The sequence below is a fragment of the Lachnoanaerobaculum sp. Marseille-Q4761 genome, from assembly GCF_017565785.1.
Lineage (GTDB): Bacteria > Bacillota > Clostridia > Lachnospirales > Lachnospiraceae > Lachnoanaerobaculum.
The window spans coordinates 415,453-473,123 of record NZ_JAGEKB010000002.1 but is presented as its reverse complement, the minus strand read 5'-3'; the positions used below and the strand labels follow the sequence as shown (position 1 = coordinate 473,123).

The window sequence follows — 57,671 nt, the reverse complement described above, 5'->3', positions numbered from 1 at the left end:
GAGCAATGGGAGAAAAGGCTCTGGAAATACATGATGAATATGATGATATCATTTCATTTTTAGAGGCCGTACTTGCATATGGTGATGAGACATTACAAAAAACACCTGAAATGTTGCCTGTACTTAAGAAAGCCGGAGTTGTAGACTCGGGCGGTCAGGGACTTATGGTTATATTGCATGGTATTCTTGAAGGACTTAAGGGCAATGTGATAGAACTTGGAGATGTGGTACTCTCCACCAAGTCATCCTCTGCAAACGGTGCCGCAAGGGAGGATATTGATACAGCGGATATCAAGTTCGGGTATTGTACTGAATTTATTGTAAACCTTAATAAGGAGTTTACAGATAAGGATGAGGAAGAGTTTAAAGAGTTTTTAACTTCAATAGGCGATTCACTTGTATGTGTAGCCGATGATGAAGTTGTAAAGATTCATGTACATACAAATGATCCCGGGCTTGCAATACAAAGAGGATTAAGCTTTGGAGAGCTTACAAATCTAAAGATTGACAATATGCGTGAAGAGCATAGAGAAAGAGTTATAAAGGGTGTGGACCAAATCCTTGAATCCCAAAATCAGAAAAAGAAAATGGGAGTTATAAGTGTGAGTGCGGGAAGCGGACTTACCTCCATTTTTAAAGATATCGGTGTGGATGTAGTGGTGGAAGGCGGTCAGACCATGAATCCGAGTACCGAGGATATATTAAATGCTGTTGAGCACTTAAATGCCGAGACCATATATATCCTGCCGAATAATAAAAATATTATACTGGCAGCGGAACAGGCATCAAAGATTGTAGAGAATAAAAAAGTGGTAGTAATACCTACAAAGACCATCCCTCAGGGAATTACCGCAATGATAAGCCTTTCTGAGGAGAGAAGTGCAGAAGAAAATGTGGAAAATGCCATAGAAGAGATAGCAAATGTAAAAACTGCACAGATTACCTATGCTGTAAGAAATACAACTATTGATGATGTGGAGATACATGAAAATGATGTTATGGCATTGGGAGACAATGGAATAATAGGAGTGGATAAGAGCATCGACTCGGCTGTAGAGAAGGCATTAAACAGTATGATTGACGATACAAGTGAGCTTGTATGCCTTTACTATGGTGATGAAGTAAATGAAGACGATGCCACAAGATTATGTGATGAATTATCAGCTAAATATAAGAATGTAGAATTTGAGCTGCATAACGGCGGACAGCCGGTATATTATTATTTCATATCTGTAGAATAAGTAATTTTATAACTAGGTCATCAAATCATTGATTTGATGACCTAGTTAAAACTTTGTCAGGAGGTAGATTTGACGGAGATATCTGTAAAAAATATAAAAGGTGTAGGAGAAAAAACAGCACAATATTTGGAAAAATTAGATATAAGAACCATAAAGGGGCTGTTAAAACACTATCCTGTAAGATATCTGGAATATAAAGCTCCTACAAAGATTTCTGAAGTAAATAAAGATGAAGAGGCTGTTATAAAGGCGACCATTGTAAAAAATATATCGTTTACAGGTCAAAACAGAAAAATATCTACAACAAAGATTACAGATTATATCGATGTAATAGATGTTATATGGTATAACTCCCCCTATTTGAGGGCAACAATAAAACAGGGAGAAAGTTATGTTTTTGTGGGGAAGTTTTCAAAAAGAAGTAAAAGCACCTTGGAACATCCGATTATTTATACATTGGATGAATATGAAAAAAAGATTGGAAGCTTTAAACCGGTATATGCACTTACAGCCGGTATAAATAATAATGCAATGGAAAAGCTTATAAAATCAGGCCTTGAATATATAGATGAGGATGATTTTGCCGAGTATTTACCTGCGTTTGTATTAGAAAAGTTTTCTTTAGAGAGTAGATTAAATTCAATAAAAAATATTCATAATCCGTTAAATACTTCCTGTCTTTTTGAATCAAAAAAAAGATTGGCATTTGACGATTTTTTCAGATTTCTATATGGAGTTAAGCTTCTTAAAAATAAAAGACTTAAAGTAAAATCAAAAAATATAGTAGCAAAAAGTACAGAGTATTTAGAGGAAATAAAATCTGTTCTTCCTTTCAAATTGACAAGCTCCCAGGATAGAGTAGTAGATGAAATATTAGATGATATGTCAAGCGGTATAGTGACAAACAGACTCGTGCAGGGAGATGTAGGCTCGGGAAAGACTGTAATAGCTTTGATAAGTCTTTATATGGCTGTAAAATCCGGTTTTCAGGGTGTTGTTATGGTGCCTACCGAGGTTTTGGCAAAGCAGCATTTTAAATCAATGTCGGGATTTTTAAACAGATTGAAATCTCCTCCAAGAATCGGCATTTTGACAGGCTCTATGACAAAAAAAGAGCATTTGCTGATGTATGAAAAAATAGAAAGCAGAGAAATAGATATTCTTATAGGTACACATGCCCTGTTGGTAGAAAATGTAAAGTTTAAAAATCTTGGGCTTGTGGTAACGGATGAGCAGCATCGCTTCGGTGTAAGGCAAAGAACTACTCTTTCCGATAAGGGAGAGAATGTACATGTGCTTGTTATGTCAGCCACACCGATTCCAAGGACACTTGCAATTATACTGTACGGAGATTTGGATATCTCAACTATAGAGTCAAAGCCTATGGGAAGATTGCCTGTAAAAAATGCGGTAATTACAGAAAATGACAGAGAAAAAGCCTATAGACATATTTTACTGGAAATAAAAAAAGGTCATCAGGCTTATATAATATGTCCGATGGTGGAAGAGAGTGAAAATATAGAGGCTGAAAATGTACTGGACTACGGTAAGAAAATAGCAGATAAATTTTCACAAAATTGTAAGGTGGAAGTGTTGCATGGACGAATGCAACAGAAAGAAAAAGATGATATAATGTCTCGGTATGTAAATAAAGAGATAGATATTTTAGTATCTACAACAGTGATTGAAGTAGGTGTGGATGTACCGAATGCGACTGTAATCATGGTTGAAAATGCAGAGAGATTCGGACTTGCAACTTTGCATCAGCTTAGAGGGCGTGTAGGCAGAAGCGAACTTCAATCATATGCCATCTTTGTCAGGACATCAAGTTCAAATATAGCAAAAAAAAGATTGGAAATAATCGGAAATTCAAATGACGGATTTTACATCGCATCAAGAGATTTGGTTTTACGAGGTCCCGGAGAACTCTTCGGTTTGGCACAAAGCGGTGAGCCTGATTTTGGAATTGCGGATATATATAATGATAATGATATATTTGAGATGGCAAAAGAAGCTGTAGATATGATACAATGTGAAGATATAGGGTATGAAGAGAATGAAAAGCTTGAGAGGGAAATAAATAACTACATGGATTTACATTATAAAAAGTTAGCACTTTGATAGGAGTAGTATGTCTGAGAATAAGCAACAACCAAAAAAAAGAGGTAAGAAGGAAAAGAAAAGAAGTAAGTTTACTCTGGGTTTTGCAGTAATAACATTAGCAGTATTGGCAGGTGCATATACGGTAAAGGCAAATACTTACAGAACAAAATTTTTTCCAAACACGGTAATAAACGGTATAGATGCCTCTGAGAAAACTGTTGAAGAGGTTAGACAGGTAATGTCCGACCAGATAGATAATTTTGAGAGTACCATACAGTCAAGAGATAATAATTCGGAGATAATAAAGGGAAGTGATGTAGGACTTGCCTTTATACAGGACAGTTCCCTTGAAGATTTATTGCATGAGCAAAACAGTATGGCATGGATCACAAATATGAATGAAATAAAGGATTTAAAGATAAATTCATCATTCACTGTGGATCCTGAAAAATTTGATGAGGCTGTTTCAAAACTGAAAGCATTGGATGAGTCCAAGTTTATTCAGCCCGTAGATGCCAAGATTTCCGATTTTGTACAGGGCTCAGGGTATTCCATTATACCTGAGGTGGAAGGAAATGCTATTGATATCGGTAAGGCAAAGGAGTATATAAAGAATCAGCTCGTTGTTTTAAATAGTGAGATAAATCTTGATTATCAGGATAATGATTTATATTTAAGACCTGAAAAAAGAGCTGATGATCCTACACTTAATCTTGCATTATCAAATCTGAATAAATATATATCCGCAAGGATTACCTATGAAAAACTGAATGTATTAAATGGTGATACCATACATAAATGGCTCACTGTAAATGCCGACGGTTCTGTAAGTATATCTGATGAGGGAGTCGCATCATTTGTAAAAACGATATCAAATGCCTACAATACAGTAGGAAAAGCAAAGACTCTAAAGACCTCATACGGTCCGACAGTAACTATCAGCGGAGGTTCATACGGATGGAAAGTCGATGCTGAAAAAGAGAAAGCAACCATTAAATCACTTATAGAAGCGGGCGAGACCACAAAGAGAGAGCCTGAGTTTTCAAGAAAAGCGGCTTCACATGGAGAAAATGATTATGGAAATTCATATGTGGAGGTAAATTTATCCACACAGCATATGATTTTGATTAAAAACGGCTCAAAGGTACTTGAGAGTGATTTTGTATCAGGGAATGTCGCAAGAAACTGGACTACTCCGGCAGGAGTGTTTCCGCTTACATATAAAACAAGGAATGCAACTCTAAAGGGTGAGGGATATTCAACACCGGTAGATTACTGGATGCCTTTTAACGGAGGTATCGGTTTTCATGATGCACCATGGAGAGCGGCTTTTGGAGGACAGATATATAAAACGGCAGGCTCACATGGCTGTATAAATCTTCCGCCTGCCGTAGCAAAACAATTATACGAATATATTGATTCGGGATTCCCGGTACTATGCTATAATCTTAGTGCAGCTGTTACTCCACCACCTGAGGAGAGTTCCTCAGCTGCTGAAACAACAAGCGCAGCTACCGAGGAAACGGTAGAGCCTATAGGGGGAGATACACAGCCGGGAGACTCAAGAACCGACGTAGAAATAGAGCAGTAATAGGAGAGTAATGAGAGTTATTTCAGGAACTGCAAGAAGCTTGATTTTAAAAACACCTAAAGGAACTTCTACAAGGCCGACCACGGATAAAATCAAGGAGACATTGTTTAATATGATTTCAAATGAAATATATGACAGTGTTTTTCTTGATTTATTTGCGGGGAGCGGCGGAATAGGAATAGAGGCTTTAAGCAGAGGCGCAAGAGAGGCTTACTTTTGTGATATAGACAGAGAGGCTATACAATGTATAAGGCAAAATCTGGAACATACAAAGCTTGCGGATAAGGCTACTGTATTAAAGGGAAGTTTTGAAGCGAATTTGGAGAAGCTTAAGAGTCTTGGAAAGAAATTTGATATTGTTTTTATTGACCCACCATATCAAAAGGGATTTGAGGATAAATGTTTAGATATTTTAATAAATTCTGCATTGATTGATGAGTATACATTGGTTATAATTGAGGAAGAATTTAAGACTGATACGACACATTTATCAAAGGATTGGAATATAAAAAAGGTAAAAGAGTATAAGTCTAACAAACATATTTTTATGCATAAGCGAGGTTGACTATGTCAAAAGCGATTTACCCTGGAAGTTTTGATCCGATTACTAATGGACATATTGATATAATTGAGAGATCTGCTAAAATATTTGACAAGGTTATAGTGGGAGTACTTGTTAACTATACAAAGGATCCGCTGTTTTCACCTGCTGAAAGGGTGGAGATGATAAAGGGTGTAGTAGGTCATTTGCCAAATGTGGAGGTCTTGGAATTTGGCGGTTTATTGGTGGATTTTGCACATGAGCAAAATTGTAATATCTTGGTTAGAGGACTTAGAGTAATAACTGATTTTGAATATGAGTTACAATTGGCTCAGACCAATAAAATAATCTCACCGGATATAGAGACTGTTTTCTTAAGTTCAAGCTTGAAATACTCATATCTGAGTTCAAGTATTGTAAAAGAAATTGCAATATACAATGGTGATATCAGCCATTTTGTAAGAGATGATATTAGAGAAAAGGTTATAAAAAGGCTGGATGAAAAAGGGTTGAGGAGAAATAATGAGTAGGATAGAACAGGTAATCACAGAGATAGAAGAGTTCGTAGAGAGGTGTAAAACGGTTGCACTGTCCAATTCAATAATAAAAGTAAATAAAGAAGAATTTATAGCATTGTTAAATGAATTAAGACAGGAGATACCTGAAGAGGTTACACAGTCACAAAAAATTATCAGTAATAAAGACAGCATTTTGACAGATGCCAAGAATAAGGCTGAAAAGACTATTTTAGATGCAAATTTTCAAAGCAATTCCATAAAGGATGAAGCAAAAAGAAAGGCTGATGCCATTGTTTTGAGCGCAAAAAAAGAGTCGGATGCTATAATGATTGAGGCGAACAAGCTTAAGTCGCAGCTTGTAAATGAAAATCAGATTATGCAGACCGCTTATGCGGAATCGGATAAGATAATTGAGTTTGCCAGAATGGAGGCAAATAATATAGTATATGATGCAAGAAATGAGGCAAACAATATCAGGCAGGCATCCATAACATATACTGACGAATTGCTTCAAAGCATTCAGGAGATAATTTCAGGAACTATGGTGGACAGTCAAAACAGATTTAATCAGTATTTGACTTCATTGCAATTTTACACAGGAGAGATCGATAAGAATAGACAGGAACTTGCAACCAGTATTGTTCCGGCAGATCCGAATACACAGGAATAATTATAGGGCTGTTGCATGCAACAAGCCCTTTTTTGCGTAATAAGACATATTTAGATTGAGGTATATATGATACAGGAAAAAGATTTACCACATGCATATAAAGATGCAATGAAAGATCTTTTAAAAGAAGATTATGATGCATATATAAAGTCTTTAGAAAAAAAGCCTTATTCAGGTATAAGAACAAATCTACTTAAACTTACTCCTGAAAGGCTGAAGGAAATTCTTGATAGAGATTTTAAGAAAGTGCCTTGGGTAAATGAGGGATTTTATTTTGAAGAAGAAAAGGGAGTACTTAGTAGCCCAACGCTTAGTGAAAATCCGAAGATAAAAAGCATATCAAAAAATCCCTATTATTTTGCCGGACTTTATTATATACAGGAGCCTTCAGCTATGACACCGGCAATGGCGGCAGGTATTGTGCCGGGAGATAAGGTGCTTGATCTTTGTGCGGCACCGGGAGGGAAGTCTACACAGGCAGCTTCATATCTGATGGGAGAGGGACTTTTGGTATCAAATGATTTCTCGGCATCCAGAGTTAAGGCATTGCAAAAAAATATAGAAGTAAGCGGTATCGACAATGTGCTGATAACAAATGAAGATCCAAAAAATCTATCAAAAGTATATATTGAATATTTTGATAAGATAATAGTAGATGCACCATGTTCGGGTGAGGGAATGTTTAGGCGTGACAGTGCCGTATTTAAGGCATATCTTGGCAGAGGTCCTGAATTTTTTACCGGATTGCAGGTGAGTATACTTACCGAGGCTGCAAAAATGTTAAAGCCGGGAGGAACCTTGATATATTCCACCTGTACCTATTCAAAAGTGGAGGATGAAGGAAGCCTGTTGCAGTTTTTAGAAAGTCATAAGGAATTTAAAATAGATAAAATAGCACCGGATTTTGGTTTTGAAGAGTCAAAGGAATTGCCGGGAACAATAAGGCTTTTCCCACATAAAATAGAGGGAGAAGGGCATTTTGTAGCAAGGCTGAAAAAAGATATAAAACCTGCAGAAGAAAGTAAAAACAAGCATAAGAAGAAAAATAAAAAGATAAAACTGCCTGATGAACTTGTGGAGTTTCTCGGTAAAATAAAGCGTGAGTGGGATTTTGAGAGAATTTTTATCAATAAGGATTATGCATATTATTTGCCAAAGGATGCCTTGATTGATAAGAGTCTGCATTATATAAGAACAGGTCTCTTGCTTGGAGAAATAAAAAAGAACAGATTTGAGCCTTTTCAGGCGCTTGCCATGAATATAAAGTTTGATGAATGGGAAAATCCTTTAAACTTAAGTGCCACGGATGAGAGGGTGATTAAATATTTAAAGGGAGAAACTATAGAGGCTGATGATGAATACAGCGGAATCAGACTTGTATGTTTGGACGGATTTTCACTTGGCTTTGTAAAACAGAATAAAAGAATTTGTAAAAATAAGTATTATCAAGGCTGGAGATGGATGTAATGATTGTCAGGGTTGATAAAATTCTTTCCGAACTTGGGTTTGGGAGTCGACAGGAAATAAAAAAATATGTCAAAGCGGGCAAAATAAGAATAAATGACAGGACAGTTAAAAAGGCGGAAGAGAAAATAAACAGTGAAAATGATATTATATATTTTGACGGCAAAGAGATAGAGGTGGAAGAATTTGAAACCTATATACTGTATAAACCTGCCGGATATGTATGTGCCACAAAGGATAATGTACATAGGACCGTTATGGAACTTATCGATTCAAAAAGAAAGAATATCGTGCCTGTGGGTAGACTTGATCTTGATACCGAGGGCATACTGATACTGACTAATGACGGGGACTTAAATCATAGACTGGTTTCTCCGGCATCACATGTAGATAAAAGCTATTATGCTGTTTTTGACGGAAAGCTTGACAGCAATGCAATAGAAATGACACAGGCGGGACTTGATATAGGTGAGGGAGAGTTTTCAAAACCCGCCAAACTGAAAATTTTATCTGAAAATGAAATACTGCTTACAATACATGAGGGTAAATTTCATCAGGTAAAAAGAATGGTAAAAGCTTTGGGTGGAGAGGTGACTTATTTAAAAAGAGTTGCCTTTGGAGGATTAAAGCTTGATGATTTAAAACTTGAAAAGGGTGAGAGCAGAAAAATAACCGGAGATGAGATGGAGATGCTGATTGATGATGGGAAAAAACACAAATAATATATTAGATGCATGGATTATGGTGGAACATCTTTCAGAAGGTGATATAAGTCTGAAGGATAAAAAGAATCTGCGATTGGATGATTTGGCGAATAAAGATTTTTACGGCTTTTTTAGTTCAATTATAGCAGGAAACGATTTAAAAAAATATAAGAACGGCGGTTTTGTTGTCTATCTGGATATATTTGCCTTTAGCGAGGTGGTGGATTTTCTCAGAAAAACCTATGGAATAGAAAAGACTGACAGTGATATCAATTACGGAGATAAGTTCAGCTTTGCACTATATTTTGATAAGGCTATGAACTATATAGGTGACAGTTTCTTTTTCACTGCAAGTGCATATATGAGATATTTTAAAAAAGTACCTACCGAATCGGAGTTTCATAAATTTGAACAGGATTTAAAAGAGGAATTTGATCAAAGGTTTGACGCAAGTGAAGAAAATCCGGATAAATTTAATAAGGCGCTGGATAGTATTTTAACTAAATACGGTATTGATATTTTAAATTGCAGGATGCAAATACTTTATAATACAGATACTGATGCGACCAATTTACATTCATTTTTTGTGGATGATCTGATAAAAGCCAAGAGAATGAATAATAAAAATCTTAATGATTATCTTTTCGGCAAGGATATAGACGATAGGATCAATCTTGACAGTAAAACAGATTCACAAAACTTTAATCCTGAGATATTTAAAAAGATACTAAGACCTTTAAACTATCCTCTTGGAAGATTTCCAAGCAAAACGGAGTTTGCACTTTCATTTATGCAGCAGGTGGCAGTTAATCTGACCATCGGATATGACAATAATCAAATGAGAAGCGTGAACGGACCTCCGGGTACAGGAAAAACCACGCTTTTAAAAGATATATTTGCCGAACTGCTTATAAAGCAGGCAAATAACATATGTAATCTGACGGACAAAAATATAAAGGGAAATGATAAAACAAGATATTATGATAAGGCTTCTATAGGCGAGCTTCCGGATAATATTGCGGTAAATAATATACTGGTAACAAGCTCCAATAACGGTGCCGTCCAAAATATTGTAAATGAATTACCTTTGATAGAGGGCATTGATAAAGATATATTGCCTGAACTTGAGCAAATAGACTATTTTAAGGCTTTGGCAAATAACAATATAAAGGAAAATTGGACTAAAAAAGACGGCAAGGCTAAAAGAGAACTTATTGTAGAAGAAACCGGAGACGAAAAGTTTTGGGGATTGTTTTCACTTGAGGGCGGTAAATCCGATAATATGACAAATATTCTAAACAGAATAGAATGTATTTGTACATACCTTGAAAATGAATATAAGCCTGATACCGGTGTATATGACAGATATAAAGCCCAATATGGAAAGCTTGTAAAACTTAGAAATGATGCTGAAAGTATCAGTGATAATTTTGACTCTTATTTTAATGCAAAGGCGGAGTTTGATAAAGTATGTAAGATTTTATCAGATGAAGATGAAATGCGAAAAAACGATGTAGAGGATGTAAAAAATAAAGTTGAGGAGTCAATAAAGGCAAAAATAATTAAATTAGATGAGCTGTCTGGAGAGTTTAGCCGCATTAAAGAGCAAAGACAGGAGTTGGCAATAAGTATTTCAAATCAAAAAATGCTCTTTGAGGCAAAACAGAATCAAAAGGCGGGATTTTTTGATAAACTGTTTAATACAAGCAGGAATAAAGCCATTGCAAATGAATTAAATATTTTGCAGGATAAATTACAAGCCTTATTTGATGAGGATGAGCTTTATCGTAAAGCCGAAAACAATTTGCAGGATAAAATAAATGAACTGAAAAATTATATAGACTTTGAGAGAAAAGAGGCTGAAGATGAGAATGAAAAATATCAAAATTGGAAGCGAAATCTTGAAAATAAAAAAGAACAAAATAAAACAATTATAGAATCATTTGAAAAGGATAAAAGCTTATGTAACAGGGCTCTTGATATGAATCTTGAATATGAAAAGCTGCAAATGTCAAATCCATGGTTTGATGAAAACTATAGAATTGAGCAATCAAGGCTTTTTATATCCTCACTTGCCCTTAGAAAGCAATTTTTATATGAAAACAGAAAGAATATAAAAGCTGCCGTAAATATATGGAAAACGCAGAATAAATATCTTGAAAACAAGAGGGTAATAAATGCGGCATGGAACTGGATAAATTTCACCATTCCGGTTATCAGCTCCACATTTGCAAGCTTTTCAAGGATGTTAAAAAATATTGATGAAAATATACTTGGACATACCTTTGTGGATGAGGCGGGGCAGGCACTTCCGCAGGCGGCAATAGGTGCTGTATTCAGAAGCAGAAATATTATGGTGGTGGGAGATCCTTTCCAGATAAAGCCTGTACTGACACTTGACGGCGGACTTTTAGCCCTGCTTTCAAAAAGCTATGATGTCAGTGAAAAATATCTCTCGGAATCCGCTTCAGTACAGACATTGGTGGATGCTGCGAGCCGATACGGCTTTTATACAGAAGGTGAAGAGGATTCATGGATAGGCATTCCGCTTTGGGTACACAGGCGCTGCTTCTATCCTATGTTTAGCATATCAAATGAAATCTCTTATCAAAATCTTATGGTACAGGGAAATAAAGGCTATGGAAAGACCGGATGGTATGATATAGGCGGCAAAGCTGTAGACAAGTATGTGGAGGAGCAGGGGGATTTTCTTCTCAGTAAAATAAAGAAAATGCTGGAATTAAATCCTAAAATAAATGACAGAAATGAGAGCGACACTATTTACATAATTTCTCCTTTTAAAAATGTTGCCTATAGACTGGCAGTAAAACTTGATAAGTTAGGTTTTACAAGAAGGGAAAATTCAAAGCCTACAAATATCGGAACCATCCACACCTTCCAGGGCAAGGAAGCCCCTATTGTATTTATGGTGCTTGGTTCCGACAATAACAGTAAAGGTGCTGCGGCATGGGCAGTGAATGAGGCGAATATGATGAATGTGGCGGCAACCAGAGCTAAAAAGGAATTTTATATAATAGGAGAGCGAAAGCTTTATACGGGATTGGGAAGTGAAGTGATAAACAAGGTAAACCGGGTTATATCGGAATATTCCAAAGAACATCCCGAACTGATTGATGAAAATATAGATATATAGGTAGTATATGATAAAAAATATTGAAGCATGCATATTTGATTTGGACGGTACATTGGTGGATTCTATGTGGATGTGGCCGGAGATAGATATAGAATATCTGGGGAGACTTGGGATTAAATATGATGATAATTTAAAAAATGAAATAGATGGAATAAGCTTCCATGAAACTGCGGTTTATTTTAAAAATAAATTTGATATAGTCGACAGTGTAGAAAAAATCTGTCAGGATTGGGAAGATATGGCACTTGATAAATATAAATACGAGGTCAAGGAAAAGCCCGGCTGTTCAAGCTTTTTGGAATTTTTAAAATCAAAGGGCATAAGAATGGGTATTGCAACCAGCAATAACAGAACAATGGTGGATGCGGTACTTAAATCTTTGAATATAAAGGATTATTTTGAAGTAATTATTACTTCCGATGAAGTAAAAAAGGGTAAACCTGCACCGGATATTTATTTAAAAACGGCAGATTTACTTGGAGTTGTTCCTGAAAAATGTCTGGTATTTGAGGATGTGGTTGCGGGCATAATTGCAGGCAAATCGGCAGGTATGAAAGTATGTGCCATAGAGGATGATTTTTCAAAAGAAGTAAGACATAAAAAGAAGGAATTGTCAGATTACTATATAGATGACTACAGGGAATTATTATGATAAAGAAAAAGGGCGAGTACGGGTATAGAAAATATTTTAAGATAAAAAACGCAATAATAATAGGATTTTTTATTTTGATTATCCTCTTGCTTTTTATAGCTTCAAAAAATACAAAGGAAGATATTTCAAGGATACTTTTGGTATCCTCCATACTGACGGTACTTCCTATGGCAAATCTTTTAGCTCCTTTTTTGGTAGTCTTTAAGTATAAATCATTTGAGTATGAAAAGATAAAGAAATTTTTGGGAGATAAACATTTTTTATTTGATATAATCCTTACTATGAAGGAGCAGGTGATGCCTTTGGATATTATATATATCGACGGCAAAAAGATATTTGCACTGCTTTCAAATAAGGCGGATAAAAACAGAACTGAGGAATTTATCAAAGAAAGGATGAAAATAGGCGGTATAAATGTAATGGTAAAGGTCTGTGATAACTTTAATGAAATAAATAAATTTATTAAAAACACAGAGAATGATGAAGATTTGGAAGAGATAAGGGCAATCTTTAAAAGCCTTTCGGTATAATGATTGAGATAATTGTAGGAAAAAATGAAGACGGACAGAGACTTGAGAGAGTACTGGAGAAGATATTTGTAAATGCAAATGCCGGTTTTATTTTTAAAATGCTTAGAAAAAAGAATATAACATTGAATGATAAAAAGGCTGACGGTAAGGAAAGACTGGTAGCAGGTTCAAGCATCAAGCTTTGGTTTTCGGATGAAAGTTTTGAGAAACTATCGGGAAAAAAGGTGGAAAACACAAAGGTAAAAAATAATTGTACAGATAAAAAGAATGTAGAAAAGTTTAATTCCTATATAGTATATGAGGATGATAACACCATTATTTTAAATAAACCGGAAGGTATCTTATCACAAAAATCAAATATAAAGGATGCATCAATTAATGATATGTTGCTTGAATATCTTGATTTTGATGATTCTGTTTTAAATACATTTAAACCCTCTATTTGCAACAGACTTGACAGAAATACCACAGGATTATTGGTATGCGGCAAAAGTCTGGAAGGTTTAAGGGTAAATAATGAGCTTATAAAAACAAAAGCCGTGGATAAATTTTATTTGGCATTGGTAAAGGGATATATAAAAGAGAAATGTTTAATATCAGGCTGGCTTTATAAGGATGAAAGTTCAAATAAGGTTATTATAAAAAACAAGGCTTTTAAAGCCGCGGATTTTATACAGACGGAATATGAGATTTTGGATTATTTTGAGAATAACACCTTGCTGTCGGTAAAGCTTATAACAGGTAAGACTCATCAGATAAGAGCACATTTATCATCAATATCACATCCTATAATAGGAGATTTTAAATATGGAGATAAGGCTGTGAATGAGGAATTTAAAAAAAGATATGGTATAAAATCTCAGCTTTTACATTCATACCGACTGGTTTATCCGGATACAGATATATCCGATACGGATACCTTTAAGGCACTTAGGGGAAAAGTATTTCAAGCGGATTATAATAATGATTTCAGAAAGGTAATAGGTGATGGGTACTTGGAAAACCAGAGGACTTAGGGGCTCTACATTGGAAGAGTATATAAACTATTCCAATGAAAAATACAGAGAAACCGGGCTTGCACTTATCCAAAAGATACCTACCCCTATTACTCCCATTGATATAGACAAAAGCACAAGACATATCACACTTGCTTATTTTGAAAAAAAATCTACGGTTGATTATATCGGTGTGGTACAGGGGATACCTGTATGCTTTGATGCAAAAGAATGTGCAAGTACAAGTTTTTCACTCTCAAATGTGCATGAACACCAGTTTAGGTTTATGACGGAGTTTGAAAAACAGGGAGGTATTGCCTTTTTGATTATATTTTTTAAGTCACTTGATAAGATAATCTATCTGCCTTTAAAAGATTTAAAAGTGTTTTTTGAAAGAATGAAAGCAGGTGGTAGAAAGAGTTTTAAATTTGAAGAACTTAATGAGGAATATCTGGTACCAAAAAAAGGAGATATTATAGTGCATTATTTGGAATGCCTAAGCTTATATCTTAGTAGTGAGCAGTGATTAAAAATAGATGATAGGAGACAGTAATGAAACATAATGATGCAAGGATTTATAATGGTAAAACAAATTTTGAGTGGAAGGACTTAAAACTTAACAGCGACGGATTACTTCCCGTTATAGTACAGGATTATGTAGACAGTTCCGTACTTATGTATACCTATATGAATGAGGAGGCTTGGAATAAAACTCTGACAAGCGGGCTTTTAACCTACTACTGCACAGATAAAGGCAGGTCATCGGTACAGGGAGAAAAGAGCGGAAATTTTCAATATATAAGGGAATTATTCCTGAATTTTGAAAATAATGCCGTTTTGGTAAAGGTGTATGCTGTTGGACCTACCTGCTCTGAGAGTGAAAAAAGCTGCTTTTTTAGAGCAATAGAGGAAATATAGATATGAATCATATACTTCTTCTTGTTTCAGCTATTATTTTGCTCTGCATAATGCTGAATTTTATATCAAGTAAAATAGGTGTACCCATGCTTTTGGCATTTATTTTGCTTGGAATGGTATTCGGTTCCGACGGTATTTTTAAAATAAAATTTGACGATTTTAAACAGGCGGAAACTATATGCTCCTTTGCACTTATTTTTATAATGTTTTACGGAGGTTTCGGAACAAATATAAAAGAAGCGAAACCGGTGCTTTTAAAGGCGGGACTTTTATCAAGTGTAGGAGTAGTACTTACATCAATATTTGTTGCGGCATTTGCATATTTTATTTTAAAATTTTCATGGATGAACAGTATATTGATAGGAGCTGTAATTTCGTCAACAGATGCTGCCAGCGTGTTTTCAATACTCAGAGACAGACATTTGAATCTTAAGTATAATACCGCATCTATTTTAGAGGTGGAAAGCGGAAGTAATGATCCTTTTGCATATATGCTTACAATGATAGCTATAAGTATGATAGCGGGAAGTATTACCCCTGTCGGTATTTTAAGTATGCTGTTTTTACAACTCTTTGTAGGAATATTATCGGGAATAGTTATTGCTTATATTTTCAGATATGTGATAAACAGATTTATTATACATACTCCGGGATTTACCATGGTTTTGGTGATTGCAGTGGCACTTCTTTCTTATTCGCTCTCAAATACTTTGGGAGGAAACGGATATCTGAGTGTGTACATTACAGGCATTATACTGGGTAATTCGGATATAAGAGGGAAAAAAGAACTGGTTCCTTTCTTTGACGGAATCACAGGAATTATGCAAATCCTGATTTTTTTCTTACTTGGACTTATAGCATATCCTTCAAGACTTTTATATGTGGCGAGAACGGGATTTATTCTGGCATGCTTTATAACATTTATAGTAAGACCTGTGGCTATCAGCCTTATTATGAAGCCTTTTAAGGCAACATGGAATCAGATATTTTTGGTTTCCTGGGCAGGATTTAGAGGCGCATCATCCATTGTTTTTGCAATAACGGCATTATTAAATACAGAAGCAAATTATGATATATTCAATAATGTGTTTTTTATTGTTCTTTTCTCAATATTATTACAGGGAAGCCTGCTTCCGTTTATTGCCAAAAGGATAGATATGATTGATGAGGGTTATGATGTAATGAAAACCTTCTCTGATTACAGCGGAGATGAAATTCCGATAGAGTTTATACAACTTACAGTGGGTGAAAATCAAAACTGGTGTCAAAAAAGCATCAGTGATATAAATCTCCCACCGAATACCCTGATTGTTTTGGTCAAAAAAGAGGGTGAGGATATTGTGCCGAACGGTCAGACTGTACTTGAATGTGGTGATACTATAGTACTTGCGGCAAAGTCTATTGACTTTGAGGAATATTATAATATGACTGAAATAGTTTTGACCGAAAAGATGCTCTCAAAAGGCTCCACTCTTTCAGAACTTTCCGGTGAGCTTGACGGTCTTGTTATGCTTATAATAAGAGGTGACGAATTTATTATTCCAAATGGAGATACCGCTTTACTTGTGGGTGATACATTGGTTTTAAATAATGGACCTATATAAAAAAACGCCGAAAAAGGCGTTTTTTATTTTACACAACTTTTGATAAAAACCCGAAGGATATTATCATCATTATAATACTTGCCATTATCATTCCGAGGAATATTGCAAGAAATGCTTTTTTTCTGTCCATCTCAAGAAATGCGGCTATTATGGAACCTGTCCATGCACCCGTGCCGGGAAGCGGAATACCCACAAAAAGTACAAGTCCCCAGAAACCGTATTTTTCAATAGAACCCTTGTTTTTCATTATTTTCTTATGAAGGAATGAATGCATTTTATTAAAAAGTTTGAATCTTGATTTTTCCATAGCTTTTAATATTTTATTTATCAAGAGCAGTATAAAGGGAACGGGTATGATATTTCCTATAATTGCAATTATATAGCTTTCCACAGGTGGCAGCTCTAAAAGAGATGCCGCAATCAGTCCACCCCTGAGTTCAAGGATGGGCAGCATGGATATTATAAATACTACTAACTGCTTTCCAAAACTTAATGAGAGCAGTCCGCCCATCATTCCTATAAGTGTCTTAGCTAATTTTTCCGCCATAAAATACCTTTCATTTTAAATAATTTTGTATATGAATATATAATATTCTATTAATTATGCAATAGCATAGATTGTAACAGATTGAGTAATTACAATCAAGGTGTTAATATATTAAAATATGGAGGTAAGATTATGGAAATATTAAAGGGAGCATTATGTTTGGAGGGCGGATCTCTGAGAGGAATTTTTACTGCCGGAGTCTTGGATGCGCTTTTAGATAATAAATTATATATTGAATATGTCAACGGTGTTTCGGCAGGTTCAATGAACGGTATGAATTATATTTCAAGACAGAAGGGAAGATCCAAGAGAATAAACCTGAAGTATTTACATGATAAAAGATATATAAGCTATAAAAATATGCTTACAAAAAGGCAGATATTTAATTTTGATTTTTTATTTGATGAGATCTCAAATAAACTGGATTTGTTCGATAAAAAGTCTTTTTTTGACAATAATAAAAAATTTGAAGTAGTGGCTACAGATGTAAAAACAGGAGAAAGCGAATTTTTTGAAAAAAATAGTTGTAGTGATATTATCTCGGCTGTAAAAGCCTCCGCATCTATGCCGGTAATGTCAAAGATGGTAGAGGTGGATGGAAGAAAATATCTGGATGGAGGTATTTCTACATCAATAGCCTATAAAAGAGCCTTTGACCTGGGATATGAAAAGGCAATAGTAATACTTACAAGGGAAGACGGATATAGAAAAAAGCCTGTAAATAAGTTGGATGAAGCAATTTATAAAATGTATTTTAAACCGCTGCCTAATTTATTGGAAAAACTTATGACTGTGCCTGAAAGATATAATTTGATGCAGGAAGAGATGGATGAACTTCAAAAGGCAGGCAAGCTGCTTATAATAAGACCTCAAAAAAAGGTGGTGGTACATAGACTTGAAAGAAGTGCCGATAAGCTGGAGAATCTGTATAATGAAGGGTATAGGGAAGGATTAAAAAATATTGAAAATATAAGAAACTTTATTGCTTTAAAGTTTTAAGGTTTAAAGTCTTGACGCAATAAAACAGATATAGTATAATCCTTTGCATATCAGTAATATATGGAAGGAGAGAGTATATGAAAAAGAATATTTTGGCAATGGCAATGGTTATGCTTCTTGGGGTTAGCCTTATGGCATGCGGTTCTAAAGCAGACAATGTAAATACAGAAGCAGGAGAGACTTCTTCAGAGGTATCGGCAAATGCAAAAAAGATAGGTGTATTACAATATGTACAGCATCCCGCACTTGATAAGGCAAATGAAGGTTTTGTAGCTGCACTTGAGGAATCGGGAATTGAAGTAAGTATTGAGCAGCAAAATGCCGGAGGAGAGCAATCTGCGGCACAAACTATTGCAAATAAGCTTGTAAATGATAAGAAGGATTTGATTTTGGCAATCGCTACACCTGCAGCACAGGCGGTAGCAGGAGTTACATCAGATATTCCGGTGGTTATAACCGCAGTTACAGATCCTGCCGAATCAGGACTGGTTGAGAAAAATGATGCACCGGGTGGAAATGTTACGGGAAGTTCCGACCTTACACCTGTGGCTGATCAAATCGATCTTTTGACAAAGATTTTACCGGATGCTAAAAATGTGGGAATACTTTATTGCACAGCCGAGGCAAATTCAAAGTTGCAGGCGGATATTGCATTGAGTGCACTAAAAGATAAGGGACTTAACGGTGTGGAATATACTGTGTCAAGTTCAAATGAAATACAGACGGTTGTGGAGTCAATGGTTGGAAAGGTGGATGCAATATATGTACCTACCGATAATGTTATAGCTGCAGGTATGACAACAGTGGCTATGATTGCCACCACGGAACATCAGATTCCTATAATAGGAGCGGAATCCGCCCATGTTGAAAACGGTGCATTGGCAACATATGGAATCGATTATTTTGAGGTTGGAAAACTTGCAGGAGAGCAGGCTGTAGAGATACTCAAAGGCAAGTCTCCGGCGGAGCTTCCTATAGCTTATTTACCTAAGGATAAATGTAAGCTTACAATAAATGAAGAAGTGGCAAAAGAGCTTGGAATAGATGTATCAAATATTTCTATGAACTAGGCTTTTAAATAATAAATAAGACCGGTATATGCCGGTTTTATTTGTTATTTTAGAGATAATATAAAAAAATTGATTAAATCATTATTCTATATTATAGATTGCAGTTATTTTGGATATATTATAAAATAGTGAAAGCTTAAATATAGAATATAAAATACGGAGGTATAAATGTTTACAGCATTAGTGGGCGCCATTGCTCAAGGCATACTTTGGGGTGCAATGGTTCTTGGGGTATATATTACCTATAAATTACTTGATATAGCCGATTTGACGGCGGACGGAAGCTTTGCCTTCGGAGGCTGTGTATGTGCGGTAATGATTGTAAATTTTAAAATGAATCCTTTACTTGCACTTGTTTTTGCAACCTTTGCGGGTATGCTTGCAGGTTTTGTTACCGGAGCATTGCATACAATATTTGAAATACCCGCAATACTTGCAGGTATTCTTACACAGATATCTCTTTGGTCTATAAACCTTAGAGTAATGGGAAAGAGTAATATACCTCTTTTAAAGACAGATACAATTTTTTCATGGCTCACAGATGCTGCAGGTGTCGGTAATGCCGTATCGGGTGTTATAATCGGAGGTATTATTATAGTATTTATTATAATTATTTTATATTGGTTTTTTGGAACGGAGCTTGGTTCATCACTTAGAGCAACGGGAAATAATGAAGCAATGATTAGAGCTTTGGGAGTAAATACAGGTCATGCAAAACTGCTTGCTTTGATAATCAGTAACGGACTTATAGGACTTTCCGGAGGTCTTATAGTTCAGAGTCAGAAGTATGCGGATATCAATGCCGGAACAGGTGCTATTGTAATAGGGCTTGCCGCAATAGTTATAGGAGAGGTGGTAATCGGAAAAGTAATATCTTTCTGGATGAAACTTTTGGCAGCTGTTGTCGGCTCTATTGTCTACTTTGTTATAAGGAGTATTGTATTGCAGCTTGGCATGGACGCAAATGATATGAAGATGCTTTCGGCAATAATAGTTGCATTGGCACTTGCAGTACCGGTAATGAGTGCTAAAATAAAGGCAAACAGAGCCTATTCACCAAAGGGGGAATAAGATGTTAGAGATTTTAAATGTCAGTAAAACCTTTAATAAAGGTACTATAAATGAAAAGAAAGCTTTAAACAAATTATCCCTGCATCTAAATCCGGGTGATTTTGTAACAATAATCGGCGGAAACGGTGCGGGTAAGTCCACCATGCTGAATATGGTTGCCGGAGTATATCCTATTGACGGAGGCAGGATTATAATAGACGGAGTGGATATTTCCAGAATGCCTGAGTATAAGAGAGCAAAATATATCGGCAGAGTTTTTCAAGATCCTATGATGGGCACCAGTGCAGGAATGCAGATAGATGAAAATTTGGCTCTTGCTTTTAGAAGAGGGGATTCAAGGGGATTGTCCTGGGGTATTAAGAAGGCTGAAAAAGAGCTTTATAAGGAGATACTTGCAAAACTTGGACTTGGACTTCAGACCAGAATGACCTCAAAGGTTGGGCTTTTATCCGGAGGACAAAGACAGGCACTTACACTTTTGATGGCAACATTAAAAAAGCCCAAGCTTTTATTACTTGATGAGCATACAGCCGCACTTGATCCGCAGACTGCAAAGACCGTTTTAGATCTTACAAAGCAGATAGTGGATGAACAAAAGCTTACAGCAATGATGGTAACTCATAATATGAAGGATGCTCTGAGTATAGGAAACAGGCTTATAATGATGCATTCGGGAAGAGTTATTTATGATGTAAGCGGAGAGGAAAAGAAAAGTCTTAAGGTGGAGGATCTTTTAAGAAAGTTTGAAGAGGCAAGCGGCGGAGAGTTTGCCAATGACAGAATGATGTTAGCAAATTAGTACAACGAAACGGAGGGGACTATGGATAAGAAACTTATTATCACCATAAACAGAGAATATGGAAGCGGTGGAAGAATAATAGGGCAGAAACTGTCGGAGAAACTTGGAATACCATATTATGATGATGAAATAATAAAAATGGCATCCGAACATTCGGCTGTAGGAGAACAATACTTCAGAATGAATGATGAAAGGCCCGGCAATAATATATTACAAAGAATAATCGGTGGAATAAAAAATGCAAATAATAAGCCGTCCATAGGAGATGATATAGTTTCACCCGACAATCTTTTCAGATTTGAAAGTGAAGTTATCAGGGAATTGGTGGCAAATGAATCTTGTATATTGATAGGAAGATGCTCCAATTTTGTACTGAGTTCGGCAGGAGAAGAGGATTTTATATCACTCTTTGTATATGCCGACCTTTCCAAAAAAGTAGACAGAGTTATGGAAGTTGACGGAGTGGATGCCAAGGAGGCACTTAGAAGGGTGCAAAGAAATAACAGGATCAGAAAAGAGTATTATAAATATTATACCGGTGAAGAATGGGATGATATGACACATTATGATCTTCCGCTTAATACATCAAAGATAACACTTGATCAGGGTGTGGATCTGGTACTTGAATATTTAAAGATTAGAGGTAAAAAATAATATGATAGATAATCACAGCTTTTTGGCACAGGAATTCGGTAAGAGCCAAAACTATAATGAAATCAAAAACAGCCTTTTTAGCGAATACAATGTTAAAAAAGGACTTAGAAATGAAGACGGGACAGGAGTAAGAGTAGGGCTTACAAAGGTATCGGATGTAGTTGGCTATGATATAGTAGACGGTGTAAAAACAAATGTTGACGGTAAATTATACTATAGAGGATATAGCTTAAACGATCTGGTAAACGGCAGTGCCAAATCCACCAGGGGCTATGAGGAAGTAATGTTTTTACTTTTATTCGGTTTCCTGCCAAATAAAATGGAACTTGATAATTTCTCAAAGGCATTCAGAAGTATGTATACTTTGCCGAATGATTTTTTCGAGAGTGTTTTATTAAGAAATCCGGGCAAAAATTTGATGAATGTGCTTCAAAATGCTGTGTTAACTCTCTATAATTATGATGACGAACCTGATAATGTGGATGTATACTCCACATTAGTTAAGGGGCTTAGAATATCGGCATTTTTACCTGTGATTATGTGTTATGCTTATCAGGCAAAGAGACATTGCTTTTATAATGACAGCCTTATAATACATTATCCTGATGCCAAGCTGTCAATGGCTGAAAACATCTTGCAAATGCTAAGAGTTGATCAGAAATTTTCAAAAAATGAGGCTGCACTCCTTGATACAATACTCGTTTTACATGCGGATCATGGCGGCGGAAACAACTCAACATTTACCAATGTGGTGGTATCATCCACAGGCACTGATATTTATTCCACTATAGCCGCATCCATAGGTTCGTTAAAAGGACCAAAGCATGGCGGTGCAAATATCTCGGTTGTAAAGATGATGCAGGCAATTAAGGATGAAATAGGAATAACCACAGATGAGAAAAAAATAAGAAATATTGCAAACAGACTGCTTGATAAAGATTTCTTTGATTGCAGCGGATTGGTATATGGATTCGGACATGCGGTTTATACTATAACAGATCCGAGAGCGGAACTTTTAAGAGAATACTGTGAGAGTGTGGCAAAGGATAAGGGAAGACTTGAGGAATATCATTTCTATGAGGAATTTGAAAAGACTGTAAAAAAGGTCGTGTTTGAAAGAAAGGGAAATACTATTTCTTCAAATGTAGATTTGTATTCAGGTTTTGCCTATGATATGCTTGGAATCCCTGAGGATTTATATACCCCATTATTTGTTATAGCAAGAAATATAGGCTGGGTGGCACATAATGTGGAAAACAAATTATATGACGGTAGAATAATGAGACCTGCAACCAAGTATGTGGGAGAGTTACACGAATATATCTCATTTAAAGACAGATAAAAAGAGGCCTGTGGCCTCTTTATTTCTTTTTGGAATTATTTTTAGAATCACTCTCAAGGATATCATCTATTTTCTGTGCGAGATCTTTCTTGTCTTCATCAGAATCCATCTCATAGAACTCAACTTCTATATCCGAATCGATATCACTTTCCTTTTCATCAGGTCTTTTATCCGATTTTTCGATTTTTTCTTTAGCCTTTTCGATAATAGGTGTAGCGGCGGCTTTAGCCTTATCTACAACAGGCTCAACGCTTGATTTAGCCTTTTTAAAGATAGGCTTTGCGCTGTCCTTTGCCACATCACCGGCAGCTGAAACATTGTCGCTTATAATGCTTGCCACATCCTTAAGCATTTCCTTGGCTGCACTTGCCATACCCTTTGCGCTGTTTGCAGTGTCCTTTGCAGCTGTAACAAACTCGTCTGTAGTTGACTTAAGAGCTGTATATTTTCTATTGATAGGGGCATCATTTCTTTTACTTTCAGGAATCTCTGATTCAAATTCCTTGAACTCACCCTCTAATTCTTTCTGATATTCTTTATACTTTAGCATATATGACACTCCGGCTGCCGCAGCACCTGCAACAGTTGCTAAAAACATTAATTTTTTTAAACCTGCCATAATATCCTCCTTTACAATATTGGTAATTACAGTGTAATATCTATTTATAAAAAGTACAAGCATTATTTGGAGAGTTTATGAAAAAAATACTATGTTTATCGATTTATATACCGGGATTTATTATAATTGCGTATATTCAAAGTTTGTATGTAAAAATGGGGACACTAAATACCGGGGATTCATTTTTAAATAGTATATATCTTATTTTAACGGTGACATTTTTTATTGTTTTACTGCTTTCAGGTATATATTTGGGTTTCACAAAACTTAGTCTTGTAAAAATATATCCTGTAGTAATGCTTATATTGGGACTTGCTTATATGTTTGTATTTCCTGTTATGTCCGCACCGGATGAGATAGCACATTTTATTTCAGCCTATAAAATTTCAAATAAGATTTTGGGAGAGCAGGCAACGGTAAAAGACGGTCATGTGATAGTAAGAGCAAGAGATTTATGGATTGAAGATGTAGACGGTGAGTATACTTTTGATGAAAAAAAGAGTATGGAAGAGGGAGTTTTGATACCGAATGGAGGAAGTTATGGGAAAATTATTTCAAGCAAACTGGAAGAGGCTTCTTATAAAGTTTTTTATGGGGAAGGGAATAGTCGCAGCAATAATAATTATATTAGTTTTAGCGGGAAAGATTATAAAAAGGCCCAGTCATTACATTCACCTGTAAATACAATACCGAGTGTATATTTTTTGCCGGCTCTGGGCATCAGTATAGGCAGAGTCTTAAATCTTAATACTTTATATCTTGTGTTTTTTGGAAGAATGGCAAATCTGCTTTTATTTATAGTACTTGGAACTTTGGGAATATATTTTCTTCCAAAATTTAAAGAGTTTGTTTTTTTGGTTAGCCTGCTTCCCACCACATTGGAATTGGCATCATCATATTCATATGATGCGGTCATGATTTCAAGTATGATTTTTTTAGTATCCTATGTTTTTTATCTTGTACATGAAAAAAGCAGCTTTAATATAAAGGATTTGATTATAATATCAATTATTGCGGGATTTGTACTGCCATGTAAGATGGTATATTTTCCGGTTTTATTGCTGCTTTTTACAATACCTATGTATAAATTTAAGCTTAGAGGAGAGGTTGACGGCAAAATAAAAAAAGAAAATGCCATATTTTATCTTTTTAGTGCGACTGTGGTGCTTTTATCATGGGTATTTGCAATGTATCTGATAAACAGGTCTGCTGTAATCGGATATTCAACCGGAAGTACCTCAAGTCTTGAGTGGGCGGGAGAGGAAAGCTATACAATAAGTTATTTATTACATAATAAATTTAAGGCAGTAAAGCTTTTTTATAATACTATAATTTTGCAGCTTGAATACTATCATCAAACAATGCTTGGGTTTTATATGGGGCATGCGGATGAAGTAATAGGAATACCATATATAGGATTTTTGGCACTCAATATAGGTTTGATACTTTCACTTTTTGGAGACGGGGAGGAGATATTTCTTACAGCCAAAGAAAAGATACTTAGCAGCATCAGTATGCTCTTTGTTATTTTTCTTGTGCTGTTGTCTATGCTTATTGCATGGACTCCGATAAGTTCCGAGTTTATTAAGGGAGTCAGCGGAAGATATTTTATTCCTATATTATTGCCCATACTGTTGATATTAAAAAATAATAAGATAATAATAAAAAATGATATAAGAAGAAATATTATATTGCTGTTTATCTTTATAAATACTGTATCCTTACTGAAAATATTTAGTACGGTGTGTATAAGATTGTAATAAAAACCAATCGGAGACTTACTATGTAAATAACAAAACCGTAAAAAAAAATTAACAAAGGATTTTGTTAAATAAGTTATAATACATAAAGAAGGAGGCAAGATGAAGAAGAAAAATTTAATAAAACTGGCGTCTGCATTTGCTATTGTAACAATGTTGGGATTTGGAATACATAATAAGGCATATGCCCTCGGTGCAACATCAAGCATTGAATCGGTAGTAATCGGTGCAGATAAGGCAACAGTTGACATTACTATGAACAATTCAGGAGATATGGCAGGAACCGACGGCAATTTTTATCTTTTCGAATTACAGCCGTATGAGGACGGGATAGGAAGCAGAAGCGATTATCTTGAGAAGATAAGTGCCGGAAATGTTAAAAAATCATATCAGTTGAATAAGGGCATTGCAAACAGCAGATTGTATAACAGCTATGTGGTAGCGGTATTTGACGGAATAAAATATATTGAAGTAAGTCCGCCTAAGTATATTACAAATCCTGAGGCGATTGCGGGTAATAACGATGCATATAAGACACAGGCATCTAAGAAGGGATTGCAAATCGAGCTGAAAATGCTTGATGACGCTTTTAATCTTGGAGTAAAGCATGCATCTACAAATATTGCCTTCAATCAAATACTCGGTAACGGTATTGATTATAATTATAATGGCAAAACATACCATTTTAATAAGGCTGTTGTAGAAAGCTATGATAAGACAATAAGTGCATTTTCCGGAAAGGATATGACTGTTACGGCTATTATTCTAAACGGATATAATGAGGCACATCCTGAGCTTATGTATCCGAATATGCCAAGAAGAGACAGTATATTCTACTATATGTTTAATGCATCATCAAAAGAGGGTGCGGAGACTACAGAGGCTATAGCTTCTTTCCTGGCTGAAAGATATAATGGAAAAGACAATAAGCATGGCAAGGTTTCCAATTGGATAATAGGAAATGAGATAAATAACCAGCAGTGGAATTATGTTGGTGATATGGATGTAAGAAGTTATACCAAAAGATATGAGAAGGCATTCAGAATATTCTATAATGCAATCAAATCAACTTCTTCCACAGACAGAGTATTTTATTCATTGGACTATAACTGGAATAATGAAATAAACAATAAAAATAAATATGGCGGAAAGCAGATTGTAGACTATTTTAATTCTCTTGTGCTTGAGCATGGAGATATTGACTGGGGACTTGCATATCACCCGTATCCGGCACCTATGACGGAGCCCGAGTTCTGGGATGACGGCGAGAAGACAGGATGGATAAAGGATAATTTTGATTCTCCTGTAATAAATTTTGCAAATCTGAATAAGCTTACAGATTATTTTGCACAGGATGCGCTTAAAAAGCATGACGGTTCCGTAAGACATATAATGCTTACAGAGGAGGGCTTTACAGCTACAAATCCTGAAAGAGGTAATATAGAGAATGAGCAGGCTGCGGCATTTGCATATTCATATTATCTGGTGGATTCAAATCCGTATATTGAAGCATATATATTAAGCCGCCAGGTGGATGCGCCTCTTGAGGTAAGACATGGACTTTCTTTCGGACTTTGGACCTGCAGCATGAATGTCGGTGATGATATTCAGGCGGTATCCAAAAGAAAGCTGTGGACAGTATTCAGATATATTGATAAGTCCAAATACACTCTTGAAAATACCGATTTTGCAAAGAGTATCCTTGGTATAAGCAAGTGGCAGGAGCTGGTTCCAAACTTTAAGTGGACCGCACAGGAAAACAGAAGATAATTTTACTTAAAAAATCTATGAAAAGGGGAAATAACTTTTCATAGATTTTTTATTATTCTGTGTGCTGATGCAATAATATGCTTTTCATGTTATAATGGAATTCATTATAAATTAAACAGTAAAGACGGAGTCATTATGAAACATACATTTGTTATTTGTGCATATAAGGAATCGAAATTTCTGGAAAACTGTATAAAATCTTTGAAGGGACAGAATGTAAAATCCGATATAAGGATTGCTACATCCACACCAAATGAGTATATCTATAATCTCGCAAACAAATATAATATAAAGGTCTATGTAAATGAGGGCAAAAAGCCTGAGAATGTGTCAAATATCGGATTTGACTGGCAATTTGCCTATAATATTGCAAATACGCCTCTCGTGACCATTGCACATCAGGATGATATTTATTTAAAAAATTACACGGCAGATTTACTGAAGTACAAAAAGAAATATCCTGATATGACGGTTTTTACCACTTCATCAATTACATTAAAAAACGGTAGGATAAGGAAGCTTGGTAAGGTGGAAATTATAAAAAAGATACTTAGATTGCCTCTTAGATGTAATGCTCTAAATAATATATCTTTTATAAAAAAACTCTCAATAACTTTTGGTAACCCGATAATAGCGCCAAGCTGTGCTTATGATAAAAGATTATGTCCAAAGGATCTTTTTTTATCTGATTTTAAGTTTGCACTGGATTGGGAATGCCTTTTAAAGTTGTCACAGACAGAGGGCAGATTTGTACTGTCTGAAAAGCCGGGAATATGTTACAGGATACATGACGGTGCCACCACCAAAAAGAGTATAATGGATAATTCAAGGCAGAAGGAGGAGAGCATAATGTTTGACAGATTGCTGCCAAAGCCGATTGCAGGTATTTATAAAAAGATGTATCAAAATTCATATAAATCTTATTTTTAGGGGGATATATGGCACTGATTAAAGTTGAAGAAAAATATGATTATCTAAAGGACGTTTTACTCTCAATACTCTTAATATGTATAGCTTTTGTAGTAAATACAGGTATAAGTATAAAGGGGCTTTATCAGGATGATTTGCTGATGTGGTCCACAAGAAGAGGTGTGGGATTTTTAAAATATGTATTTCCCGATAAAATGAGAAAGTTCAGACCTGTATACTGGGTAGTTGCATGGATATATCAGGGGATTTTAAAGAATAATCTTGCAGTAATTGTTCCGATAAATATTATTATAGGTGCAGGTATTGCAATAGGAGTATATTTTTTTGCAAAGAGTCTGTCAAAGTCAAGGGGTATATCCTTTACTTTGTCGGCTATGTTTTTGGTGTCAAGATTTTCTTATTATAATATAGGACAGTATCTAGGTGTGATGGAGGCGATGGCAATAATATTTGCCGTTTCAATGCTGTATTTTTTATATGGTTATATCAATGGGAAAAATAATTTATATTATTATTATGCCTGTATATTTTTCTTTATAAACTGTTTTACACATGAAAGATTTATTGTGCTTTTCCCGATGTTGTTATTTGCAGTATTTGTAAAAGAATATAAAAGACTTTTTAAAGGCGGTCTTTTAGCAACTTTAGTAAATACTTTTTTGGCAATCGCAGTTTTTATACTTACTATAGGTATAAGATTTATAGCTTTAAAATCCTTTGTACCGGAGGGCACGGGAGGTTCAAAGGTCAGTAAAACTTTTAAAATAACGGAGTTTTTTGCAGCCCTAAAGACTGAGGTTTTATATATTCTCGGTATAAATACAGGACCGGATTATCTAAACGGAATAAGATTTATGGATGTAAATATTTTTATAAAGCTTATTATTTTTATAGGAATACTTGGATTTATAGCTTTCCTGCTTAAATTTATATTTCATATTATTAAATACAGAAAAAATACCGAATCAGGACTTATAAAAAATATATTACTGTTTTTAGGATTTATTATAGGAAGTATTGTGTCCTCAGCCGTTACTATAAGAGTGGAGATGAGATGGATATATGCGCCGTATTTATTCACACTTTTATTGACAGCATATATTTATGGTGTTGATAAAAAAATATTTGTGATAAAGTCAAAAAACAAAAAAATAGGAACATCTTTAAGCAGAATATTCCATATATCTTTTTCAACCGTGGTATTTTTTTTGATATGGGCATTTTGTATGATAATGTCCGATATATACTATAGAGGGCATTATGATAAAATTCATATTTTTTCAGGACAGCACAGGGCAAATTCTCTTGCACAGGAGACTTATTATAAATATGGCAGGAATTTAAGCAATAAAAGAATATATATAATAAAAAATGATTTTAAGCTGAGTTCATTTGATGCAAGGGAGTTTTTTAGAGCCTTGGAGCCTGATATCAGAGAGGATATAGTAACATTTATTGATAATTACAGAGAGATAGGTCAGGTAGATGAGGATATGATAGTTTTATCCGAAGACCTGAAAAATAAAGAATATATAAATGTAACGGATTTTTTGAGAAATATAAAGGTTGAAAACATATATGGACATTATACCGACGGTTGGACTGATGAAGAGGGAAGATTTAATGTAATGTCCGGAGAAAAAGGTCAGATACATTTTGAAATTATGTATCCGGGAGAGCTTGAGGGAGATGAACAGATAGAGATTGAGGTCAATGGCAAAAAAGAGACTTTATATCTTGTTTCAAATATATCATATTATGATATAGAGACCACTCCTAATACTGTGATACCGATACATATGAAGAGCAATTTTTATATGCCTGATGCTTTGGAGCAAAGAGGCGAAAAGAAATTGAGTTTTATTTTAAATATTAAAATAGAGTAGCGGGAGAGCAAATGAAGAAATTTTTAGCGTTTTTTCTGCCTGTTTTAGGGGCGATATATTTGAGTGCATATATAAGAAGTGCGGTACTGGATGTGGTTTATACAGATTATATGAGGATTATAAACACCTATCTTTATCATCCTTTTTCACCTGCTCTTTATTTTAGGAAGGATACACTTACAAGACTGCCTATAACATATTTTGAGAGAATGATAAATATAAAATTTTTTAATTATTCCACCATGTTTGATATGCATCTGGGTATTATTTTTCTTGCTATGATGGGTATTATAATAGGCATATTTATGGCAAAGAGGAATTTTAAGCTTGTATATTTTATTCTGGTTATGATGATTGTATTTTCACTTTCACAGTGGGAGATGATTACCAACGGAACGGGATGGGTACATTTTTTTGCATTTTTCTTTTTTGTACTGCATTTTTATATACTGGATTCATATATGCAAAGGGAAACAAAAACAAAGCTCATATTGAATATTATATTACCTGTATTTACAATATTATTTGCGGCAGGTTCATATTCACTTGCCTACGGGGCGACTTTGACAGTTGCCTATATTTTCTATGCCATATATAAAAAAAGAGCCAAAATATCACTCTTTGCCATACCTGTGATAATTGCCACCGCAATGTTTATGTATTCATATATATATTCGGATAAGGTAAATGCAGGGGCTACAACAGAGAGTATAGTGACGGTTTTTGGCAGAGATCCGATGTACTTTCTCTTATTTGGATTAAATACCTTTGCTTCCGATATTTTAAGTATAGAAATAGTAAATGAATTTAATATAAATATTTTTATTACATGTATTATCGGTGTTGTAGTTATAGTATTTTATATATTTGCTCTATATCTTAACTTTAAATATAAGATATATGAAAAGACCGCTTTTCCTTTATTATTGCTGGTATCGGGGCTTTTCAGTCATATTATGGTTATACTCACACGCTGGATATTTTTACATCCTTTATATGCGATGAGTTCAAGATATGCTCTGCAATTCGGGGCGGGGCTTATAGGTGTGATATTGACCTTCGGATGGGCTAAGACCTATTTAAAAAATCCGCAAGGGGAAAGAATTTCGACATTTTCAAAAGTCGCTATTTCCTGTTTTGTACTGATGGTTTTTGCCGGAAATATAGCCACAGCGGGAAATGAAGTAAGAATGGCAAAGTATCGTCTTGAGAGCTTTGAAATTAAGATGGAAGTTGCAAAGAACTTTGAAAATGAGAGTGATGAAACTCTAAAAACCGTTTTGCAATATCATAGTCCGAAGAAAATAAGGGAAGCACTTAGCCTTATTAAGTCTAAGAAGTTAAATATTTTTGCAGAGTAATGGGAATATTTTATTATCCTGTTGATTTGTATACTGTAAAAAGTGTAAAATAGTACGGTTAATATTTAATATAAATATTTGTAAAGAGAGGCTTATCAATGGATAATTCTTATGGAATGTTGGCTTTGCAAAAGGCAAATCTATATATTTTACAGGAAATAGACAGAATATGTACAAAATATAAAATAAATTACACATTGGACTCCGGCACATTGCTGGGTGCCATCAGACATGGAGGTTTTATACCCTGGGATGATGATGCCGATATTGCAATGACAAGAGCAAATTTTGAAGCTTTTAAAAAGATTGTAAAAAGGGAGTTATCGGATAAACTGGAATTTATCATGCCTGATGATTTTCAAGGCGGAAAGGTATTTTATGATTTTACTCCCAGAATAATATATAAGCCCAGCAGCAGATATAAAAAAGAAGATAAAAAGGATCCCTATGAGGGTAAACTGAATCATCTTTGGGTGGACATATTTATTATAGATAAACTGCCAAGGGCGAGGGCGTTAAAGAAGTTTACATTATTTATTCAAAAGCTGGTATATCTGTTTTCAATGGGGCATAGAAAAAAGCTTGATTTTAAAAAGTATAAGGGAACAATGAAAATTGTAATACTACTTTTTTCAATATTTGGAAAAGTAATACCTATGAAATGTCTGTTCGGCATACAGGATAGAATCTCAAAATTATTTTACAGAGGCAGAAAAAATAATGACTGCTATTACAGCAATTATCAGCCTGATTATATTGATATAGAAGTAAGTAAAAAATGGTATGAAAAGTATATAAGGATTCAGTTTGAAGATACTACTCTGTCTATTATAGATGAATATGAGAGTGTATTGCAGCTTGTATATGGAGACTATATGACATTGCCGCCAAAATCTGAGAGAGTACCTACGCATGGAAGTACGGAGATAGAAGTATATGAGTAAGAAGATTTCAATTATCGTATCCGTATACAATGAGGAGGAAGTTTTATTTGAGTTTTACAGAGAAACAATAAAGGTTCTTCTTTTAATTGACAATCCGTATGAAATAATATTCGTAAATGACGGAAGTATGGATGGTTCAAGAAGTATATTGTTTAAAATTGCAAAAGATGATGAGAATGTAAAGGTGGTACATTTCTCAAGGAATTTCGGACATGAAGCAGCCATGATTGCCGGTATAGACCATGCAGAGGGGGATTATCTTGTATGTATGGATGCAGATTTGCAACATCCGCCCACATTATTACCGGAGATAATCAGGAAGTTTGAAGCAGGCTTTGATATAATAAATATGGTGAGAACTGTAAATAAATCAGCCGGAATTATAAAAAATATAACATCCTCGGCATTTTATAAGATTATAAACAGATTGAGTGATATGAAGCTTGTAAGCAATGCCTCCGATTTTTTCGGAATCTCAAAAAGAGTTGCGGATGTTTTAAGAAACAGATACAGGGAAAAGACCAGATTTTTAAGAGGTTATGTACAGAATGTGGGCTTTAATACCACCAATATAGATTATGAGGCGGGTAAGAGATTTGCCGGAGAAAGTAAGTATTCTATAAAAAAGCTGTTTAGATTTTCTATAAACACTATAATGACATTTTCAAATCTGCCTTTAAAGCTTGGAATGTATGCAGGAGGAATGGCGGCTTTTTTGGCAATAATAATGATGATATATACGGTTATATCATTTTTAAGGGTGGGCACGCCCAGCGGATATGCGACCATTATATGTCTGATTTGTTTTATGTTTTCGGTACTTTTCTTTATTGTAGGAATCATAGGAGAGTATCTGGGGATTATATTGGCGGAGATAAAAGACCGCCCGATATATATAGTTGAAGAGAAGATTAATTTTAATAAAAAAGAGCTGTAAATACGGCTCTTTTTTTGGTAGAATATAGATATATTTCTAAACTTATATTTCTGATTTCTAAAGACGGAGTAAATATGAATATATCACAGGCAATTTCTAAAAGAGTTATTTTATTATGTTATGAAAAGGATTTGACAGTCTATGAATTATCAAAAAAATCAGGAGTTCCCAAAACTACTATAAAGGATATAATCTCAGGCAGAAGTAAAAATCCCGGTGTTTTAAGTATAGAAAAACTCGCCACAGGATTTTCCATATCCATGGGCGAGTTTTGGAATCATGAGATATTTAATTTCCACTAAGATACATATCGGCATCCTTAAAGAAGGATATTATAAGCAGAATCATTATAATACCTATGGGGAATGCCGCAATGATGGATACTGTCTGTAAGTTTGACATGGAATTATCCGAAAAGATAAGTCCGATAGGAAGAAGTATTAAAAGTATTGACCAGTAAAGCTTTATTTTTTTTGAAGGCTCCTTATTGTCAAGACTTTTATATGAATAAGCTGCGGCTACAAGGGTTATAGAGTCAAAAGTTGTGGCATAAAAAGTGATCATTGTAAGTATCAAAAGTATCATGGCTATAAAGGGAAGCGGAAGTGTTGAGATTATCTCGCCTATAGTAAAATACAGATTTTGACTCTCATTATATATTTTAACCAAATCAAGCTGACCGAAAACATTTAAAGCTATCCCGTAATTCCCAAGTATTATAAAGGATATAAACGTTCCCGAAAGCCCGAATATATATCCGCCGAGTATGACCTCTTTTATAGTTCTGCCTCTTGAAATACTGCCTATAAAAAACGGAGTTGCTACACACCATACCATCCAATAAGCCCAGTAAAATACCGTCCAGTCCTGTGCAAAGCTTGACTTGCCGGAGGAGTCTATATATGTGGCAAGAGAGAAGAAATTATTTATAAGATTGCCCACAGAGCTAAATCCAAGTTCAAGTATAAACTTTCCATGTCCGCCGCCAAAAAAAACATATATTAAAAGTGCAAAGAACAGATAGGTACAGCAGGATGCCAGCTTTGATACCCCGTCAATACCGAGATATGCGCATGCCGAATAAATAATACAGGTGACAAGTAAAATAGTTATGGTAAGTATATTATTATTCGGAATAGAGAATAATCTTGCTACTGTCTGTGATAAAAGAGGTGTAGCTAAAGAAAAAGTTGTGGCTGTACCTGCAATCAGTGCAAATACCGCTATCAAATCAACTATTTTGCCAAATAAACCGTCAACATGTGAACCCATAAGCACTCTAAGACCTTCGGAATACTTCGCTCTGTTTCTTTTTCTTACATGAAGCATAAAGCCGAAGCAGGATGCCAATACCACATAAAATCCCCATGGAATAGGTCCCCAGTGAAACAGAGGATATGTGGCTGACCAGAGTGTGGTATCACCGAGAGAACTTATTCTATCCTCATTTGCATAGAGCATCCATTCGCATAGTGAATAAAATAATATATCTGCGGCAAGACCTGCGGTGAACATCATAGTTCCCCAAGCAAAGTTGGAATGTTCTTTCTTACCGCTTCCAAGCTTTATATTTCCGTACTTTGAAAAAGCAATATATAAAGACAATAAAAAAATGAACAATCCGAATATAAGATAAAAAATCCCAAGGCTGTTATTAAGATAAGCTCTGATAACACCCATTATATGCCCTGCCTGCACAGGAAATATAAAAAAAAGTAATACCAATGACATCACAAGTAAAAAGGGAACTATAGTGACAAAATAATCAATACCTGATTTTTTCATAATATCCATCCTCTCTATGTTCAAAAATCTATTTATATCTTCAATATTGAACATAATAACATCTTTACAAAAGTATTTCAAGATATAAACATATATATTTCCAGATATAAAAAAAATCTTAAAAAATAAGGAATAATGAAAAAAAGACTACAAAAAACAAAACCCTTTGATATAATAAGAAAGTTAGTAAATGTCTAGGGAAAGGTATTCACATATGATTAAGACAAGAAGACATATTATAGGATTTATTTCTATAATATTTGCCTTATCCGCAGGAGCCTGTGGAAATTCGGATATTGTTCGTAAGGAGGCAGACGAACCTGTATTTGAAACACGGAAAAATATAACACTCGACTGGACTCAAATAAGAAATGACGCAGAGGAACAGTTTAATGATAAGACTCTTTATCCCATGAGTGATTATATTGATATGGCTTTTAAGTCTGATGAGAATAAGGTACTGCTGATATGGTCATTATCAAATGATATAAGTGATAATGAGGCATTGGAATATGGTAATGAATATATAAGAGCTATAAATGACTATGCTGTTACCCAGGATTTTTCTATAGAGAAATCAAGTGAAAAATCATATGGTGGACTTTTTAAGAAGTATGACCTTGAGATACAGCTTTTTAGAGAGGATGATATAATGGAAAACTCCAGGTATATTGTGAATCAGGTTATAAAGGCAGGGACTGATACTAACTTAGAATTACAAAATAAAAAGGGGGAATAATGAAACTTCTAAAAAAAATCTTAATGGCATCATTATGTTCGCTGATGATAGCAAGTACAAGTATAACTGCGTATGCAGGTGTTGTAGGTAAAAGTTCATCAAGATATCCTAAGGTAGTTGAGGGTGCAACCACAGCCGCAGATACTTACCTAAACGGTGCGGAAATACATATGTTAAGCTCATCTACAAGAAGCCAGATGATGAGTTTTGTCATTAAGACAAAGAACGGTAAACTTATAGTTGTGGACGGAGGACTTCCTGAAGATGCACCACATTTGGTTGAAACTATAAAGAGTTTCGGAACAGAAGTAAGTGCATGGATTTTGTCTCATCCTCACAGTGACCATGGCGGAGCTTTCGCAAAGATTGCGGAGAATGGATTTGAAGGTTTGCAGATAGATGCATTCTATTACAATATAAGAGAGCAGGCATGGTATGATAAGTTTGAAAGCCATAGAGCAGGTATGGTAAATACCATCAGAAACGCTATTGCAAAATTACCGGCAGGCGTATCACATATGACAAGCAAGGGCGAAGTATATTATGTGGACGGTATAGCTATACATGTACTCAATAATCCTTACTGGATAGAGTCAAATTCTATCAACAATTCATCTGTAGTTTTCAGATTGGACTTTGACAATGGTACCAGAGTATTATTCTTAGGAGATATGGGACCACAGGCAGGAGAGTCTTTAAAAGCTGAAGTACCTGCATCGGAGTTAAAAGCTGATATTGTTCAGATGGCTCACCATGGTCAGTACGGTGTAAACAAAGATGTTTATGAGCTTATTGCACCGAAGGTAGCTATGTGGAATGCTCCCGGATGGCTCTGGGACAATGACGGAGGCTCAGGATACAATACAGGAAACTATAAGACTCTTGAGGTAAGAGCCTGGATGGATGAGATCGGTACAAAAACAAATTATGTTATAAAAGATGGCGATCAGACCATTAAATAATTTATTTAGAGTCAGGATAACTAAATATTAAATTATCTACCCGATATCAAAATTGATGATTCAATGGAGATATCGGGTATTTGTTTATTATAGATTATTATCAGTATATAGAGGTGTTTATGGTAAAGAAAATAGGAATAGTCAGTTTGTCAAGCGGTATTTTAGGGGAGATCTTTATAAGGCATGAACTTAAAATAGGTGTGGAAAGATTAAATAAATATGGTATAGAGGTTGAATTTTTGCCTAATGCATTAAAAGGTATGGAATTTATAAAAGAACATCCTGAGAGTAGAGCCAAAGATTTAATTAAAGCTTTTAAAGATGATTCTATTGATATGATTTTATGTGCAATAGGAGGAGAAGACACATACAGGCTTTTGCCCTATCTGTTTGGAAATAATGAGCTTAAAATGGCTGTTAAACAAAAAATATTCTTAGGATTTTCCAATACTACTATAAATCACTTGATGCTGAATAAAGTCGGTATAAAAACATTTTACGGACAGGCATTTTTACCTGATATATGTGAGCTATCAAATGAAATGTTGCCATATACAAAAAGATATTTTGAAGAGCTTATAACAACAGGAAAAATAAAAGAAGTTCGTCCAAGTGATTTTTGGTACAAGGAAAGAGAAGATTTCAGTGAGAGTGCTGTCGGAGTCAATATGAAAAAGTATGAGAATACCGGATTTGAATTACTTTGCGGCAAATCGGTGTTTAAAGGTAAGATTTTAGGTGGTTGCATCGATTCAATCTATGATATATTTGATAATTCAAGATTTGGGGATACGGTATCTATTTATAAAAAATATAATTTGTTCCCAAAGCTTGAGGATTGGAAGAATAAAATTTTATTATTGGAGACAAGTGAAAATAGACCTGAACCGAAACTCTATAGAAAGATGATAGTAGCATTAAAAGAGTATGGAATATTTGATGTGCTCTCGGGTGTTTTGGTTGGAAAGCCTCAAGATGAGATATATTATGATGAGTATAAGAAAATTTTACTTGAGGAAACCGCCGGTAAAGACTTATCCGTTGTTTATAATATAAATATCGGACATGCAACCCCAAGATGTATTATTCCTTTTGGAGTTGAAGCACAGGTTAATGTGGATAAACAGGTGATTACTTTTAGTGATTAAATTTAAGTATGATGAATTTTAATAAAGGAGAGTAGATGAGATATATACTTTTATTAAGAGGAATAAATGTAGGTGGAAAAAATAAAGTATCTATGAGTGAATTAAAGGAAGCTTTGTCAAATGAGGGCTTTATAGATGTTGATTCTTATATCAACAGCGGAAATTTATTTTTCAGCAGTGAAGAAAGTTATGAGAGTTGTATCAAAAAGGTAGAACAATTATTGGAGAATAATTATGACTTCAATATTCCATTTGTTTTATTAAAAAAGGACGAGTATTTAAAAGAAAAAGTGGGACTGCCTAATTGGTGGAATGGGGAATTTGCAAGAAGAGATGTTATTTTTATACCGAGACAAATTGATAAATCAATCATTATAGACTTTATAAATGAGTCGGAATTTTATAATGAAATAGTCTATATAGGTGAGAATGCGATATTCTGGGGGAAATATGATGAGGCACAATATTTGAAGTCCACCTATCATAAAAAGCTTATGAAGCAGGATTTTTATAAATCTGTTACTGTCAGAAATGGAAAGACATTTGAAAAGATAGCAGAGATTCTGGGAAAATAGTATGTATATAAACATAATAATTTTTGCTTTATGAATGTGTATGATTTGATGGGATAAAATTGAATTATTTAATAATTAAAACAATTATTATTTAGTATACAAAAACTTGCACTTAAAACTTTATGTAAATTTACAGATTGTGAAATACTGATTGCTATGATATTTTAATAATAAGTAGCCTGATACAAAATATAAAGATATATATTGTATTTTATAATATTTAACAAAATTAAGAAAGATGGTGAATTATATGTTTGAACAAATTAAATTACCTTATGGATTTGATGATTTAGAGCCATACTTTGATACTCTTACTATGGAAACTCATTACCTAAAGCATCATGCGGCTTACACAAAAAATATTAATGATTTAGCTAAAGTGGCAGGTATTGATGATAAGCCTATAGAAGTTATACTGGCTCATTGGAAGCGCAAGGGTGAGGGCAAAGAAGATGCCATGGGTATACGCAATAATGGTGGAGGCTATTTTAACCACAATCTTTTCTTTGAACATCTTTCAAAGAATGCAGCAGATAAACCTTCAGGTGAGCTTGAGGGTAAAATTAATTCCACCTTTGGCAGTTTAGATAATCTTAAAGAACAGTTAACTAAGCTTGCAACAGGTCAGTTCGGCTCAGGCTGGGCATGGTTAAGTACGGATATAGACGGTAATTTAAGTGTTTCTTCAAGCCCAAATCAGGATAATCCTATTCTTGAGAGTGAGGGGAAGCTTTTTCCTATACTTGCAATAGATGTGTGGGAACATGCCTATTATTTAAAGTATAAGAATTTAAGAGCCGATTACGTAAAGGCCTTCTTTGAAGTGCTTGATTGGAACAAAGTCGGTGAAAATTATGTATCAGCTGTAAAGACATTAGCAAAGTTGGCATAATAATATCATTTTAGTTTTGGAGTACCGTTGTTTTTTGACGGTACTCTTTTTGTTCCTAAAAATATATATCAATACAAATTTTTTTTAGGAATAAAATTTTGAAATTGACTGATATATAACGAGTATATACTAAACAATATACCTCAAGAGTGATGATATATTAAAAATATATTGTAATATTTTTAAATAAATATTTTAAATAAAATATTTATTAGTTTATTTTGACAAAGCTCAACTTATAGTGTATAGTATTAGATATATATATTGAATATATTTTAATTTGAATATTAAAATAATAATCATAAAAATATATAAATATTTATAGAATGGAGGGGAATTTATGATTTGGTCTATTATTGTAGGTGGGCTTATAGGTTTCATTGCAGGTGCAATTACTAACAAAGGCGGTGCAATGGGTATAATAGCTAATATCATTGCAGGTTTGCTGGGATCATCTGTCGGTCAGGCATTGTTCGGTAAATGGGGGCCTTCTCTGGCCGGAATGTCATTAGTTCCTTCTATCTTAGGTGCGGTAATTGTCATTGCTGTCGTTTCGTTTTTCTTTGGTAGAAGAGAATAGGTAATCTTTTATAAAGATGGTATTAATATAAAAGAAGAGTTTTAAGTGAAAGGATTTGATATTATGTCAGTTGAAGAAAAAATAGATCAGGCTAAAGATATAATAAAAGAAGGCGTGGATAAAGTAACCGATAATAAAAATGTAGTACTTATATCCGTTGTATCTTCCGTTATAGCTGCCCTGGTTGTTGTTGCTGTTCTATCATTCTTTTTCGGTAAAAAAGAAAAAAAGTTTTTCAGGTAAATAGTAGAATTTTAAAATATCGGCAGACAGATTTATAGAAGAGAACAGTATAAAGATTATTAAAAGTAAGGGAGTATTTCTATGTCAAAAGAAGAAAAAATTGATCAGGCTAAGGGGGCAGTAAAAGAAGCTGTCGGTAAAGTAACAGGTGATAAAAAAATAGAGGCTGAAGGAGCTGCGGAAAAAACAACTGCAAAAGTAAAAGAGGTTGTAAAAGATGCTAAAGATGCCATAGAAGAAAAGGTTGATGAAGCTAAGGATGCTGTAAAAGAAGTTGCAGATAAAGTAACAGATGATAAAAAGGTGGAGAAAGCAGCTGAAAAAGCCAAAGAGGTTGTAAAAGATGCTAAAGATGCCGTAGAAGAAAAGGTTGATGAAGCTAAGGATGTGGTAAAAGAAGTTGCAGATAAAGTAACAGATGATAAAAAGGTAGAGAAAGCAGCCGAAAAAGTCAAAGAGGTTGCCGAAGATGTTAAAGATGTGGCAAAAGATAAAATTAAAAAAACTAAAGATGCAGTAAAAGAAGGAGTGGATAAATTAGCCGGTGATAAAAATCCGGTAGCAATATCAATAGTCTCTTCAGTTATAACTGCAGTAGTTGTCGGTGTTGTTGTATCATTATTTTTTGTTAAAAAGAAGAGAAAGTCTTTTTTTGACAGGAAATATGCCATGAAAATAATTGATAATATACTTTAACAGATAAAACATATTATATTATTCTCTATATCTTAAATATATAGAGCTCGAGTAATATTCTTATAGGATAAAAGAAGATATAGTATATATCAGTGGATAAATCAATTTATATAAAATATTGTAATAAGTTTAGAAAAAGGAGATTGTTATGTCATTGGAAGAGAAGATAGATCAGGCTAAAGGTGCTTTAAAAGAGGGTATTGGTAAAGTAACCGGTGATAAAAAAACAGAGGCTGAAGGAGCTGCTGAAAAAGCCGCTTCTAAGGTTAAAGAAGTTGCAAAAGATGTTAAAGATGCTGTAGAAGGAACGGTCGAAGGTGTCAAGAATGTAATAAAGAAGGATAAAGAATAGTTTAGATTAATATTGTCCTTTAAATAGTTAAGTATAATGGTCTTCTATTAAAATAATTTATAATTATGTTAAATAGAAGACCATTATTGTTTATCGCAAATTATATTTTTTATAGTTAATCGGAGTGTACATAATGTGATAATTTATATTTTATAAATCTAAGTGAACAGGGCTTAGTATCTAAAAAGCAGGCAGCCTTTTTGGCTGTCTTTTTGTATGTAGTTTAGGTAGCCTTTCTGATTGACAAAAAATACTAAATAATATATACTCAAAATGTAAACGCTTACATTTTTAAAAATATAAGTAAAACTGAGCAGTGAAAACTATTATCTTGAGTATAACTTTATATAAAAAGAAGTATAGCTTTTGATAAAAATAATAACACAGGAGTATAATATGAAAACTAAAGAGAGAATCATCCAATTTGGTGAGGGTGGTTTTTTGAGGGGATTTGTAGACTATTTTTTTCAGAAATTAAATGACAAGGGTTTGTTTGAGGGCTCTGTAGTGGTTGTTCAGCCAATAAAAACCGGAATGTGTGATATGCTTAAGGAACAAAACTGTGAGTACAATCTTTTCCTTAGAGGTGTGGACAATGGAAAAGTTGTGGATGAGCATACTCATATAGATATTATCAGCAGATGTATAAATCCCTATAAAGAATATGAATCTTATTTGGATTTGGCAAAAAATCCGGACTTCAGATTTATTGTTTCAAATACCACTGAGGCGGGAATTGTATATGAGGATGATAATAAACTCACCGATTCTCCTGCAAACAGCTTCCCTGCAAAGCTTACAGCACTTTTATATGAGAGATTTAAGGAGAGGTTGTCAGGATTTATTATACTTTCATGTGAACTTATAGACCACAATGGAGATGAACTTTTAAAATGTTGCAAGCAGTATGCGCACAGATGGGAGCTTGGCGAGGAGTTTGTAAAATGGCTTGAGAGAGAAAACAGCTTTTGTTCCACTTTGGTAGACAGGATAGTTACGGGATTCCCTGGAGATGAACATAAGGCTTTGGAGGAGAGAATCGGGCAAAAGGATAATATGATGGATACCGCAGAGATTTTCCACCTTTGGGTAATACAGGGAGATCATGAAGATGAATTGCCTCTGCAAAGGGCAGGATTTAATGTAGTGTGGACCGATAATGTGGATCCGTATAAAAAGAGAAAGGTTCGTATTCTAAACGGAGCACATACTTCCATGGTTTTGGCAGCAAGAATGTACGGCCTTGAAACTGTGGGTGAATGTATGAAGGATGAAAAGGTGGTATCAATTCTTAGAAAATCTGTTTTTGAAGAAATTATACCGGCTATAGGAGATACCGAGGATAACAGAAATTTCGGTAATGCGGTGTTTGAGAGATTTGCAAATCCTTTTATAAGGCATCAGCTTTTATCAATTGCTCTTAATTCGGTTTCAAAATTCAGAGCCAGAGTTTTGCCCACAATACTTGAATTTAAGGAGCAGACAGGAAGATATCCGAATATACTAAGTTTCTCACTGGCGGCACTTATAGCATTTTATAAAACTGATGAGGCAAATGACAGTGAAGAAATTATTGAATTTATGAAAGAGGCTTCTGTGGCGGATATATTAAAAAGGGCAGATTATTGGGGAGAGGATATAAGCTTTCTGTATGATATAGTAAATACTTGGTTTGAAAAAATAGAAAAAGACGGAGTAGCGGCATGCTATGATGAACTTTTAAAATAGAAGCTTAAAGGTGGGGGTGACTCCACCTTTTATGGCATGTAATATTAAGTGTATTTTGACGGCTTTATATGATAAAATCAGGATAAGAATAAATGAAAGGAAAAGCGGTAAGATCGTATATTTTGGAACGATATATCGGTTATATCAAGATAAGTTTCGATGATTCTTGCTGTCGGTAATAATATGAAAGTTGTAATTGCCATTGATTCATTTAAGGGAAGTATGTCATCTTTGGAAGCGGGAGAAGCTATTTTGCAGGGGATAAAGAAAGCAAAAAAGGATTCTGTGGTTGAGATAAGACCTTTAGCGGATGGTGGAGAGGGGACGGTAGAAGCTCTTTCTATAGGAATGGGCGGAAAACTTGTCTATGTAGATGTGACAGGTCCTGCAGGAAGAAATGTAAATGCTGTCTATGGAATAGTCGAGTCTACAAAGACGGCTATAATAGAAATGTCACAGGCGGCAGGAATCACATTGGTAAGCGGTGATGAAAAAAATCCGCTACATACCACAACATTCGGTGTCGGAGAAATTATAAAGGATGCTATCAAAAACGGGTGCAGGCATTTTGTGGTTGGTATAGGAGGTTCAGCTACAAATGACTGTGGAATAGGTATGCTGCAGGCGCTTGGATATGAGTTACTTGATAAAGACGGTAAACAGGTGGGATTTGGGGCAACGGGAGTAAGAGATGTTGTCAGTATAAGAGATGAGAATGTAATAAAAGAACTTTCCGAATGTTATTTCAGAGTGGCATGTGATGTAAACAATCCACTATGTGGGGAGCTTGGATGTTCTGCAATATACGGACCTCAAAAGGGAGCTACAAAGGAAATGGTAGCTGATATGGACTCATGGCTCTTAAGATTTTCGAGAATTGCAAAGGGAAAATATCCTAATGCGGACGGAGAATATCCGGGAACCGGTGCGGCAGGAGGACTGGGCTATGCATTCCATAATTTTACAAATTCAAAGATGGAATCAGGAATACAGATAGTGCTGGATGAAACAAAGCTTGAAGAGCATATAAAGGATGCGGATATTGTGGTGACGGGAGAGGGAAGACTTGATAAACAAACCGCCATGGGTAAGGCTCCTATAGGTGTTGCAAATATTGCAAAGAAATATAATAAAAAAGTTATAGCATTTTCAGGAAGTGTTACAGTGGATGCAGGAATTTGCAATGAGCACGGAATTGATGCCTTCTTCCCGATTCTTAGAAGAATAGTTACACTTGAAGAGGCTATGCAAAGTGATAATGCCAAACAAAATTTAACAGATACGACGGAGCAGGTATTTAGATTATTATAAATAAAAAGATAATTATTTAAACGGATAGAATATGAAAACATTACCGATCCGCTTGCCATAATACAAAGGTTTAACATTAAATAAGGGGTTGACACATAAAGATAAATAAGTACCGATACAGGTTGATTTTACCGTCATATCGGTATTATTGTATTCTTAAAGTGACAACCCCTTATATTTTATTAAAGCTTTAAATCTCCGTCCTTTACAAGTCCCATCTTTCTTACAAACATATGGATAACAGGTGTGATAATTGCCGGCAAAATAAATGATATCATTATAAGCCCAAGCCAATCAAATGATGTAATGGCTGCTTTGCTTCCGTTTGTTATATCGCTTACCCAACCTGTATATACTCCGATCTGTCCTACAAGTCCGCAGGTACCCATACCTGATGATACTGCCGCACCGTTCATTTGTAATTTGAATATGCAGGTCGCAACAGGTCCTGTGATCATGGATGTAATACATGGTGCTATCCAAATGCGGGGATTCTTTACAATATTGCCCATTTGGAGCATGGATGTTCCGATTCCCTGTGATATAAGACCACCCCATTTGTTTTCGGGGAATGATATAATGGCAAATCCGACCATCTGCGCACAACATCCCGCAAGTGCCGCACCGCCTGCAAGACCTGTAAGTCCCAGTGCCGCACAGATGGCGGCAGATGATATTGGAAGGGTAAGTGCGACTCCTACCAAAAGAGATACAAGTATACCCATAAGGAACGGTTGAAGGCTTGTTGCCCACATAATTACAGTTCCAAGCTTCATGGCTGCCTTACCCAGTGTCGGAGCAAGTATTGCCGAAAGGAATATTCCCACAGATATGGTTACAAGAGGTGTAATAAGGATGTCCACCTTGGTCTCCTTTGAAACCATCTTACCGACTTCAGAGGCTATGATAGCTACAAATAGTACAGCAAGAGGGCCGCCTGCACCTCCCAGTGCATTTGATGCAAAACCGACTGTGATAAGGGAGAACAGTACAAGGGGCGGGGTATTAAGTGCATATCCTATGGCAACAGCCATTGCAGGTCCGCTCATAGCACTTGCAAGAGAACCGACAGTATATTCAACACCTGCAATAGTAGCAACGGTAGATGTAAGAAAAGCAATTTGAAATTGCTTACCGATTGTATTGATAATAGTACCTATAAGAAGGGAACAAAAAAGTCCCTGAGCCATAGCACCAAGGGCATCTATCCCATAGCGCTTTGCTGAAATAACAATATCTTTTCTTTTAAGGAATAATTTTAGCTTTTCCATAAAGTCCTCCATAGAACATATTTTATTTTCAATATAATTGTAGAATCAAAAGATATTTTGTCAAGAAAAATATGTATGAATCTAAATCCAATTTTAACATCAATTCTAATATGGATGAGGGCGGAGATTAAAACTTTATCCGAAAAAAGTCCGAAAAAATAGTTACAGCTTAGGTAATATATCTTGACGGTTATAGTTGTATATGGTAGAATATTGAGGATTAAAGGATGCAAAGTCCTTTTTTTTTGGATTTTCAAGTCTAATTCGAACAATGGAGGTGGAGATTGTGCGTACAAAGATAACACTTGCTTGTACAGAGTGCAAGCAGCGAAACTATAATACGACCAAGGATAAGAAAAATCATCCTGATCGTATGGAAATTAAAAAGTATTGTAAGTTCTGTAGAACTCATACAGTGCATAAAGAAACAAAATAGGAGTAATTATGGCTGAAGGAAAAAGCGGAAAGATATCTGACTTTTTGAATGGTATAAAGGCAGAGTTTAAAAAGATAGTATGGCCAAACAAGGATGATATAGTAAAGCAGACTATTGCTGTTATTTCATCATCTATAGTTCTGGGTATTATAATATCAATACTTGACTTTATCTTCAAAATACTATTAAACTTTGTAATCAAATAGGTGATAATATGGCAGAGGCACAATGGTTCGTAGCCCATACTTATTCAGGCTATGAGAATAAAGTAAAAGTAGATATTGAAAAGACAATTGAGAATCGTGGGCTTCAAGACCAGATACTGGAAGTTACGGTTCCTATGGAAACTATACTTGAAGTAAAAAATGGTGTCGAAAAATCGTCAGATAAAAAACTTTTCCCCGGATATGTTCTTATACATATGTATATGAATGATGAAACATGGTATGTGGTTAGAAATACCAGAGGAGTTACAGGTTTCGTAGGTCCGGGAAGCAAGCCGGTACCACTCACCAATGATGAACTTGTAGCACTGGGCTACAGTGGTGATTCCACAAAGCCTGAGGCTAAGTTGCATGTTGACCTCAAAGAGGGAGATATGGTTACAGTTATCAGTGGAGCATGGAAGGATACCGTGGGAGTGATTACCGCTGTCAACGAAAAAAGGAAGACCGTTTCTATCAATGTAGAAATGTTTGGACGAGAGACGAAAGTAGAGCTTGAGTTCACAGAAGTAAAGAAGATGTAATGTATTTATTACAGAGATGCATTTATTTAAATGCGTGGGAGGGAGATTCCCGAAATTACCACAAGGAGGTGCCAAATGGCAAAGAAAGTTACAGGATATATAAAATTGCAGATACCTGCAGGTAAAGCAACACCGGCTCCACCTGTCGGTCCGGCTCTCGGACAGCATGGTGTAAACATAGTTGAGTTTACAAAGCAGTTTAATGCAAGAACAGCAGATCAGGGAGATTTGATTATCCCTGTTGTTATCACAGTTTATGCAGATAGAAGCTTTAGTTTCATAACTAAGACTCCACCGGCTGCAGTTTTACTTAAGAAGGCATGTAAGATATCTTCAGGATCAGGTGTACCTAATAAGACAAAGGTAGCTAAGATCACAAGAGCACAGCTCCAGGAGATTGCAGAGCTTAAGATGCCTGACCTCAATGCAGCAAGTATTGACGCAGCTATCTCTATGATAGCAGGTACAGCCCGTTCAATGGGTATCACAGTAGAAGACTAATTTAGGAGGTAATATACATGAAACACGGAAAAAGATATGTTGAAGCTGCCAAATTAGTTGATCGTAGCGTACAGTATGATGCAAGCGAGGCAGTTGCTTTAATTAAGAAGACAGCAGTAGCTAAGTTCGATGAAACAATAGAATTACATATAAGAACAGGTCTTGACGGACGTCATGCAGACCAGCAGATTCGTGGTGCGGTAGTTCTGCCACACGGAACAGGTAAGACTGTAAAAATCTTAGTATTTGCAAAGGGACCAAAGGCTGATGAGGCTTTGGCAGCCGGAGCTGACTATGTTGGAGCAGAGGAACTTATTCCAAGAATCCAGAATGATGGCTGGTTAGATTTTGATGTTATCGTTGCAACACCTGATATGATGGGCGTTGTAGGACGCCTCGGTAAGGTACTCGGACCTAAGGGACTTATGCCAAACCCTAAGGCAGGTACTGTTACAATGGATGTTACAAAAGCTATCGCAGACATCAAAGCAGGTAAGGTAGAGTATCGTCTTGATAAGACAAACCTCGTTCACGTACCTGTAGGAAAGGCTTCATTCAGTGAGCAGCAGCTTTTAGATAACTTCCAGAGCATTATGGATGCTATCAATAAGGCTAAGCCAAGCACAGTTAAGGGTGCTTACCTTAAGAGCGTAGTTTTAACTTCAACAATGGGTCCCGGAATCAGACTCAATGTTGCTAAGATTACAGGCTAATCAATTAACAGTAATCAGCTTATATAATAAAGACGCATATACTGCCATATACTTTTAGAGTATGTGGCAGTTTTTTAGTTGGAATAAATAAATAACACATAGTACCTTGCAATATACAGTAGTGTATGTTATTATAATCAAAGATAAATAGTTATGCTATTTTACAAAACTTATTTTAGTTTAATTTCATTTAAAAGATATGGGCTGAATTTTTCAGTCTGTAAATATTTCCTAGAGTAACAAAGATTTTATTAGAAAGGAAATACCATGGTAACACAGTTTAAAAAAGGGGTATTGGAGCTGTGCGTACTGTCTCTTATAAGTAAAAAAGATTGCTACGGATATGAGATAGTAGAGGTCATTTCACAGGCGATAGAGGTATCTGAGGGTACGATATATCCCCTGCTTAGAAGGCTTATCACAGAACAGTATTGTACAACATATTTAAAAGAATCCAGTGAGGGACCGCCAAGAAAATATTATACTATCAGCACATCCGGCAGGGAAAGATTTGAAAGCCTTAAGTCTGAGTGGAATAATTTTTCAAAGCAGGTTGATTATATAATTGATCTGAATATCACAGAAGGAGATTAGAATGAAAAGACAGGAGTTTTTAGCTATACTTCGTGCCAATTTAGCCGGTATTGAAGAAAAAGAGTTGGAAGATATAATGTATGATTATGAAGAACATTTTACAATCGGCTTGGAAAAGAACAAAACCGAAGAAGAAATATCCGAAGCCTTAGGCAATCCTGTACATATAGCAAATGCATACAAGGCGGACAGCTTTATAAAAAAAGCCGAGACAAATCCCCGCCCCTACAATATGTTTAAAGCCATACTTGCCGGTATCGGACTCGGACTTTTTAATATAGCATTTGTTATAGGTATTTATGCCGGTGTTATAGGCATTGTTTTGGGACTTGGAGGTATTGCCCTGGGTATAAGTATTGCGGGAATTATCTTAATGATACAGCCTGTTTTTATTCTGCCATATGTAAGCACACCCTTTAATTTGACTCTTGAACTTGGAAGGTTGGCATGCTTTATATCGGGAATAGGTGCTTTGGCATTAGGGATAATGCTTATACTTCTCACCGTTTTTATATGCAGGCTTATATTTAAGATAACAATTGCTTATATTAAGGCAAATGTTGAAATGGTAAAAAGAGCGGGTAAATAGAAAGCTATATTTTATAAGAGAGGTATCCATGAAAAAAATAAAAAATTCCAATAATTGGCTTATTGTTTCGCTTATATTGTTTTTGATATTTATATGTTCGGCAATAAGTGTAGTTATATTGATCTTTAGAGCACCAAATATAATCCGTACACCAAATTATGATAATGATTTTGGAGAAAAGAAAGTTATAACGGAAAATATTGATATTACGGGAATAGATATTATAGATGTAAAATGTGAAGTTGGAGAAATAGATATTGAGAAATACTCCGGAGAAGATGTAAGCATAGAGTATACTGCAAATGAAGATGCCAAGGTAGAATTACAAAAAGCAAATGGGATACTGACAATTGATGTAATGTATGGAAGAATGTTCAAACTGAATCTTGATATTTTACAAAGTAATAATGTAAGGCTGAAAATAAAGATACCTGAGAGCTATACTAAAGATATAACTGTTGACAATAATATGGGTGATATGTACGCAAAGGGTAAATTTACAAATGCAAAATTGATTTCGGATTTAGGTGATATAGAATCCGAGATGGATGTGGATTATCTGGAGGTGGATATAAGTGCCGGAGATTCTAAAATATCGGGTAAGGTAAATTCATCAAGAGTTGAATCTTCCTATGGAGAAATTTATTTTAAACCGTCTTTAGGTGAAAAGGGAGAACATACATTAAAGGCTGATGTGGGGGATATATTCCTGGAACTTGCACCTGACAGTGATGTTACCGTGGAGGCAAGAACCGCCTTAGGTGATATAAAAAATCAATTTGATTTCACCAATATTATAAAGGATGAGAGGAAGGATTTAGCTTCAAAATTTTTGGCATCCAATAAAAAAGGACAGAACAGAATAGTATTAAAAAGCGATACAGGTGATATCAATATCAAATAATAAATATAACGAAAGGTGATACTGCGATATGCGGCATCATCTTTTTTATTGGCTAAAATATTTAATACTTAGATTTTGTTTAAATTAAGTGAATAGTTAAAAGTTAAATGAATATATATAGATAATTTGATGTTAAAACTTGAAAATATTCTATTTATATATTAACATATAGGTAAGAAAAGTAGAGTAAGAAGTTACGATGTGATTGTATTTACAACTGAATATAGCGATTTCGGTGAGGAACTTGAATATGAAGAGAGATTACAGATTGTTAATTATATTTATTTGTATATTCATAGCAGGATGTGCAAGATTAAAAAACATTGACAGTATAAATGCAAAAAAAATAAAAAATGAGGTGGATGAATACTATAGTAAATTTTCAGCACAGTCCATGCTTGGAAATATAAAAACAGTTAATAAACTTAGCACGGAATGGGACGGGGAAATAACAAAGTATATTGATAAAGAGGATAAGGTATGCAGATGCAGTATCGTAGTTTTTGGAGAAGGAGGGAAATCAGAACTGGAATATTGGCTTTTAGATAAGTATATTTATGTGTCGGAATTAAAAGAATATTATTCATATCCTATTTATATCGATTATACAAGACCGGTAGATATATTATACAGAACTCTTAATGAATATATTATTTATAAAGACAAGGTTTACCTGCTTGAAGGGGGATACTTTAAAAAAACGGAAAATAAACTGCCGGTAAGTTCATTGGAAGATATAGATAAAGCGATGGAAGAGTAAAGTTTTTGCGGATTGATTTTATTTTTAAGGCGGTGTGATTATGGAAACTGAGGCAGGGGTAACATTAAAAAATAAGCTAAAAAAGATAATAATAATAACATCTGTATTGTCATTGATATTTGTACTGATAGTATGCAAGGAGTTTTCAGAGAAAAAAAGGAAGGACAAAGCATATGAACATGAAAGCAGATCCATGGTTATAGCGACTTTAGCACAACTTCTGAGAGCGGATTTGAAATGTAATGATAATAGGGGAAATGAAAAGATAATTGAGAAGAGTAAAAATTTGACTCGTATAGTTGAGCAGGATATTTATGACTATATCGAGGGAAAAAAATACAGCCTTTATAATTATACAATTATAGAAGATGAAAACACACAGAAGTATATAGATATTTTTAATGACAATATGCAGCATATACGAATAAGCAAAAAGGACAGTAATGGAAATTTCTCTCCGGCTAAAACTATATCTGAGGAAGAAGGGCTGGAGGAGTTTAAGGAAATAAAGGATTTGGATGAGCTTATAAAGTATATGTATAAAAAAACGGATAATGGTGCATACTATATATATGCTCTCGAGTTTATAGGAAGCGATAATTATGATTTTAAAGGGAAAATAATATATGAAAGAGACGGCATAGAAAATATTATATATGAGGATAGAGATATAAGAATATGGGATTTATTTTCCAAAATATGCAAAGATTATCAGTGATTTATAATGCAGTACGAAAAGATAGTATATTTAAAATCAAGGAGATATGCTTATGAGCAAAGGAATAAAAAACAGGCTGATTATTTTAATATTATTGATTGTGTTTATTGCACTGTATGTAATTACTCATGCAAAAAGAAAACTGATTATAAAGGATAATATATTCTATGGTGTTGAGGAGGGAATATTTGAGAGCAAGTTCAGTATGAAAGAGCTGACTGTTCCTACAGGGGTTAAATCAATATCTGCCTATTCCCTTGTAGGCTGTGAAAATCTGGAAGCCGTGGAATTGCCTGATACACTTGAAAGCATCGGAGAACTTTCATTTATGGGCTGTAGAAAACTTGAGCATATTAAAATACCAGGAAATGTAAGAGGTATAGGTATAGGGGCATTTTTAGAATGCTCAAATTTAAAAAATATAGAATTACCTGAAGGTTTGGAGAAAATAAATGCTGCAGTATTTAAAAACTGTACCTCTTTGGAAAAAATAAGTATTCCGCTTGGGGTAAAGGAGATTGACGAATCTGCATTTTCAACTTGTAGAGAACTGAAGGAAATAGAGTTGAATGAGGGGCTCGAAAAGATAGGCAGTGAGGCTTTTTTGGGCTGTGGGAAAATACAGAGCATAAAAATTCCGGATTCTGTGGAGGATATAAATGACTTTGCTTTTAAAGATTGTAAGAACCTTTCAAATATAGAAATGTCCAAGGGTATAAAATATATCAGAGAAGGTGCATTTGAAGGTACAAAGTATTATGAGAGAGGTCTGTGGGAAGATGAGGACGGCATATATATAGGTGATGCTCTGATAAAATATGAGAATAAAGGCAGTGAGATAAGGGTAAGAGAGGGCACAAGAGTGATTGCAAGTAAAGCCTGTGCAGATTTGCCTGATTTACATACGGTTGAATTACCTGAAAGTATTATCATTATAGGAAACGGAGCTTTTGTAAACTGTAAAAGTCTTAAAAATATAAATCTGCCTAAGAATTTAGAATATATTGAAAGCAATGCATTTTTTGAATGTAATATAGAAAGCCTGAATATACCTGCAAGTGTAAAGAGTATAGGAAGCGAGGCATTTGCCAATTGCAGAAATTTATCGAATGTGGATATGGAAAAGACTCCGGATATAATAGATACAGGAGCATTTGAAAATACATATTGGCTTGAGCATTTGGAAAAAGATGAATATGGATGTAAATATTTTAAAAATATACTCTTCGGATATGAAGACGGAGAGAGCCATGTTAAACTCAGGGAAGGAACAAAAAGCATAAGTGGTGATGTATTTTTTAATTCTTTAAAATTAGAAAAAATAGAGATTCCAAAAAGTGTGGAAATCATAGAAAGGGAAGCTTTTAGCGGATGCCAAAATTTAAAGGAATGTATATTCGAAGAAGGAAGCAATATTAAGATAATTTATGAGGAAGCTTTTAAAGAATGTAAAAGTCTTAAAGAAATAGAGATTCCTGAAAGTACGAAATATCTGGGTGGTAAAACCTTTGAAGACTGTGAATCACTTGAAAAAGTTGTATTTAAGGAAGGCTGTGATATCAAAATATTAAGTATGGGAGTATTTTGGAATTGCACTGATTTAAAAGAAATTACTTTGCCTTCAAGCTTGGAAGAGGTATATTTTGCTGCTTTTGCACATTGTGAAAGCCTGGAAGAAATAAGATTTCCGGAAAGTATAAAGTATATAGACAGCTCTGCTTTAGATACATGTAAGAACCTAAAGCAAATCGAAGTACCTGTAAGTATAAAAGAGGATTTTAAGATAGTGAAAAAAATAATTGATTTTGGAGGTGCACACCCTAAAGTTATATACTATTAAATTTATGTACCTTAGATAAAGCTAAAGTAGAGGGGAGGATTGCTGTGGTTAAAGGAAATAAAAACGCTAAAATATATGCAATTACTATAACGGGTATAGTAATTATCATATTATTATTTTTTTTTCTGAGTAATTTAAAATGTAAGCAGCTTATAAAAGATGGTGTTTTTCTGGATATAAAAAGCGGTCTTTTGGAAAAAAAAGACAGCATTACAAAAGTGGAAATACCAAAAGGAGTTACAGCTATAGGTGAAAGTGCATTTTATAATTGTACTAATCTGGAAAGTATTATTATACCGGAAGGAGTTACAGCTATAGGTGATAGAGCATTTTATAATTGTACCAATCTGGAAAGTATTATTATACCGGAAGGAGTCACAGTCATAGGTGAAAGTGCATTTTATAATTGTACCAATCTGGAAAGTATTATTATACCGGAAACTGTTAAAAAAATAGATATTTATGCATTTAATAATTGCAATTCATTAAAGAGTATAGAAATTCCCAAGGCTGTGGCTGCTGTTTATCCGGGGGCGTTTTTAGATTGTAATTCTTTAGAGGAGGTTTCCTTTTTAGGAAATATAATTGAAATAAATAAAAGTGCTTTTGAGGGTTGTGAGAAACTTAAAAAGATAAAATTGCCGGAGAGCCTTGAAAAAATAGATGAACTTGCCTTTAGTAATTGCAGCAGCTTATCAGATATAGATATACCGGAAGGGATAAAAGCTGTGGGGGAAGATGCTTTCTCGGGAACGGATATTCTTAAAAAAACAGATATTGATGAATACGGTTGTGCATACATGGGAAAGGTATTGATATACAGTAAGGAAGAAAAAGAGTATATTAAGATTAAAGATTCAACCAAAGTAATTGCAGGCGGTGTATTTGATAATTATGAAAATTTAAAGCAGGTCGAATTTCCGAACAGCTTGGAAAGAATAGGAAATAACAGCTTTAGATCTTGTACATCTTTGGAAGAAATAAGTATACCTGAGGGAGTAAAGAGCATAGGGGAATCCGCATTTATGTATTCGGGATTAAAAAAGGTGGATTTACCTGATACTGTAGTGGATATAGGTGATTATGCGTTTATGGAATGTATACATTTATCTGAAATAAATTTGCCAAAGAATATAGAAAATATTGGGCGTTGGTGTTTTAGTAATACTGACTATCTGCTGGATATGGAGTCTGATGAGTATGGCTGTAAATATGTTGGTGATATACTTCTTGGATACACAGGTAAAGGTGCTAAAAGAATAAAAATTAGAGACGGAACAAGAATGATAGCGGCAGGGGCTTTTGAAGACAGGGATTTTATAGAAGGGGTATATATACCTAACAGTGTTGAGATAATGGGAGGGTATGTATTTTATAATTGTTTCGACTTAAAAGAGGTGTATTTTCAGGAAGGTAGTAGGTTGAGTGAATTAAAGCCGGTGACATTCGGACAATGTATATCTTTGGAAGAAATAGAATTACCGGAAAATTTAAAGAAAATACAAGATCATGTCTTTATAAATTGTGCTTTTAAAACTATAACAATGCCTGAAAATGTAGAATATGTAGATCCTTATGCTATCAGTGAATATGATATGCTTGAAGAAGTCAGAGTACCGAAAAAACTGAAAGGTGAGTATTATTTTGGGGACACATATATTATAGACAGTGAATATCATCCGGGAGATAAATTAAATAAGACTCAGAAAAAACCCGATATTGTATTTTATTAAAATATCGAGTTAAATGAATATTAAAGTTAATATAATAACTCATATACACCTTATTAATTCTTAATAATATACTTGTTTGAAGTTTCCAAATGTTGTATACTATTCATACAAAAACATAGCTTGGTAGGAGGTTTATATGCCTGTAGTAGAGAGTTTGATTTGCAATGAGGCAGATGGTAAACTTAGTTTTGGAAATTATATTCTTAGTGCAAAATCAAAAGTCGAGGATTTCGCACATGAGGGGGATGTATACAAGGTAAAGACTTTTAAGGAGATTACAAAGCTTGAAAGAAATTCAGCCTTTGTGTATGAATCAGTTCCGGGTAGTGCAGTAATAGGATTTGAAACCGCCCCAAATCTTACTACCTTTGATATATATGGTTTTGGGGATACTCAAATAACTATTGGGCTGGAAGAGGATACAGAATATGAGGTTTATGTCGATGATGTAAGTATCGGAGGCATGAAAACAAATCTATCAGGTAAGCTTATATTTAGTGCTGAGCTAAGTGAGAAGGGTTCAAAGGTTTTAATCAAAAAAAGGTAATTGCATGGGCATACCGGTAAGCCGGATATGCCCTTTTTAATATGGAAAGGTTTTTATGGCAAAAACAAGTAAAAGTGCATTCTTTTGTAGGGAATGTGGGTATGAGTCTCCAAAATGGTTGGGGCAATGTCCTATGTGCAAGGCTTGGAACAGTCTTGTTGAAGAGCCTGTGGTAAGTACAAAGGTTTCAAACAGAGGAATATCTTCAAATACATATAAGAAGCCCGCTAAATTATCTGAAATACAATTGGAAGAAGAGGACAGATTTAAAACAGGCTTTGAAGAGCTTGACAGAGTTCTTGGCGGCGGTGTAGTGAGAGGCTCACTTGTTTTAGTCGGAGGAGATCCGGGTATTGGAAAATCCACTTTATTACTGCAGGTATGTAAGAATATTTCAGATGATAAAAAAACGGTGCTCTATATTTCGGGTGAGGAAAGCTTAAAGCAGATAAAAATGAGGGCAAAAAGAGTCGGTGAAATAACGGGAAATTTAAGTTTTCTATGTGAAACCAATTTGAATATGATCAAAGAAACCGTTCTGAGTGAAAAGCCTGATGTTGTGGTTATTGACTCTATACAGACAATGTTTAATGAAGAGGTGGCATCGGCTCCGGGAAGCGTAAGTCAGGTAAGAGAGTCCACCAATCTTCTTATGCAGGTGGGTAAGGAAAACAACATTGCTATATTTATTGTAGGCCATGTTACCAAGGAAGGGCAGGTGGCAGGTCCCAGAGTGCTGGAACATATGGTGGATACGGTGCTCTATTTTGAGGGTGACAGGTTTGCCACATATAGAATACTTCGTGCAGTAAAAAACAGATTCGGTTCTACAAATGAGATAGGTGTTTTTGAAATGCAGGAGGCAGGATTGATAGAGGTAAAAAACCCTTCAGAGTTTATGTTATCAGGCAGACCTGATAATGCTACAGGTGCGGCGGTTGCCTGTTTGATGGAGGGAACCAGACCTATTTTACTGGAAGTACAGGCTTTAGTAGTGCCTACCGCATTCGGACTTCCAAGGAGAACTTCCACAGGAACTGATGTAAACAGAATAAATCTCCTTATGGCTGTAATAGAAAAAAGATGTGCTCTGGCTATGAGCAGATATGATGCCTATATAAATATAGCAGGCGGACTTAGAATAAATGAGCCGGCTTTGGATCTTTCCATTATAATGTCACTTGTTTCAAGTATGAAAAATAAAGCAATAGATGAGAAAACCGTGATATTTGGAGAAGTGGGACTTTCAGGAGAGGTCAGAGCTGTAAGTATGCCTGAAATAAGAATAAGAGAGGCTATGAAGCTGGGCTTTGAGGTATGTATACTCCCAAAGGTAAGCCTTGAAAAGATATCATTTAAAGGAAATATTAAGCTTATTGGTGTAAAAAATATCAATGAGGCTGTGTCATTGCTTAGCTGAGAGATTTTTTTAAGCATATTAAAAGCAGTTTATAATATATTCAGCATAAGACAGAATATTTATTGATATAGAAAAGAGAGAAATATGGACGAGAAAACAAATGTAATGAGGCTTTTGGACCAAAAAAAGATAAAATATAATCACTATTCCTATATAGATACTCCTGCAACAAATGGTGTGGAGGTGGCAAGCCTTTTAGGTCAGGATGAGAGAAGAGTTTTTAAAACATTGGTGACGGTGGGAAAGACCGGAGCTAATTACGTCTTTGTAATACCTGTGGCAAAGGAACTTAATTTAAAGGAAGCGGCTAAGTCTGTAGGTGAGAAGTCTATAGAGATGCTTAAAATGAAGGATTTGCTGCCTCTTACAGGGTATATACATGGAGGCTGTTCTCCTATAGGAATGAAAAAAAGATTTACTACGGTGCTTGATGCCACAGCCTTGGATTTTGAAAATATAATATTCAGTGCCGGCAAGATAGGTTATCAGGTGGAAATGTCTCCAAAGGATTT

At 34.9% G+C, this 57,671-nt stretch carries 59 protein-coding genes (2 of these 59 only partly in view); 55 read left to right on the top strand and 4 right to left on the bottom strand.

The window, feature by feature from the left end; genetic code table 11:
• From J4O15_RS09400 to J4O15_RS09330, 15 genes are all read left to right on the top strand, one after another.
• Positions 1-1,241, top strand: partial view of a DAK2 domain-containing protein gene (locus J4O15_RS09400; protein WP_009220844.1) — the 3' portion only. It extends 412 nt beyond the left edge of the window; 1,241 of the gene's 1,653 nt are visible here — the last part of the coding sequence; its start codon lies beyond the left edge, outside the window; the stop codon is at positions 1,239-1,241.
• Positions 1,242-1,310: 69 nt separating this feature from the next.
• Positions 1,311-3,362 (top strand): ATP-dependent DNA helicase RecG, encoded by a 2,052-nt coding sequence (recG, locus tag J4O15_RS09395; RefSeq protein WP_208100571.1) that lies wholly within the window; start codon positions 1,311-1,313, stop codon positions 3,360-3,362.
• Between the two features lie 10 nt (positions 3,363-3,372).
• Positions 3,373-4,935 carry a L,D-transpeptidase family protein gene (locus J4O15_RS09390; protein WP_208100570.1) on the top strand — a complete coding sequence of 521 codons (1,563 nt, stop codon included), beginning with the start codon at positions 3,373-3,375 and terminating at the stop codon, positions 4,933-4,935.
• Between the two features lie 10 nt (positions 4,936-4,945).
• Entirely contained in the window at positions 4,946-5,500 is a 555-nt protein-coding gene (gene rsmD / locus J4O15_RS09385; RefSeq protein WP_208100569.1) for a 16S rRNA (guanine(966)-N(2))-methyltransferase RsmD, read from the top strand.
• 2 nt (positions 5,501-5,502) lie between these two features.
• Entirely contained in the window at positions 5,503-6,006 is a 504-nt protein-coding gene (gene coaD / locus J4O15_RS09380) for a pantetheine-phosphate adenylyltransferase (RefSeq protein WP_208100568.1), read from the top strand.
• Positions 5,999-6,664 carry a hypothetical protein gene (locus J4O15_RS09375; protein WP_009220849.1) on the top strand — a complete coding sequence of 222 codons (666 nt, stop codon included), beginning with the start codon at positions 5,999-6,001 and terminating at the stop codon, positions 6,662-6,664. The genes coaD and J4O15_RS09375 overlap by 8 nt, the downstream gene beginning before the upstream one ends.
• Before the next feature lie 66 nt (positions 6,665-6,730).
• Positions 6,731-8,131 carry an RsmB/NOP family class I SAM-dependent RNA methyltransferase gene (locus tag J4O15_RS09370; RefSeq protein ID WP_208100567.1) on the top strand — a complete coding sequence of 467 codons (1,401 nt, stop codon included), beginning with the start codon at positions 6,731-6,733 and terminating at the stop codon, positions 8,129-8,131.
• A complete protein-coding gene (locus J4O15_RS09365; protein WP_208100566.1) occupies positions 8,131-8,850 on the top strand; it encodes a pseudouridine synthase in 720 nt (239 codons plus the stop codon). The genes J4O15_RS09370 and J4O15_RS09365 overlap by 1 nt, the downstream gene beginning before the upstream one ends.
• Positions 8,828-11,986 (top strand): DEAD/DEAH box helicase, encoded by a 3,159-nt coding sequence (locus J4O15_RS09360; protein WP_208100565.1) that lies wholly within the window; start codon positions 8,828-8,830, stop codon positions 11,984-11,986. The genes J4O15_RS09365 and J4O15_RS09360 overlap by 23 nt, the downstream gene beginning before the upstream one ends.
• Positions 11,987-11,993: 7 nt before the next feature.
• Positions 11,994-12,638, top strand: coding sequence for an HAD family hydrolase (locus J4O15_RS09355; RefSeq protein WP_009220853.1), 645 nt, complete (start codon positions 11,994-11,996; stop codon positions 12,636-12,638).
• On the top strand, positions 12,635-13,168 hold the full coding sequence (locus J4O15_RS09350) for a hypothetical protein (protein ID WP_009220854.1): 534 nt from the start codon (positions 12,635-12,637) through the stop codon (positions 13,166-13,168). The genes J4O15_RS09355 and J4O15_RS09350 overlap by 4 nt, the downstream gene beginning before the upstream one ends.
• Positions 13,168-14,184, top strand: a complete 1,017-nt coding sequence (locus tag J4O15_RS09345) for an RluA family pseudouridine synthase (protein ID WP_208100564.1) — start codon at positions 13,168-13,170, stop codon at positions 14,182-14,184. The genes J4O15_RS09350 and J4O15_RS09345 overlap by 1 nt, the downstream gene beginning before the upstream one ends.
• Positions 14,156-14,689: a Holliday junction resolvase RecU gene (locus tag J4O15_RS09340; protein WP_009220856.1), complete on the top strand. Its 534-nt coding sequence runs from the start codon at positions 14,156-14,158 to the stop codon at positions 14,687-14,689. The genes J4O15_RS09345 and J4O15_RS09340 overlap by 29 nt, the downstream gene beginning before the upstream one ends.
• 26 nt (positions 14,690-14,715) lie before the next feature.
• Complete coding sequence (locus J4O15_RS09335) at positions 14,716-15,081, top strand: phosphoribosyl-AMP cyclohydrolase (protein WP_208100563.1); 366 nt, start codon at positions 14,716-14,718, stop codon at positions 15,079-15,081.
• Positions 15,082-15,083: 2 nt separating this feature from the next.
• Positions 15,084-16,685: a potassium/proton antiporter gene (locus J4O15_RS09330; protein ID WP_208100562.1), complete on the top strand. Its 1,602-nt coding sequence runs from the start codon at positions 15,084-15,086 to the stop codon at positions 16,683-16,685.
• Between the two features lie 28 nt (positions 16,686-16,713).
• On the opposite strand, the gene J4O15_RS09325 is transcribed toward J4O15_RS09330, so the two are convergent.
• Positions 16,714-17,232: a COG2426 family protein gene (locus J4O15_RS09325; protein WP_208100561.1), complete on the bottom strand. Its 519-nt coding sequence runs from the start codon at positions 17,230-17,232 to the stop codon at positions 16,714-16,716.
• Positions 17,233-17,364: 132 nt separating this feature from the next.
• On the opposite strand from J4O15_RS09325, the gene J4O15_RS09320 reads away from it, so the two are divergent.
• The 6 genes from J4O15_RS09320 (at position 17,365) to J4O15_RS09295 (ending at position 23,167) form a co-directional block, all read left to right on the top strand.
• Entirely contained in the window at positions 17,365-18,231 is an 867-nt protein-coding gene (locus J4O15_RS09320) for a patatin-like phospholipase family protein (protein WP_208100560.1), read from the top strand.
• A 77-nt stretch (positions 18,232-18,308) separates the two neighbouring features.
• Positions 18,309-19,301 (top strand): ABC transporter substrate-binding protein, encoded by a 993-nt coding sequence (locus J4O15_RS09315; protein ID WP_208100559.1) that lies wholly within the window; start codon positions 18,309-18,311, stop codon positions 19,299-19,301.
• Between the two features lie 168 nt (positions 19,302-19,469).
• A complete protein-coding gene (locus J4O15_RS09310; protein ID WP_208100558.1) occupies positions 19,470-20,372 on the top strand; it encodes an ABC transporter permease in 903 nt (300 codons plus the stop codon).
• Between the two features lies 1 nt (position 20,373).
• On the top strand, positions 20,374-21,171 hold the full coding sequence (locus J4O15_RS09305) for an ABC transporter ATP-binding protein (protein ID WP_208100557.1): 798 nt from the start codon (positions 20,374-20,376) through the stop codon (positions 21,169-21,171).
• Between the two features lie 21 nt (positions 21,172-21,192).
• A complete protein-coding gene (locus tag J4O15_RS09300) occupies positions 21,193-21,825 on the top strand; it encodes a cytidylate kinase-like family protein (RefSeq protein ID WP_009220864.1) in 633 nt (210 codons plus the stop codon).
• A 1-nt stretch (position 21,826) separates the two neighbouring features.
• The gene (locus J4O15_RS09295) at positions 21,827-23,167 is read left to right on the top strand and encodes a citrate synthase (RefSeq protein WP_009220865.1); all 1,341 of its coding nucleotides are present in this window, start codon (positions 21,827-21,829) and stop codon (positions 23,165-23,167) included.
• Between the two features lie 19 nt (positions 23,168-23,186).
• On the opposite strand, the gene J4O15_RS09290 is transcribed toward J4O15_RS09295, so the two are convergent.
• Positions 23,187-23,786 (bottom strand): hypothetical protein, encoded by a 600-nt coding sequence (locus tag J4O15_RS09290; protein WP_208100556.1) that lies wholly within the window; start codon positions 23,784-23,786, stop codon positions 23,187-23,189.
• Between the two features lie 77 nt (positions 23,787-23,863).
• Between J4O15_RS09290 and J4O15_RS09285 the strand changes: the two genes are divergently transcribed.
• The 8 genes from J4O15_RS09285 to J4O15_RS09250 all read left to right on the top strand — a co-directional run bounded on the left by J4O15_RS09285 (position 23,864) and on the right by J4O15_RS09250 (position 33,676).
• Positions 23,864-25,546, top strand: a complete 1,683-nt coding sequence (locus tag J4O15_RS09285; RefSeq protein WP_208100555.1) for a DUF2142 domain-containing protein — start codon at positions 23,864-23,866, stop codon at positions 25,544-25,546.
• A 102-nt stretch (positions 25,547-25,648) separates the two neighbouring features.
• On the top strand, positions 25,649-27,316 hold the full coding sequence (locus J4O15_RS09280) for a DUF5722 domain-containing protein (RefSeq protein ID WP_208100554.1): 1,668 nt from the start codon (positions 25,649-25,651) through the stop codon (positions 27,314-27,316).
• 135 nt (positions 27,317-27,451) lie between these two features.
• On the top strand, positions 27,452-28,246 hold the full coding sequence (locus J4O15_RS09275) for a glycosyltransferase (RefSeq protein ID WP_208100553.1): 795 nt from the start codon (positions 27,452-27,454) through the stop codon (positions 28,244-28,246).
• Positions 28,247-28,254: 8 nt separating this feature from the next.
• Entirely contained in the window at positions 28,255-30,132 is a 1,878-nt protein-coding gene (locus J4O15_RS09270; RefSeq protein WP_208100552.1) for a beta-carotene 15,15'-monooxygenase, read from the top strand.
• Between the two features lie 11 nt (positions 30,133-30,143).
• Positions 30,144-31,493 carry a hypothetical protein gene (locus J4O15_RS09265; protein ID WP_208100551.1) on the top strand — a complete coding sequence of 450 codons (1,350 nt, stop codon included), beginning with the start codon at positions 30,144-30,146 and terminating at the stop codon, positions 31,491-31,493.
• Between the two features lie 98 nt (positions 31,494-31,591).
• The gene (locus tag J4O15_RS09260; RefSeq protein WP_208100550.1) at positions 31,592-32,437 is read left to right on the top strand and encodes a LicD family protein; all 846 of its coding nucleotides are present in this window, start codon (positions 31,592-31,594) and stop codon (positions 32,435-32,437) included.
• Positions 32,430-33,374, top strand: a complete 945-nt coding sequence (locus tag J4O15_RS09255; RefSeq protein ID WP_208100549.1) for a glycosyltransferase family 2 protein — start codon at positions 32,430-32,432, stop codon at positions 33,372-33,374. Before J4O15_RS09260 ends, J4O15_RS09255 begins: the two co-directional genes overlap by 8 nt.
• Before the next feature lie 74 nt (positions 33,375-33,448).
• Complete coding sequence (locus J4O15_RS09250) at positions 33,449-33,676, top strand: helix-turn-helix domain-containing protein (protein ID WP_009220874.1); 228 nt, start codon at positions 33,449-33,451, stop codon at positions 33,674-33,676.
• On the opposite strand, the gene J4O15_RS09245 is transcribed toward J4O15_RS09250, so the two are convergent.
• On the bottom strand, positions 33,663-35,159 hold the full coding sequence (locus J4O15_RS09245) for a BCCT family transporter (protein WP_208100548.1): 1,497 nt from the start codon (positions 35,157-35,159) through the stop codon (positions 33,663-33,665). The two genes, J4O15_RS09250 and J4O15_RS09245, sit on opposite strands and share 14 nt — an antisense overlap.
• Before the next feature lie 214 nt (positions 35,160-35,373).
• On the opposite strand from J4O15_RS09245, the gene J4O15_RS09240 reads away from it, so the two are divergent.
• The 11 genes from J4O15_RS09240 (at position 35,374) to J4O15_RS09185 (ending at position 44,385) form a co-directional block, all read left to right on the top strand.
• Positions 35,374-35,898 carry a hypothetical protein gene (locus J4O15_RS09240; protein WP_208100547.1) on the top strand — a complete coding sequence of 175 codons (525 nt, stop codon included), beginning with the start codon at positions 35,374-35,376 and terminating at the stop codon, positions 35,896-35,898.
• The gene (locus J4O15_RS09235) at positions 35,898-36,860 is read left to right on the top strand and encodes a ComEC/Rec2 family competence protein (protein WP_009220878.1); all 963 of its coding nucleotides are present in this window, start codon (positions 35,898-35,900) and stop codon (positions 36,858-36,860) included. Before J4O15_RS09240 ends, J4O15_RS09235 begins: the two co-directional genes overlap by 1 nt.
• Before the next feature lie 119 nt (positions 36,861-36,979).
• Positions 36,980-38,008, top strand: a complete 1,029-nt coding sequence (locus tag J4O15_RS09230) for a S66 family peptidase (RefSeq protein WP_208100546.1) — start codon at positions 36,980-36,982, stop codon at positions 38,006-38,008.
• Positions 38,009-38,043: 35 nt separating this feature from the next.
• Complete coding sequence (locus tag J4O15_RS09225; protein WP_208100545.1) at positions 38,044-38,583, top strand: DUF1697 domain-containing protein; 540 nt, start codon at positions 38,044-38,046, stop codon at positions 38,581-38,583.
• A gap of 250 nt (positions 38,584-38,833) precedes the next feature.
• Positions 38,834-39,475 carry a superoxide dismutase gene (locus J4O15_RS09220; RefSeq protein WP_208100544.1) on the top strand — a complete coding sequence of 214 codons (642 nt, stop codon included), beginning with the start codon at positions 38,834-38,836 and terminating at the stop codon, positions 39,473-39,475.
• Positions 39,476-39,815: 340 nt separating this feature from the next.
• The gene (locus J4O15_RS09215) at positions 39,816-40,055 is read left to right on the top strand and encodes a GlsB/YeaQ/YmgE family stress response membrane protein (protein ID WP_208100543.1); all 240 of its coding nucleotides are present in this window, start codon (positions 39,816-39,818) and stop codon (positions 40,053-40,055) included.
• A gap of 63 nt (positions 40,056-40,118) precedes the next feature.
• Entirely contained in the window at positions 40,119-40,298 is a 180-nt protein-coding gene (locus tag J4O15_RS09210; RefSeq protein ID WP_208100542.1) for a hypothetical protein, read from the top strand.
• Between the two features lie 81 nt (positions 40,299-40,379).
• On the top strand, positions 40,380-40,994 hold the full coding sequence (locus J4O15_RS16305; RefSeq protein WP_330638760.1) for a CsbD family protein: 615 nt from the start codon (positions 40,380-40,382) through the stop codon (positions 40,992-40,994).
• A gap of 148 nt (positions 40,995-41,142) precedes the next feature.
• Positions 41,143-41,346: a CsbD family protein gene (locus J4O15_RS09195; RefSeq protein ID WP_208100541.1), complete on the top strand. Its 204-nt coding sequence runs from the start codon at positions 41,143-41,145 to the stop codon at positions 41,344-41,346.
• A gap of 396 nt (positions 41,347-41,742) precedes the next feature.
• Positions 41,743-43,074, top strand: a complete 1,332-nt coding sequence (locus J4O15_RS09190) for a tagaturonate reductase (RefSeq protein ID WP_208100540.1) — start codon at positions 41,743-41,745, stop codon at positions 43,072-43,074.
• 183 nt (positions 43,075-43,257) lie between these two features.
• Positions 43,258-44,385 (top strand): glycerate kinase family protein, encoded by a 1,128-nt coding sequence (locus J4O15_RS09185; RefSeq protein ID WP_208100539.1) that lies wholly within the window; start codon positions 43,258-43,260, stop codon positions 44,383-44,385.
• A 182-nt stretch (positions 44,386-44,567) separates the two neighbouring features.
• Here the strand turns inward: J4O15_RS09185 and J4O15_RS09180 are convergent, their stop codons facing one another.
• The gene (locus J4O15_RS09180) at positions 44,568-45,656 is read right to left on the bottom strand and encodes a PTS transporter subunit IIC (RefSeq protein WP_208100538.1); all 1,089 of its coding nucleotides are present in this window, start codon (positions 45,654-45,656) and stop codon (positions 44,568-44,570) included.
• Positions 45,657-45,927: 271 nt separating this feature from the next.
• On the opposite strand from J4O15_RS09180, the gene rpmG reads away from it, so the two are divergent.
• The 15 genes from rpmG to ybaK all read left to right on the top strand — a co-directional run.
• Positions 45,928-46,092 (top strand): 50S ribosomal protein L33, encoded by a 165-nt coding sequence (rpmG, locus tag J4O15_RS09175; protein ID WP_083810492.1) that lies wholly within the window; start codon positions 45,928-45,930, stop codon positions 46,090-46,092.
• Positions 46,093-46,100: 8 nt separating this feature from the next.
• Positions 46,101-46,298 (top strand): preprotein translocase subunit SecE, encoded by a 198-nt coding sequence (gene secE / locus J4O15_RS09170; protein WP_009218290.1) that lies wholly within the window; start codon positions 46,101-46,103, stop codon positions 46,296-46,298.
• An 8-nt stretch (positions 46,299-46,306) separates the two neighbouring features.
• The gene (gene nusG, locus J4O15_RS09165) at positions 46,307-46,840 is read left to right on the top strand and encodes a transcription termination/antitermination protein NusG (RefSeq protein ID WP_009218291.1); all 534 of its coding nucleotides are present in this window, start codon (positions 46,307-46,309) and stop codon (positions 46,838-46,840) included.
• Positions 46,841-46,915: 75 nt separating this feature from the next.
• The gene (gene rplK, locus J4O15_RS09160; RefSeq protein WP_009218292.1) at positions 46,916-47,341 is read left to right on the top strand and encodes a 50S ribosomal protein L11; all 426 of its coding nucleotides are present in this window, start codon (positions 46,916-46,918) and stop codon (positions 47,339-47,341) included.
• A 17-nt stretch (positions 47,342-47,358) separates the two neighbouring features.
• Positions 47,359-48,054, top strand: a complete 696-nt coding sequence (gene rplA, locus J4O15_RS09155) for a 50S ribosomal protein L1 (RefSeq protein ID WP_009218293.1) — start codon at positions 47,359-47,361, stop codon at positions 48,052-48,054.
• 267 nt (positions 48,055-48,321) lie between these two features.
• Positions 48,322-48,648: a PadR family transcriptional regulator gene (locus tag J4O15_RS09150; protein WP_208100537.1), complete on the top strand. Its 327-nt coding sequence runs from the start codon at positions 48,322-48,324 to the stop codon at positions 48,646-48,648.
• Position 48,649: 1 nt separating this feature from the next.
• Entirely contained in the window at positions 48,650-49,237 is a 588-nt protein-coding gene (locus J4O15_RS09145; RefSeq protein ID WP_009218295.1) for an HAAS signaling domain-containing protein, read from the top strand.
• Positions 49,238-49,265: 28 nt separating this feature from the next.
• The gene (locus tag J4O15_RS09140) at positions 49,266-50,141 is read left to right on the top strand and encodes a DUF4097 family beta strand repeat-containing protein (RefSeq protein ID WP_208100536.1); all 876 of its coding nucleotides are present in this window, start codon (positions 49,266-49,268) and stop codon (positions 50,139-50,141) included.
• A gap of 250 nt (positions 50,142-50,391) precedes the next feature.
• Positions 50,392-50,901 (top strand): hypothetical protein, encoded by a 510-nt coding sequence (locus tag J4O15_RS09135; protein WP_208100535.1) that lies wholly within the window; start codon positions 50,392-50,394, stop codon positions 50,899-50,901.
• Between the two features lie 40 nt (positions 50,902-50,941).
• The gene (locus tag J4O15_RS09130) at positions 50,942-51,619 is read left to right on the top strand and encodes a hypothetical protein (RefSeq protein ID WP_208100534.1); all 678 of its coding nucleotides are present in this window, start codon (positions 50,942-50,944) and stop codon (positions 51,617-51,619) included.
• Positions 51,620-51,671: 52 nt separating this feature from the next.
• Complete coding sequence (locus tag J4O15_RS09125; protein ID WP_208100533.1) at positions 51,672-53,459, top strand: leucine-rich repeat domain-containing protein; 1,788 nt, start codon at positions 51,672-51,674, stop codon at positions 53,457-53,459.
• A 44-nt stretch (positions 53,460-53,503) separates the two neighbouring features.
• Entirely contained in the window at positions 53,504-55,192 is a 1,689-nt protein-coding gene (locus tag J4O15_RS09120) for a leucine-rich repeat domain-containing protein (RefSeq protein ID WP_208100532.1), read from the top strand.
• A 136-nt stretch (positions 55,193-55,328) separates the two neighbouring features.
• Complete coding sequence (locus tag J4O15_RS09115; protein ID WP_009218302.1) at positions 55,329-55,739, top strand: hypothetical protein; 411 nt, start codon at positions 55,329-55,331, stop codon at positions 55,737-55,739.
• 55 nt (positions 55,740-55,794) lie between these two features.
• The gene (gene radA, locus J4O15_RS09110; protein ID WP_208100531.1) at positions 55,795-57,159 is read left to right on the top strand and encodes a DNA repair protein RadA; all 1,365 of its coding nucleotides are present in this window, start codon (positions 55,795-55,797) and stop codon (positions 57,157-57,159) included.
• Positions 57,160-57,243: 84 nt separating this feature from the next.
• On the top strand, positions 57,244-57,671 hold the 5' portion of the coding sequence (gene ybaK, locus J4O15_RS09105; protein WP_009218304.1) for a Cys-tRNA(Pro) deacylase. The gene runs 40 nt beyond the window's last position; the window shows 428 of its 468 coding nt (coding positions 1-428); its start codon is at positions 57,244-57,246; the stop codon falls past the right edge of the window.

What these genes read in the sequence shown, in the direction of transcription:
- J4O15_RS09215 (WP_208100543.1), top strand. Translation starts at nt 39,816, where the DNA reads ATGATTTGGTCTATTATTGTAGGTGGGCTTATAGGTTTCATTGCAGGT.
- J4O15_RS09115 (WP_009218302.1), top strand. Translation starts at nt 55,329, where the DNA reads ATGCCTGTAGTAGAGAGTTTGATTTGCAATGAGGCAGATGGTAAACTT.
- J4O15_RS09150 (WP_208100537.1), top strand. Translation starts at nt 48,322, where the DNA reads ATGGTAACACAGTTTAAAAAAGGGGTATTGGAGCTGTGCGTACTGTCT.
- J4O15_RS09190 (WP_208100540.1), top strand. Translation starts at nt 41,743, where the DNA reads ATGAAAACTAAAGAGAGAATCATCCAATTTGGTGAGGGTGGTTTTTTG.
- nusG (WP_009218291.1), top strand. Translation starts at nt 46,307, where the DNA reads ATGGCAGAGGCACAATGGTTCGTAGCCCATACTTATTCAGGCTATGAG.
- J4O15_RS09135 (WP_208100535.1), top strand. Translation starts at nt 50,392, where the DNA reads ATGAAGAGAGATTACAGATTGTTAATTATATTTATTTGTATATTCATA.
- J4O15_RS09180 (WP_208100538.1), bottom strand. Translation starts at nt 45,656, where the DNA reads ATGGAAAAGCTAAAATTATTCCTTAAAAGAAAAGATATTGTTATTTCA.
- J4O15_RS09290 (WP_208100556.1), bottom strand. Translation starts at nt 23,786, where the DNA reads ATGGCAGGTTTAAAAAAATTAATGTTTTTAGCAACTGTTGCAGGTGCT.
- J4O15_RS09375 (WP_009220849.1), top strand. Translation starts at nt 5,999, where the DNA reads ATGAGTAGGATAGAACAGGTAATCACAGAGATAGAAGAGTTCGTAGAG.
- J4O15_RS09145 (WP_009218295.1), top strand. Translation starts at nt 48,650, where the DNA reads ATGAAAAGACAGGAGTTTTTAGCTATACTTCGTGCCAATTTAGCCGGT.
- J4O15_RS09195 (WP_208100541.1), top strand. Translation starts at nt 41,143, where the DNA reads ATGTCATTGGAAGAGAAGATAGATCAGGCTAAAGGTGCTTTAAAAGAG.
- J4O15_RS09185 (WP_208100539.1), top strand. Translation starts at nt 43,258, where the DNA reads ATGAAAGTTGTAATTGCCATTGATTCATTTAAGGGAAGTATGTCATCT.
- J4O15_RS09265 (WP_208100551.1), top strand. Translation starts at nt 30,144, where the DNA reads ATGAAGAAATTTTTAGCGTTTTTTCTGCCTGTTTTAGGGGCGATATAT.
- J4O15_RS09345 (WP_208100564.1), top strand. Translation starts at nt 13,168, where the DNA reads ATGATTGAGATAATTGTAGGAAAAAATGAAGACGGACAGAGACTTGAG.
- J4O15_RS09245 (WP_208100548.1), bottom strand. Translation starts at nt 35,159, where the DNA reads ATGAAAAAATCAGGTATTGATTATTTTGTCACTATAGTTCCCTTTTTA.
- coaD (WP_208100568.1), top strand. Translation starts at nt 5,503, where the DNA reads ATGTCAAAAGCGATTTACCCTGGAAGTTTTGATCCGATTACTAATGGA.
- rsmD (WP_208100569.1), top strand. Translation starts at nt 4,946, where the DNA reads ATGAGAGTTATTTCAGGAACTGCAAGAAGCTTGATTTTAAAAACACCT.
- J4O15_RS09285 (WP_208100555.1), top strand. Translation starts at nt 23,864, where the DNA reads ATGAAAAAAATACTATGTTTATCGATTTATATACCGGGATTTATTATA.
- J4O15_RS09255 (WP_208100549.1), top strand. Translation starts at nt 32,430, where the DNA reads ATGAGTAAGAAGATTTCAATTATCGTATCCGTATACAATGAGGAGGAA.
- J4O15_RS09235 (WP_009220878.1), top strand. Translation starts at nt 35,898, where the DNA reads ATGAAACTTCTAAAAAAAATCTTAATGGCATCATTATGTTCGCTGATG.
- J4O15_RS09210 (WP_208100542.1), top strand. Translation starts at nt 40,119, where the DNA reads ATGTCAGTTGAAGAAAAAATAGATCAGGCTAAAGATATAATAAAAGAA.
- J4O15_RS09335 (WP_208100563.1), top strand. Translation starts at nt 14,716, where the DNA reads ATGAAACATAATGATGCAAGGATTTATAATGGTAAAACAAATTTTGAG.
- rplK (WP_009218292.1), top strand. Translation starts at nt 46,916, where the DNA reads ATGGCAAAGAAAGTTACAGGATATATAAAATTGCAGATACCTGCAGGT.
- J4O15_RS09330 (WP_208100562.1), top strand. Translation starts at nt 15,084, where the DNA reads ATGAATCATATACTTCTTCTTGTTTCAGCTATTATTTTGCTCTGCATA.
- J4O15_RS09300 (WP_009220864.1), top strand. Translation starts at nt 21,193, where the DNA reads ATGGATAAGAAACTTATTATCACCATAAACAGAGAATATGGAAGCGGT.
- J4O15_RS09340 (WP_009220856.1), top strand. Translation starts at nt 14,156, where the DNA reads ATGGGTACTTGGAAAACCAGAGGACTTAGGGGCTCTACATTGGAAGAG.
- J4O15_RS09250 (WP_009220874.1), top strand. Translation starts at nt 33,449, where the DNA reads ATGAATATATCACAGGCAATTTCTAAAAGAGTTATTTTATTATGTTAT.
- J4O15_RS09140 (WP_208100536.1), top strand. Translation starts at nt 49,266, where the DNA reads ATGAAAAAAATAAAAAATTCCAATAATTGGCTTATTGTTTCGCTTATA.
- J4O15_RS09365 (WP_208100566.1), top strand. Translation starts at nt 8,131, where the DNA reads ATGATTGTCAGGGTTGATAAAATTCTTTCCGAACTTGGGTTTGGGAGT.
- J4O15_RS09130 (WP_208100534.1), top strand. Translation starts at nt 50,942, where the DNA reads ATGGAAACTGAGGCAGGGGTAACATTAAAAAATAAGCTAAAAAAGATA.
- J4O15_RS09225 (WP_208100545.1), top strand. Translation starts at nt 38,044, where the DNA reads ATGAGATATATACTTTTATTAAGAGGAATAAATGTAGGTGGAAAAAAT.
- J4O15_RS09390 (WP_208100570.1), top strand. Translation starts at nt 3,373, where the DNA reads ATGTCTGAGAATAAGCAACAACCAAAAAAAAGAGGTAAGAAGGAAAAG.
- J4O15_RS09350 (WP_009220854.1), top strand. Translation starts at nt 12,635, where the DNA reads ATGATAAAGAAAAAGGGCGAGTACGGGTATAGAAAATATTTTAAGATA.
- J4O15_RS09360 (WP_208100565.1), top strand. Translation starts at nt 8,828, where the DNA reads ATGATGGGAAAAAACACAAATAATATATTAGATGCATGGATTATGGTG.
- J4O15_RS09320 (WP_208100560.1), top strand. Translation starts at nt 17,365, where the DNA reads ATGGAAATATTAAAGGGAGCATTATGTTTGGAGGGCGGATCTCTGAGA.
- J4O15_RS09230 (WP_208100546.1), top strand. Translation starts at nt 36,980, where the DNA reads ATGGTAAAGAAAATAGGAATAGTCAGTTTGTCAAGCGGTATTTTAGGG.
- J4O15_RS09125 (WP_208100533.1), top strand. Translation starts at nt 51,672, where the DNA reads ATGAGCAAAGGAATAAAAAACAGGCTGATTATTTTAATATTATTGATT.
- J4O15_RS09270 (WP_208100552.1), top strand. Translation starts at nt 28,255, where the DNA reads ATGGCACTGATTAAAGTTGAAGAAAAATATGATTATCTAAAGGACGTT.
- J4O15_RS09240 (WP_208100547.1), top strand. Translation starts at nt 35,374, where the DNA reads ATGATTAAGACAAGAAGACATATTATAGGATTTATTTCTATAATATTT.
- J4O15_RS09260 (WP_208100550.1), top strand. Translation starts at nt 31,592, where the DNA reads ATGGATAATTCTTATGGAATGTTGGCTTTGCAAAAGGCAAATCTATAT.
- J4O15_RS09370 (WP_208100567.1), top strand. Translation starts at nt 6,731, where the DNA reads ATGATACAGGAAAAAGATTTACCACATGCATATAAAGATGCAATGAAA.
- radA (WP_208100531.1), top strand. Translation starts at nt 55,795, where the DNA reads ATGGCAAAAACAAGTAAAAGTGCATTCTTTTGTAGGGAATGTGGGTAT.
- J4O15_RS09315 (WP_208100559.1), top strand. Translation starts at nt 18,309, where the DNA reads ATGAAAAAGAATATTTTGGCAATGGCAATGGTTATGCTTCTTGGGGTT.
- J4O15_RS09305 (WP_208100557.1), top strand. Translation starts at nt 20,374, where the DNA reads ATGTTAGAGATTTTAAATGTCAGTAAAACCTTTAATAAAGGTACTATA.
- J4O15_RS09325 (WP_208100561.1), bottom strand. Translation starts at nt 17,232, where the DNA reads ATGGCGGAAAAATTAGCTAAGACACTTATAGGAATGATGGGCGGACTG.
- J4O15_RS09310 (WP_208100558.1), top strand. Translation starts at nt 19,470, where the DNA reads ATGTTTACAGCATTAGTGGGCGCCATTGCTCAAGGCATACTTTGGGGT.
- J4O15_RS09355 (WP_009220853.1), top strand. Translation starts at nt 11,994, where the DNA reads ATGATAAAAAATATTGAAGCATGCATATTTGATTTGGACGGTACATTG.
- J4O15_RS16305 (WP_330638760.1), top strand. Translation starts at nt 40,380, where the DNA reads ATGTCAAAAGAAGAAAAAATTGATCAGGCTAAGGGGGCAGTAAAAGAA.
- secE (WP_009218290.1), top strand. Translation starts at nt 46,101, where the DNA reads ATGGCTGAAGGAAAAAGCGGAAAGATATCTGACTTTTTGAATGGTATA.
- rplA (WP_009218293.1), top strand. Translation starts at nt 47,359, where the DNA reads ATGAAACACGGAAAAAGATATGTTGAAGCTGCCAAATTAGTTGATCGT.
- J4O15_RS09295 (WP_009220865.1), top strand. Translation starts at nt 21,827, where the DNA reads ATGATAGATAATCACAGCTTTTTGGCACAGGAATTCGGTAAGAGCCAA.
- J4O15_RS09275 (WP_208100553.1), top strand. Translation starts at nt 27,452, where the DNA reads ATGAAACATACATTTGTTATTTGTGCATATAAGGAATCGAAATTTCTG.
- J4O15_RS09280 (WP_208100554.1), top strand. Translation starts at nt 25,649, where the DNA reads ATGAAGAAGAAAAATTTAATAAAACTGGCGTCTGCATTTGCTATTGTA.
- J4O15_RS09220 (WP_208100544.1), top strand. Translation starts at nt 38,834, where the DNA reads ATGTTTGAACAAATTAAATTACCTTATGGATTTGATGATTTAGAGCCA.
- rpmG (WP_083810492.1), top strand. Translation starts at nt 45,928, where the DNA reads ATGGAGGTGGAGATTGTGCGTACAAAGATAACACTTGCTTGTACAGAG.